Genomic DNA, 54,583 nt, shown 5'->3' with positions numbered 1-54,583 from the left:
GTGCGGCACTGGATCAAATCCGGCGCGCTGCGCGGGATCGACATCGGCAAGGGCTGGCGCATTTCGGATACGGATCTGAGGGAGTTCTTGAAGGCCCGGGAAACCACGCCGCGCCGGCAGGAAGACAGTTCCGAAACGGGCCGCACCACATAGGGTTGGCGGCAAAAGGAAAGCCGCCCGGGGCCTTTCTGGCTGGGCGGCTTATCGTATGGGCCATGACAGCGGTCGGCCCAGAAGGCCCCGCGTCAGGATTAGTGTGCGGAATCCTCGGCGCTGCCGCGGGTTTTCCAAAGCGAGTAGAAGATCCCGGACGCAATGATCCCGATGGTTATGGCCAGTGACAGGTAGGGGTCGAACTTGCCGAAGAAGTAGCTGTAGAAGCCCTTCAACCCGATGAATACCAGCACCACCGCCAGCGCATATTTCAGATAGTGGAACCGGTGCACCAGCGCGGCCAACGCGAAATACAGCGCGCGCAGGCCGAGGATGGCCATGATGTTGGCGGTGTAGACGATGAAGGTGTCGGTGGTGATCAGGAAGATGGCCGGAACGGAATCGACGGCAAAGATCACGTCGGCGAAGTTGATCACGACAAGCGCCACGAACAGCGGCGTCGCGAACAGAACCATCTTCTGCTTCACCGGATCCATCTGTCTTACGAAGAACTTCTGGCCATGCAGTTCTTTGGTCACGTTCATGAACCGCGACACCAGCCCGACCATCGGGTTTTTCGAGACGTCCGTCTCACCCTCTTCGGTAAACAGCATCTTGATGCCGGTGAAAGCCAGGAAGGCCGCGAAGACCAGCGTCATCCACTTGTAGTTCGATACCAGTTCTGCGCCGATCGCGATCATGATGCCGCGCAGCACGATCACACCGATGATGCCCCAGACCAGCGCGCGGTACTGGTATCTGCGCGGGATGGCGAAATATCCAAAGATCAGCGAGATGACGAAGACGTTGTCGATCGAGAGGACTTTCTCGATGATGTAGCCTTGGAAATAAGAGGCGACCGGATTGGTCCCGTCGCTGGTGACAAGGGTGCCGTTCGACCAGGCCCACCAGATGTACCCGCCAAACGCGACGGAGATCAGGATGTAGAAGGCTGACAGCTTCAGGCTTTCAGCGACCCCGATCTCGTGGTCTTCCTTGTGCAACACGCCAAGGTCAAAGATCATCAACGCGACAACGATGGTCAAGAACATCAACCAAAGCCAAAGCGGCTTGCTGATCACTTCGTAGAACAGAAAATCCATGGCATTCCCAAGGCGTTAGGTTGGTTCTGCCGGGGACATCACAGGCAGACAAAAAGCGCCGATTTCTCGGCGCCGACATCACAAGCGCTTTCAGACCCGTGAGAGGGGCATCAACGCAGGACGCGGAGATAAGGCTCTTCACGAATTCGTCAAGTGCTGAGGTCAGCGTGTCAGCAGCAGGTCGTGCGCCGAGGCGCGTTGATTGGACCGGCGAGCGAGATTTGACGGACGGCCAATGTGCGGCCCCGTGCCTTGGCTATCTTATCCCGTTATGTCCAAAGTTCTTGGATGCCCCGGTTCACGCTGGGCTTTCGTGATCGACGGGCACGCGAAGTGTGATCACGATCCGGGTGCCGCGTCCGGGTTCGCTGTCGACGGTGATCTCGCCCTGCATCAGATCGACCAGTCGCCTGACGATCGTCATTCCCAGCCCGCTGCCACCGAACCGCCGTGCGGTGCTTGCTTCGGCCTGTTCGAAGGTGTCGAAAATCCGCGCGACCTGCGCTTGCGTCATGCCGATCCCGGTGTCGCTTACCTCGAACACAAGGCGATCTGGCTGATTGGCGCGGACTTTCAGGCGAACCGATCCGCTTTCCGTGAACTTAATGGAGTTGCCCACAAGGTTGTGCAGGATCTGAACAATGCGGGTTTCATCGCCAATTCGGTTGTAGGTGCCATTTGAGGAATGGAAGATGTCAAAGGAGATGCCCTTGGCGAGGGCTGTCGGGCCGTGGAGGGCCTCAAGCCGGTCGGTCGCGGAGTGCAGATCGAAGCTGCGCTCTTCCAGATCCATCTTCCCGGCTTCGACACGCGCGAGATCGAGGATATCGTTGAGCAGCGTCAACAGGCTCCAGCCAGAGGTACGGATGACCCCGAGCATGGATTTCTGTTGCGAGTCGAGGTTGGTTTCCGCCAGAAGGTCCGCCATCCCCAGCACCCCGTTCAGCGGTGTGCGGATTTCGTGGCTCATGTTGGCCAGAAATTCGGATTTGGCGCGGCTGGCCGCTTCGGCTGCTTCGCGGGCTTGGGTGATTTCAGTCACATCGACACGCAGCCCGACGCGACCGCCATCCGAGGTGCGGCGTTCCATCACCTGAAGGACCGTGCCGTCTGTGAGGATTTGCCGGACGACGGTCTTGGAATTGAGGACGTTCATCTGCTCTTGCAGCCACGCCTCCTCGCGGCCGATTGCATCGAAGAACTGTTGCTTCGCCAGACCATCGCGCAGGATGTCTTCGATCCGTGCACCGGGGACGATGACCTCGGCGCTGCGTGCGTAGAGTTCGCGGAACCGACGGTTCGCAAGAACGAGGCGATCTTCGCTGTCGAAGTAGACGAACCCGTCATTCAGCCCCTCGACGGCATTCAGAAGCTGTTGGCGGGTGGACTCGAGGTCCGTCAATCGGTTCTTCGACTCGATGAGGGCCGCCGAAAGGGCTGTGTCGGCCCGCTGTTGTTTGAACAGGTTTTCGGCGATGTTGTAGATGTACAGAACGAAGGCAAGCACGAGCAGGGCCAGCCCGTTCGGACCAGCCGGTTCAATATCGTTATTGGCAACAGACCAGATCACGATCCCGGTGGCCATGAGAACGGGGACCAGAAGATTTGCGGTGTAGAGGGGCATCCGCCCGAAGGCGTTTGAGATGTGGATGAACACACCACAGGTCCAGATCAGCCCGAGGGCGACAATGGCAAGATCCTGATTTCGTGACATAATCATCGCCGGGATCATGTAAATGAAGGTCAGGCATGCATTTTGAACCCAGTGCAGCACGATCACCCAAAGCGGGGCCCGGATCGGCCAGATAAGTTCTTTCTTGTAAAGGAAGTTCGAGATCGTCTCGAATATGATGATCGCGGCGCCGCTTGCGAGCGCGGTGTAGGTTTCACCAAGAAAGAAGGTGATAACCAAGAAAAACCCGCTCATGACCAAGCGTTTGGGCAAGTCGCGCGTGTCGATAGGGCGGAGGGCATCCATCTCGCTGCGGAGACGGGCCTCAAGGTTTCTTGCGTTATCTGCGGTCACAGCAGGTCTGCCTCACACTCTATCGCTTAGTGCCGGTGCGGTTGTGCGGTTCGGCAACGTGATGCCTCCCTGCTTTAATGTTCATTTATTTACGGCTGAGATTGATAGAGTTTTCGAAGCCTTTCCAAGTTTTTCCTGCACATGAGGCTGCCGGCTTCCTTTCACGATCCGTTCTGCGTCGTTGAGACATCACGTGATCGTGACGTTGCCCCCGACTTTTATCCAGCGTGAGCGAGACTCCGGGTTTGAGTTTTGCTTGTTTGGGCGGGTTGGGCAACGGGGGCTGGCGCGGAGCTTTGCGGGTTGCGCAGCGTCAGGCCCCGTTGCGGGGTGAAGATTTGTGCGAACTGGGTAGGCGTCTGCCAGCCGAGGCGTGAGTGCGGGCGTTCGGTGTTGTAATCCTTGCGCCAGGCCGTGAGCGTGGCGCGGGCCTGGTTCAGGGATGGGAACAGCGTTTCGTTCAAGAGCTCGTCGCGTAGCCGACCGTTGAAGCTCTCGATGAAGGCGTTCTGGGTCGGCTTGCCGGGCGCGATGTAATGCCAGTCAAACTTGCCGTCGTCGGCAAAGGTCAGGATCGCGTTCGAGGTGAACTCGGTCCCGTTATCGCTGACGACCGTCATCGGATTGCCGCGGGCCTCGAATAGGGTCGCTAGCTCTCGCGCAACCCTTGCGCCGGACAGAGACGTGTCGGCGATCAGGGCGAGGCATTCCCGCGTGCAGTCATCCACCACGGTCAGCACCCGGAAGCGGCGGCCATCGGTCAACTGGTCGGAGACAAAGTCGAGCGACCAGCGCTGGTTCGGCATCAGCGGTAACGCCATCGGTGCCCGCGTGCCGATGGCCCGCTTGCGTCCACCGCGACGGCGCACGTGCAGCCGCTCCTCGCGATAGATCCGGAACAGGCGCTTGTGGTTCACCTCATGCCCTTCACGGCGCAAGAACACGTGCAGCCGCCGATAGCCGAACCGGCGACGGACACGGGCCAACTCCTTCAGCCGCTCGCGCAGCACGGGATCATCCTGCCGGATCGCCTCATAGCGCATGGTCATCCGGCAACAGCCGATCACCCGGCACGCCCGCCGCTCGCTCATCCCGTGGCCCGCCACCAGATGCGCGACCGCTTGCCGCTTTCCGGCGGGCGTCACCACTTTTTTCCCAAGAGATCCTTCAGCGCCGCATTGTCGAGCATCGCATCGGCCAACAACCGCTCCAGACGGGCGTTCTCGTCCTCAAGCCCCTTCAGGCGCTTCGCCTCACTGACATCCATGCCACCATACTTGGCCTTCCACTTGTAGACGGTCGCATCGCTGACGCCGTGCTTGCGGCACAAATCGGCGACGGAAACCCCGTTCGGCATGGCGCTCGGACCAATGGCGCGGCCATGCTTCACCATGCTCCTTCAGAATGCCGATGATCTGGTCTTCGGTGAACCCGCTGCGCTTCATCTCTGGTCCTCTCGGCTTGGCCAGAGTCTACCTCAGACTGGATTAGGTGCAGGGGGCAACGTCACGACCCACAGGCAGCAACTAGGGGACGAAGCGGACATTTGCCGGCGCAGCATGGGTAGATCTGTCCTCCAAAGCCGAGGAGGTTCAACCAGCCCGTTGCGACGTTGACCGCGACTTAGACGTGTTCGGCCCTTAGTCGACCTTCGATCAAGTGGCGGGCAGCTTGCAAGAATAGCCCTGTTGAGCCGCCTTTCGTTGTGGTCTACGCGCCAGGCTGAAATAACAGCCAAAGTAGCTTGAGGACCAAACCATGAGGAAGCCTGAGGACAATGATTTCGCCAGCCGGCGCAATGCTGCTGCGAAAGCCAAAGCTGCTCAACTTGAGGCCCATCGGGCGGCGAAAGAAGCGGCTGAGTCGACCCGGGTCGAACGGCAGGAAGAACGAATTGGGATTGCCGCCGCCAGAGACTTGCGGCGAGCAGAGCGGGATCAAGCAAAGCAAGAAGAACAAGCGCGAGTGAAAGCTGATGAGTTAAGGGAACAGGCGGAAGTTATTGCTGCCGCCAATGCCGAGGCCGACGCCCGAGAGACTGCCCTGAATGACCGGGTTTCGCGAGTGTTCGAGGACGAGGCCGTTCGCAAGGCCCAACGTGACCAGCGCTACGCCGACCGTAAGTCACGAAAGTAGTGATGGAAGCGAGCGTCAAGCCCAGCGCAACATGGGTGGTTGGGCGTGTGTCCTAGTTGCAGACCAGACGTTGCTGCAAGCGATAGCGGTGTAGTTGGGAGCGCGGTGGATACGTACTCCCTGCCTATTCGGGGCAGGATGGCGAGATCTGGTTTTGGCCGCTAGTGGACGGGGCATGCTTGGTCTGGTGGACGGATAGCCGGATAAGACACCGATATGGCCGGTCAGGATGCGACGTAGCAGATTGTGCGGCTCTTCCCAGCTCGCACGGGAAAGGTAGTTCTCCGCTAAGCCTGTACCAAGAGAGGCCACGCAACGGAATGCGTGGCCCCTTTCGTAGCGTTGGAGAGCTGGATTAGTTGGCCGCTTTGTACTGCGGTTGCGCCTGAACTTGCTCTTTCGTTGCATCGACATAGACGCGGACGTCAGAGCGGCCTTCATCAGCCAAGATTGTCAGTTCATCATAGCCGACGCTCACCTGGCTGGTGCCCATGCCAAGAAAACCACCGAAGTCGATGATCACATTGCTGATCGTGCCGCTGTCATCAAGGATCAGGTCGTCGATGGTGCCGACCGAGTTATCCTCGACCCCATAGACTTCTTTGCCGACCAGCATTTCAGAGGTTACCTCGGTCACTGCGATGGCGTTGTAGCCGTCACGTTCGATCGCGGGGGCGACAAAAGGGGTGCGATCGGTTTGTGTGCCATCCGGTGCAGTTTCGGTCGATGTCTCTGCTGCCGTGGTGCCTGCGGTGGCATTCATCTCGTCACTGTCCATCGCCGTGCGTTTGTAGGCAGGCGAGGACTTGAGCATGTCTGCGCCGGTGTTGACCACCACATACATCTCATCCCGGTTGTCCGGGTCCGAGGCGAAGGTGACCTGATCCATCGTCACGGCAACATCTTGTTCACCCACACCCAGAAAGCCACCAACGCCGATGACGAGGGCACGAACTTGGCCGTCGTTTGACAGCACGATTTCGTTGATCTGGCCGATGTTGTCCATCTCTTCCAGTTCGGCGGCTGACATCATGGTCATGTCCTGCGAACCGGTGGCATCAGCAGCCGCAACAGGCGTTCTGCGCGCGTGAACATCGTGCCCCATCAGTTCAGATGCGAAGACATCGGTCTGGCTGCGGGCGGCAAGGAAGCCCGGAAATTCGGAAACCTGCGTATCGGCGGCGGTGGTTGCATCGGACGTCTGTGCGAACGACATGGCCGGAAAGCCAAGCGCGACGACGAGGGCGGTGGTTGAAAGAAGAGATTTCATTCAAGTGTCCTCCGTGGGCGAGGGGCGCATCGACAGCCGACCGCTTGGTCACCCAACAGGATTGCAACGCCCATATTTGCCGGTCCGTTCCCGTAATCGGACGTGCTGGCGGCGTTCCGCAGCGTCACAATGGTAATGCGTGGGGAGCACGGAACCGGTGGTCCGAGCGGACGTTTACAATGCGGCCTTAATCTCATGATGAGAGCGGGAGCCGTCGCTTTCGTGTCGATCTGACAGGGAACGAAGGCCCGTTTCGTTCGTTCTTTACGGCAAAAGACTGCAAGCAGATGGAGAATGATATGTACGGAAAAGCCCCTTCAAGCAAAGAATTGCGGGCGAAAGGCGGCATGATTGATGAGCGTCAGCAGGGGATTGATCCTGCTAAAAAACCCCGCGTTGCTCCGAACAACAAAGCCAAGCGATCGCAAAAACAGCCGGGTCAGGATCTGACTGATCCACAGAAGAAAGGTGACGATGGCAAATGAAAACAACAGCAGCGGAATGGCGGGGAATGCTTCTCGCACGGTTTTGCTGCGGCACGGTCGTTACCATCATCGAGCGCAACGTTCTTGACATCGCTAGGAGCAATCTTGCCGATCAACATGGCCAGACCAGACGCATCCGCTGGGCACTTCTCTCAATCCGGGCCTTCAGGCATCCTCACCTCCAAACAATGTCGTGCTTTGTAGCCGCGAAATAGCCGCCTTCATTTCGATCGCAGTGGCATCCAAGTCTGCTTTCAATTTTTCAATCTCGCAGTCGACTTCGCCAGCCGTCAAGCACAGCGAAACCAACGGCAAAGCTTCAACCGTTATACCAACTCCGCTGATACCCTGAACCTTAATGCCGAACTTGCCCGCCATAGACTCGCCTCCCTATGCTTTGCCCTAATGGTAAAGGAACACGAGACACTGGGTGATCCTCTGTCAATGTTGCTGGACTTCAAACTGAGACACTACCCTCAAGTTCGGCTCCGAGGGACACCCACAACCACTGGGATCTTGAGCCCGTGCTTGCGCGCATCACATGTGCCCGAGGTTGTCCGGTCTTCGCGATGGATACGTGTGAGCATTTTCCATTTCACGTCCCAGCGCTCCCGCTCAAACGAGATGTGCAGGCGGAAGTACCCGCAAGGTTCACACAAATCTCGAACTATTCTTAAACTGTCCCTCGTTGACTACTCCTGAAGGACGGTCTGCTGAAAGTGCTGCAGGCAGCGCATCCGCCATCATTAGACAGAGGCAAAATCGGTCTCCGATGGCTTGTTCGACGGAGCGCGGGGAAAAAACCCATGCGAGCTGATTTCAGCGACAGACCGTGAGGGTCAGCACCGGCAGAAATGTCCAGACTGTCGCCACAAGGGCAGCTACGGCAAGCGCCATCGCGACCCCCTGCACCATGCGCGATGGGGACGGGCGAAACGAGACAGCCGATAGGATCACCGCTTGCAAAACGATCGCAAAACCCCATGCTGCGATTAGGACGAAGCGAGCGTCCATCTCGCTGGACCAGTGGCGCGAGCAGGCAACCCCCTGAAGTGCATAGAGCGCGCTGAAACCGGTGAGCCAGACAGTCAATGGAAGCGAAAGGCGGAAGATCTCGATCATCCGAACGCCCCTGGCATCCACGCTGCCCCGAGTGCAACAAGGCCGGTCGCTGCGGTGAAATCTGCCCAGAGTGATACGATCCGAGCCTCGCCAATCCTCGCAGGGGAAGCATAGCCTGCCGCAACCCGCGCGGCGAGGTAGCAGAGCATTATGGCGGTCAGCGCGGCGTGAAAAACCACATGACCAGCAAGAACCCAGAGCGTTGCATCATAGGCATGGCCGGCGGGGTTCGGCCTGTCCAGCATCACAGTCGCCGCAGCCGCTGTCAGCGCCGCGGCCCCGACCAGGCCAAGCGCAATGGCGGGCCAAGACTTACGGGACTGACCGATCGCGCGCACTGCAAGGCGGGGCCCCGCCACCAGCGCGACTGCGCCCGCCAGTGCCAGCGCCACACTCCATCCACCTGGCTGCAGATACGATGGTGGCGGCCAATTCGGCGCCACAGTCCACAAGAAGGCATACCCGAACAGCAATGAGCCGAAATGCACCCCGTCCGCCAGCAACAGAAACAGTGACCCCCACCAACCGGGCGGGTCTCGCCCTTCTGACGCCAAAGGCAGCATCGTTCCATGCCCAACGTTGACCGGGCCCTCATCGCCCCGCGATCCCAGTCCCCAGACCCACCACAGCGCCACGGCGACCACACCGATGAGCGCAAGTCCCGTCACAAGGTAGGCACCGAACAGCGGCGCCAGAAACGAGGTGCTCGTCACCACCGCAAGTAGGAATGGCAGGAAGGAATTACCGGGCAGAACCGCCACCTGCGCAGGCGCGCCGCGTGCCGTGGATACGATCAACGTCTCGCGGCGGTGGCGGGATGCGTCGCCCAGATAGCCCTCGCCCCGTGCGATGCGCAGCGCAACGTCTGGGGTATCGTGCAGCGGATAGCGTCCCCGAACCACGGGGATCGAAGCAAATCCGTGGGCAGGAGACGGGATCGCCGCTGCCCATTCCAGCGTGCCCGCGCCCCAGGGGTTGCGACGACCTCGCACCGCGACGAGGGCATTCACCGCAACATCCAGAATGACCAGAGCAAAGCCGATGGCCATGACGAATGACGCGACTGAGGCCACAAGGTTCAGGAGCTCCCATCCCTGTCCCGCATCATAGGTCCAAGTCCGCCTGCGCTGTCCCAGCAGCCCTGCCATGTGCACCGCAAGGAATGTGATGTGGAACGCGGGCACCACCAGCCAGAACGCGACCTCGCCCAGCTTGAAGAAACGTGTCCGCCCGGTCAGCAACGGCAGGAAGTAATAGACTGCCGCAACCATTGGAAACACATAACCGCCGATCAGGACATAGTGCAGATGTGCTACAACGAAATGGGTGTCGTGGACCTGCCAATTGAACGGTACCACGGCCAGCATCACCCCGGTCAGCCCGCCGATCACGAAGGTTGCGAAGAACCCCAGAATCCAAAGCATAGGCAGGGCCATCCCGACGCGGCCCCTCCACAGCGTGCCAATCCAAGAAAAGATCATCACCGAGGTCGGGACCGCCACCAGAGTCGACGCGGCGGAAAAAAACGCGAGCGCCATATGGGGGATACCTGTTGTGAACATGTGGTGGACCCAGAGCCCGAAGCTGAGGACCGCCAGCGACACCGCAGCCGCCACGACCCAGCCATAGCCGAGCAGAGTGGTGCGGGCCATCACCGGCAAGATGGTGGCGATCATGCCCGCTGCAGGCAGGAAGATGATGTAAACCTCGGGGTGACCGAACAGCCAGAACAGGTGCTGCCACAGCAGAGGATCACCACCATTCTCCACTTGAAAGAACGGCCAGTTTAGCGCCCGTTCAACTTCCAGCAGCAATGATCCGAGGATCATTGGCGGAAACGCCGTCAGGATCATCACTGACACAACCAGAATGAACCAAGCAAAGATAGGCAGCCGCGAAAGCGACATTCCGGCCGCGCGATATCGCAGTACGGTGACTATGACCTCGATCGCTGTCGCGATGGCTGAGACCTCGATCGACGTTATGCCGAGGAGCCAGACATCGGCCCCGATGCCCGGGGAAAACGCCGCTGAAGACAGGGGCGGATACATGAACCAGCCGCCATCGGGGGCCAATCCCATCAGCATGGCGACAATCACGGCACTGCCGCCGAAGATATAGACCCAGAGCCCGTAGGCGCCCAATCGCGGGAAGGCCAGATCGCGAGTCCCCAGCATGCCGGGAAGCATCAGCATCGACATCGCCTCGAAAAATGGGATGGCGAACAGGAACATCATCACGGTGCCATGCATCGTGAAGATCTGGTTATATACCTCAGGCGCCATGAAGGCCGAGCCGGGTGTGGCAAGCTGCGCCCGGATCAGCATGGCCAGTATACCGCCAGTCACAAAGAAGGTCGTGGCGACGATCAGAAACAGGATGCCAATGTCGTTGTTATTGCTGGTGGTCAACCAGCCGCGCCACCCTGGTTCGGAGCCCCAGATGCGGCTCAGCGCGCGGTGCAACGGAAGCGCCTTACCACGCGGCAGCGGCTTGGATGTCGTGCTGGTCATGGGGTGGCTTCGCGCAAAAATGCGGCCCAAGATGCCTCGTCATGCGCCTGCACCGAAAACACATGCTCGCGGTAGCCGCGCCCGCTGAACTCTGCGCTTTGCCCCGCATAGATGCCCGGGTTTGCAGCCTCGATCCGCAGCACATTCACATGGCCTGGGACCGCATCAAGTTTGCCCGCCAGGCGTGGCACCCAGAAAGAATGGATGACGTCGGTGCTGGTGATTTCGACATTTACTGGGCGGCCGGCAGGAATGTGTAGAACACCTTCCGTTGCGGGAACTGGAGCCCCAGCATATCGAAACGTCCACGCCCATTGCCGCGCCTCGGCCTGAACGGTCACAAGATCTGATGCATCTCGTGGCATCAGCCGCTCGCCAATCACCAGTCCGTAAATGGTTAGCGCCGCAAGGGTCACCAGTGGAAAGCCGAGACCAAGTCCCCACATCCAGACGCGCGTTGCACGCTGGTCTGCATTTTCGCCCGGCGGACTGGCGTTATGGCGCAAGGCGGCAAACAGCAAACCTATGACCAAAGCAAAGATCGCAACGCCGCAGGCCAGCATGATCCACCATAGATCAGCGATTGTCCGGGCTGCTGGTCCCGCAGGATGCAGTATCGACAGCTGTTTCTCGCAACCCGTTGTCATCTGGAGCGTTACTCCAAGCGCAACGCTTTGAAGGAGCTTCCGGTGACACAGAAGATGACGCAAGGGGCAGAGGACATTACCCCGTTCGAAGACCCGGTGACCAACGTTCCCGCCTTTCAGGAAACCGAAAGCCGCTTTGCGATCTGGGGCCATCCGCTGCATGCCATGACCGTGGCCTTTCCGGTTGCCCTGACGTTTTGTGCCTTTGGGGCGGACTTGCTCTATTGGTGGTCGGGTCAGGAGCGTTGGGCCTGGGCGGCGCTCTGGGCGACGGGTACTGCTTTTCTTTTCGGTCTTATGGCAGGCGCCAGCGGGACCATGGAATTGCTGATGGTCCCCGGTATCCGCATCCGCGCCGCAGCCTGGACGCACTTCGTCATTGCCATCATGCTGTTGTCTCTGCTGGGGCCGAATTGGGGCTGGCGGCTTACCGGATATGAATCCGCCATTTTGCCCTGGGGCATCCTCATGTCCGGCTTTGCGGTCCTCGTGGCGGCGGCTACGGGTTGGCATGGCGGAAAGCTCGTTTTTGACTATGGTCTGGGGGTATCAAAGGGCAAATGACGGCCCAAAGGTTGCAAAAGCCACGACGGTATCGGCAGGTTGCCCAGATCTGGCTTGGCCAGAACAAGGCATAGGACACCGACCACCAGACTTAATGTGAGGATCGTTGGAACCAGTGGCTCGGGCGGTTCATGGGTGCCTTCGGTTTCGGCCACGGCAATGATCGTGTGGCCGACCCATGCGTGTATGGCGACAAGCCCTGTGACAAGGATGAGCTTTGCAAAAATCCACGCGGTGAAGACTTCGCGGGCGAAGATCAACGCCGATCCCGTAAATATCGCCAGGATCGCGACGGGAGTAATGACCCAGATATACCCGAAATGCGTCGCACGGCGGATCTGCGCGAATTCTGCCTGCAAGATCGCCCGATCATGGCGCGCAAGCATCCGGGGCAAAGCGACCAGCCCCGCCACCCAGATGGCTATGAATCCGAGGTGCAGCCCCTTCAGATGCGGGACCAGCTCTTCGAGCGAGGTCATGTTGCCTCTCCCATACCGCGCCAGGCCCGGCGGGCGAGCATCGCCCCCCAGACCCCAAACAACAGGCCCGAAGGCATCCACATGATCAGACCGCCGAGTTGCTGGTCTTGCAGGGGCGCAAGTCCCCAGGACAGAGGCGCTGTGGCATGCGTGATATACAGCGCCGAAGGTGCAAACGTGAGCAGCGCCCCCAACATTCCCATCGCTAGGTATGCGAGGAACACCCACCCCGCCCCTGACCCGTCCGGCTGCGAGAACGCCGCGCGCCAGAACCATACAGCGGTACCGAACAGGCTTGCCTGCATGACCCAATACAGACCCATGTGCCCCAACGCGGCATCGTAAGCGTAAGGGATGTGCCACAGCCAAAGCACGCTGGTCGCCAGTACAAAGGGCATCGCGACGCCCGACCCTGCCCGAGCAGGGCGCGCCAACGAAAGCAGTGGGGCGGCCACCACAACGAGCAACACATGATGCACCACGCGCGCCGAGAACAGCGCTGACGACAGGGCGCAAAGCGGCGACAGGAAGGCGAAGGCAAGCACGACTACCGCAGCCCAGCCGGATTGGCTGCGCACGGCCCATATTGCCAGCACGACCAGCACGGCCAGTGCAAGCGGGTCAAAGTTCCAGCGCAACATGAGATCGGCCGGTATCGGTGCGGGCCCGCAATAAGTGCCCAACCACGCAGTCACGGCAAGGTCACGACAAGACGCGTGGCGCGTTTCATGAGAACAGCCCCATTCTCCAAGTGTTCGGAAATGCGCCCGGTCTGAATTGGACCGTTCCTGTCACGGCGTGTTCCCGGTTGGCGCGGCTCCCGCCTGTGGTGCTGTGGTAGCTTCTGATGCGGGCTCTGGATCAAGGGGTGATTGCCCGTCCGCCGCTTCGTCCATCAACCAGAAGAAGATCAAGCCGACCCCGAAGACCACAGCCAGTGCCATTCCGATTAGCGGGCCCTTGTGCCGCTTTTTCTGCTTTTCGATGTTTGTCTGTGGTGCGGACATCTTGTTCTGCCTTTCAAGCAAACATGATCAGGGAGCGGGCGCTGATTGGACCGGATCGACAGCCGTATCCGTCGGTGAAACCCGCCAGATGATGTTACCGACGTCATCCGCGACCAGCAGCGCGCCTGACGTATCGAAGGCCACGCCGACAGGGCGGCCCATGGCCTTTTGATCGGCATCAACGAAGCCGGTCAGGATGGGTTCGGGCGGGCCTGCGGGCAAGCCATCCGCGAACGGCACGAAGATCACGCGGTAGCCCGCAATCGGGGTTCGGTTCCAAGACCCATGCTGCCCCACGAATGCTCCGTTCGCGTAGCGTGGGGGAAACAGGTCGCGGTCATTGAAAGTCAGCCCGAGGGGTGCGGTGTGGGCCCCCAGTGCATAGTCGGGGCTGATCGCCGCGGCCACCAGATCGGGGCGCGGCGGGTCAACCCGCGTGTCGACGGTTTGACCGTAATAGCTGTACGGCCAGCCATAGAACCCACCGTCCTGCACCGAGGTCATGTAATCGGGCACAAGGTCGCTGCCGATCTCGTCGCGTTCGTTCACGGCCACCCATAAGGCACCGCTGTCAGGCTGCCAGGACAGGCCATTCGGATTGCGGATACCCGAGGCGAAGACACGGGTGGCGCCCGTAGCCACGTCTACCTCCAGCACGGCGGCACGGCTTTCCTCGTTCTCCATTCCGTTCTCGCCGACATTGCTGTTAGAGCCAACGGTCGCGTACAATGTACCGCCATCGGGGCTGGCAATGATGTCCTTCGTCCAATGATGATTGATTGGCCCAGCAGGCAGCGGGGCAATGACGGTGCCTGGTTCTGTGATCTGTGTCGCATCGGTCGTGTAGGGGAAGGCAACGATGGCGTCAGTGTTGGCCACGTAGAGCGTTGATCCGACCAGAGCCATCCCGAAGGGTGAGTTCAGGTTTTCAAGAAAGGTCGAGGATATCTCAGCAACCCCGTCCCCGTCTGCATCGCGCAGCAAAGTGATGCGGTTGGCGCTTGGGACCCTCGCGCCGGCCTTGGCCATCACCTTGCTCATCACCCATCCCCGCAGGCTGAACTCCCCCGGTGGCTTTGCCGGTGCATTTGTTTCAGCAACAAGCACGTCGCCGTTCGGCAGGACGTGTAGCCACCGCGGGTGGTCAAGACCGCCAGCAAAACGAACCACCGTGAATCCCTCGGCGGCCTCAGGTGTCGCACCCTCGGGCCAAGTCGTTGCAGGCGCTATGTTGACCGTAGGGATCAATGTTGCGTTGGGTTCCGGCAAGGTGGGGCTCGTGCCGTAGCCCTGCTCTTCCGCAACCGTCGCTGTCTCGCCCCATTGCGAGTAAAGAAGAATGCCCGCCAGCAGGCAGATGGCGGCAAGGGAAAGCAGAAAAACTCGCACGGTGACCTCTTTTCTTGGTTCCGGCTTGACCCGGCGGATGGCATGGATTTCCGAGCCAGAACCCGAAATGCGAATGTTTTTAAACGCAGGAGGGCGATGATGGTTCCCGCAAGCCGGACTACCGATCCAAGGAACCCGGACACGTTCTGCGGGTTGGTCCTCTGAGCGCAATTGCTCGGATCCGTTTGAGGAGATCGAAACTCATGGACCATTCCACCCACACACGTCTTGCTGATGCCGAACTGACCGACGACATCATTTCCGATGCTGCAGTCTATGGCCGCGATGATGAGAAAATCGGCACTGTTTCGCATCTTCATGGTGTCGGCGCCGGATCGCAGGTCATCGTCGATGTCGGCGGTTTTCTGGGCATCGGCGCGAAACCAGTTGCCCTGATGACAAGCGAGCTAGCCTTCATGCGCGACGAGAGCGGCACCGTCCACGCCACAAGCAATCACACCAAGGATGAACTTAGCCGGATGCCCGAGCATCATCACTGACCGGCACCCGCCCGATCTTGCAGATCGGGCGGGTGAAACAGACAACGGACGGACGGGACAAAGGCTCGGCTACCATTGCGTTGGTCAGGGCAGGAGACCAGAAAAACCACCCTGTTCCCCATGCCGTCGGGTCTGGTTGACACGCCCGCCATCTGCTTCATAGCCCCAATGCCTGACAGCCACTTCGGTTGCCAGGCGATGTGGCAGATGCAGAAACGTGGAAGGCGACCCGCACTATGCGGGACAACATGAGCGGCTTGGGCATCCCTCGCTGAGCCTATGGATCAATCACGTTTCCATTGAGACAAAAATGTACCCGGTCTTAACGCCAAAAGCCGGGTGCAACGATCGTGGGACTGACGGCAATCTTCGATATTTCAAATTAAATATAATAAATTTATATACTTAAGAGTTTTCAATGTTGGCTTCTAGTTCCGCATCCTCAAGCATTAAACGCAGGGGGCGACCACATGCCAAGCTTTCACAAAACTGCCACTGAAATCCTTCCGCTCGACCGTCTGCTATGGGCCGTAAGCGCCCTTCTCTGCGCAATGGGCGGGGACCGGCTCTTGCTTTGCAATGGAGAAATGTCTGCTTTCTAGCCCGATCCAAGGCTGCGGTTCGATTGCCGCTCCTGACCGAGTACTGTGTCACTTCATTCAACCATAGGCAGTTCTGTACACCCGGGAGGAACGATGCGGCTGGTCGCCCATCAGCGGGTTTCGATTGCCCGGCAGACAAGTGCTGCGCAATCAGCAGAAAACAGTTCTCTCGATCGAGGCACATTCCGTGCGTGGTTGCTCTCTCATGTCAGGGAAAGTGCCAGAAGAGGCACCGCCCGAATGATTGCTATGTCCGGCAGGATCAGCCGCCCGTGACGAGTGCCTCGGGGAAGACATAGCGCTCCTGGCCAACGGTTACCGTGAATTGATCACCCGACTTTTCATAGCTGAGCGGCAGGTCGGCATTGGCCGAGACTGGGATGCCGCCCTCGAACAGGATCGCCCGTTCCCTGCCGTCGCCAAGCGCGATCCAGACGCCGGCATTGCCTGGACCTTCGCGCACGACACCAAACGGGCAGGTGCGCATTGCCTCGTCCAGCATGAGGGCGCAGTTGACAACGCCCGTCGCGTCGAAGGGCGTGCCGTTGCCGATTGGCCCCCCCTCCGGCATCTCGGGCTTCGCGGGAGCGGCCGCTTCCGCGAGGAATGTTCCCACCACCCAGCCTTGGACACCTGAGCCGTCCACCCGGATGCTGCACCAACGTGTACCACGGGTCAGGCGGCAGCCGCGGTTCTGCATCACCTCTCCGTTTTGTGCCTTGCCGACAACTGGATAGCGCGAGTCCGGGCCAGACCGGATGTTCAGCGCCCCTTCGGTCAGGCCTGCGACGGCCCACCAGTCCGGCCCGCCCGCAAGACCGTCTGCAAAATCCGCACCGTAAAGACCGATCCCCAGAACGTAGTCCGCGCGCTCGTCCTGCCGCGCGGCACTCCGCATGAGGTAGACACGGATCACATAGGTGGCCGTCGCTGGGACAGGGATGTCTGCAACGGTGCCGGACGTCGAACCGATGAAGATCGCTTCATCCGAACCTTGGGGCAGAATGTTGAAATAGAGGCTGGTGTTGGAGGCAGAGAGATCGACCGAGAGACGCTGGCCTGACTCGGCCGAAACCAGATAGTCAATGCTGTCGTCGCCCCGGATGCTGCCCTTGATCACGGTTCCTGCGGCTGCTGCCGTGGCGGTGACCGTTTCGGTTTGCTGGGTTTGTCCGGTGCCGGGTGATGCGAGGATGAGGGCCATGGCGACAGCGAACAGAGGCGACAGGGCACGGACGAGGGGCATGTTCATCTCCGTTTTTCCGGGGTGATCGAAGGGGCCGTGCGATCACTATTCCGCTGATATGTTTCCCGCACTATCCGAAAGACGAAGGCAGGGGGCTTGTCTGTCGCTATCCGGTTTCGCGTTGCGGATATTGCGCGGCAGACTTGCGGGTAGTGTTGCTCGATGCCCCTGGGTCCGGCAAAGGATATGCAGGACGATTGCGAAAGGACTGTGTCGATGAACAGACGGCTTGCACTTGCACTGATCGCCTTTGGTTGCTGGCTGGCAATCACGATCATCGTCGGGAATATGACGAGCGGGGGCGAAACGGACCTTGCGAGCAGTGTGAAAAGTGGCATCGGCTGGGGCTGGCTGGCCGCCGGCGGTTTCATCCTTGGCGTTGTCCTTTGGCAGGGCTGGCATGACGTCGCGCTGAACCGGTGGCCAGAGGTGCGGGCTTGGCGGCTGACCTGGTTGCCGATGATTTACATCGTCGTGGCCTTTGGCACGGCCACAGTCTTTGGCCTGCCGCCCGCTACGACGCTGCTGATCATTCTATTCAACACAATGCTTGTCGGTTTTTCGGAGGAGCTGATGTTGCGCGGTGCGCTTTTGCAGGCGTTCCGCCATTCGGTTTCGATCTGGCCTGCGGTGTTGCTGACATCGGTCGCGTTCGGCGCGATGCACAGCCTGAATGTCTTTGTCACCGGCAATCTGTGGGCGGCGCTGCTGCAATCCTGCGCGGCCTTTCTCAGCGGGATTGTGTTTATCGCGCTTCGGTTGCGGACCGGTTCACTTTGGCCGCCGATCATCGTGCACGCGCTGTGGGATTTCGCGACCTTTGTTCTGTCCGGGGCAGTTGGGAATGTAGCCTCCGAAGGCACGCTTCCGGTGGAGGCAGTGACGCCTGCCGCCGGTTCGGACCTGACGCAATTCCTGCCAATTCTTCTTGTGCTGCCAAACGCGATCTATGGGGTCTGGCTGATGCGGAATATCGGACAGACGCATGTAAGGCCGGAAACCTGACCAAGTGAATGCCGGTTGGCTAGGTCAGTCATCCGCGAACAGTACCCTCCAGATTCCTGCGCCGACGGCTGCTCCTGTCAATGGCGCGACCCAGAAGAGCCAAAGTTGCGCCAGTGCCGGACCGTCTGCGAAAAGCGCCACCCCCGTGGACCGTGCCGGATTGACCGAAGTGTTGGTGACGGGGATCGAGATGAGGTGAATCAGCGTCAGGCATAGCCCGATTGCGATGGGGGCGAAGCCTGCCGGGGCTGATTTTTCAGTTACGCCCAGAATGACGATCAGGAAAAAGGCAGTCATCACCACCTCGGTCACCAGGGCCGAGGTCAACCCGAACCCGCCCGGTGAGGCCGCGCCATATCCGTTCGCGGCGAAACCACCCACGCCGGCAAAGTCTGCCTTTCCAGCAACGATGACGTAGAGCACCGCTGCCGCGGCGATGGCACCCGCCACCTGTGCGAGCCAGTAGGGGAGGAGGTTGCGCATTTCGAACCGCCCGGCCAGCGCGAGACCGAGGCTGACCGCCGGGTTGAAATGACCGCCCGAGATGCCGCCCACTGCATAGGCCATGGTCAGGACCGTTAGGCCGAAGGCGAGCGAGACGCCAAGCAAGCCGATGCCGACCTCGGGGAAGGCGGCTGCAAGCACGGCGCTGCCGCAGCCGCCAAGAACGAGCCAGAACGTGCCTAAGGCTTCGGCGAAGAGTTGCCGGGTCATCATGTCTTCCTATTATCCGGGGCGTTTTTCCGCTGCGCGCGCACGCGCCACGCTCTGCTTGTGGGACCGGCGGCGTTAGAGCTTGCCGCCGCGCGCCGAGATGACCTCGCCGGTATCGCGCATGATGCAGACCATATGTTCGTGGCCGACGCTGGCTTCGATCTCCCATTCATGCTTGCTTGGGGAGCGGGCCTTGATGATGTGAACGGCGTGGGTGCCGACGGCGAAGTTCGTGGCCAAGAGATTTGCGCAGCCCCTTATCGCCATGGGAGGGGCCTTCTGGTCGGCGGATGTGATCTGGCGATGGGCCCGGGCCTTTTCGCGTTCCGCATTTCCGGCCTGCCAGCCTTCGGCACAATCGCGCGTGCTTTCGGTGTATGGATAGCCGTGCAGGCCGTCGCGATAGCAGTTCTCGAAATCAGCGGCCTGCTCGCCCGCAGCCGGCGCGTAGCCGTTCTTGTAGTGATGCTTGTTGTGCAGAAGGGCGGCGATACCCAGAAGGGCCGCCGCAGCCGCTACCTTTTCGTCATGGCTCATCTCGGCAGAAGCGGGTGCTGTGCCAAGCTGCAAACACATGGCGGCGGCCCCCAATGTCATCATGGCATGTCTGATCATCTGATCCTCCTGTCTGGTTTTCTGTGTGCTAAGGACGCATGCGCAAACACATCTGGCGGACGCAGGCTGTCTGGCCGATTGCGGCGTTGGCCCAGATAAACCAGACTGCATCAGAACCAGACTGCACCCGAAGTTTCAGGCGGCACCGACGATTGGGCCCGCGCCGCCCCGAGGGCTCAGCCCTGCCCGGAATACATCACCTGACCCACAACACCATTGCGGTCTGTGCGGCAGATCCAGGGCTGGTCCGCCCCTGCAACGGAAGCCTGCGCGACATTGCCTGCTTCGGATTCCGAGACGTCAAAGATCACCACGTCGCTGATGTTACGGTTCATCGCTTGTGCGATCGCGGCGCGGCAGTTGGTGGCCGTGGTCCCAGTAAGATTACCACCGGTAACGACGACAGGTTCTGACATGGATGCCTCGACACAAGCGGTGAGGGCAAGCAATCCGAAAGCGGCAACAAGAGTGACGGGCGACGGCATGTTTTATGACCTTCTGTTTGGTTGTGACTGGGAACATCGAAATCACTAGGCAGGACCAATCATCCTTTCCGGAAAACAGCGGTTTTGGGACCGATACAGGCCTTGAATCAGCGGGTCTTCAAACTACACTTTCCCGTATTGGTAGAGTTGATTTGGTCCGGCCGTGTACGGGCGATGTACGTTGTAAACAGTGGCCACGTACGACCGCAGGCCGCTATCCGATATGCGAAAAGGGACAGAGAAGTGGTCCTCTGATCGCGTGCCGTGAGGCGCCCCAGCTGTTCGAACTTCCTGAAATGCGTCGTAAGCGGTGGGCTGCGTTTTCCGAAACTGGACCCGGGACCTGAAACAGGGATGGTAGTGACATTGTCAGTCGCAACCTTTCATCGCCGGATGTTGCTTGGTGTGGCAAAAGCCGCGCCGGAGGAACCTGAGACTGACCCCCGCAGCGTTGGGCTGATGCTGGATGATCCCGATGGTCATCTCCATTTGGAACAGGTGCTGCTTGGTCCGGGAGAGGCGGTCATCAGCCGGGTGTCATCAACCTCGTACAGCGGCAGGATGCGTGATGAGGACTATTTCACCTTCGTGTTCCAGCGCGCCGGACGCTATGACCTTAAGATAGCGGGCAATGATTTTGCCATGTCACCGGGCAGCCTGCTTGCCTTTCGTCCGAACGAACGGCACACGCGCGTCAGGGCAGGCAAGAGCGGCGTGCGAGCAGCGGCAACGCTGCAGGTGCCGGTTGCGCGTATGGCAGACCTGCTGCGGGTACTGGATAACTCCTCCAATGCGGTCTTTCCGCGAGACGGGATTGCCTTCCCCGGAAGGGCTGGGCGGGCCCTTGCGGCCATCTTGCCGCAACTGGCCGATGATCTGCTGGTGCGTCCCTCGTCAGCACCGCCGCCACGGCTGACACAGGAGATACGCTTTTTGATCGAAGATGTGCTTTGCGAAGCGCTGGGTGCGACGATTGAACAGCAATCATCCCGCCGCATCTTTCCCGCCTTCCATCGTGTGCGGCAGGCCGAAGAGTTGATGTATGCTCATAGCGATGAGCCTCTTGCGATGCGCGACATCGCCAAGTTTCTGGGCGTCAGCCTGCGCAGCCTGCAACTTGCTTTTGCCGAGACCCACGATGGCCTGACCCCGCGAGATGTGCTGAACCGGATCAGGCTAGAGAAGGCTCGTGCTCGGCTTCTGGCCGCGGACGGGGACGCGCAAGTGACGACGGTCGCGATGGATAGCGGGCTATTCCATCTGGGTCGGTTTTCGCAGGCCTATGCCCGCGCTTTTGGCGAGAAGCCGAGCGAAACCCTGCTGCGCAGGCGGGCCTGACCGGGATCATCCTGGCGGCAGCACCCATTGCGGTTTAAGGGATTCTATGCAGGCGGTGGCCAATTCGGCCCCTGGCTGTTCAATGAAGGCCATGCCGATGTCCTTTGCGCACTGAGAGAAGATCAGTGCGCCATGCCCTGCCTCGGGAAAGCCCAAAGCGCGGGCATTGCCAAGGTTCGCCGCCGTGTCCAGTGCATCTGCCGATGACGTCTGCGTGTCGTTCAATCCGTAAAGGACCAGGGCGGGAATGTCGCTTTGAACGGGTTCATGGTACCCCTCGCGCGGGACTGGCGTGAAGAGTTCGCAGAGATCGAACATCTCCGCCTGAGACCCGGTATCGCGTTGCAGGAAGGGAAACTTCACCGAGGCATTGAAGGCCTCGAACCCTTCGCGCGAGTTGAAGGGCATGGATTCCTGACAAGCTACGACGAAGAGATCGATCCCGCCCACTACGTTGTGGAACGCGCCCCGCGCCTGGCCGGAGATATCAGCAAAGAACGCGGTCACGTCTGCGTCTGTCATTGCGTCGAGAACGGCCAGAACATCCGGCTGGTCCGCCGCTGGAACATGCGTGGTGATCAGGTCGCGCAACGCCTCGCGCGATGGCGGTGTGGGGACAAGAGCACCTACTGCCTGCAGGAAGGCGAGCATGGCGTCCCTTGACCGGGTGCCGACGACGGCGGCCTGCATCATATCGCCCAGCCGCCCCGACAGATCGCTTGCCCCGGTTGCGCGGGCCTTGAGCGATGCAGCCAGCGCCTGCGTCGCGGCGGCCTGCGCCTGATCCTCCCGGCTTTCGTTGGCGGCCATTTCGAGAAGGAGCCCGGCCAGCGTCTGCTGGTCTGGTGTCAGGCGATCGGCAAAGGGTGCCACTCGTTGGGCAGTCGTAGGTAGTGCGTTTGTCGCCCCCGAAATCAGCAGGTCCCAAGTTGTTGTATCGCCTTTGTCCCATTCCGTCAGGATCAGCGGGATCAATCGGGTCGCGTTCGGCAGGCGACCGAACTGGTTTCGCTTGGCGAAGAGGTCGATCAGCGACTGGATCGTCACTTCCGGCTTGCCGCGCGCAGCCGGGATCGGCGCCTTCTCCAGCTGTTCGGCCACGCGGAATAGTACAGCTTCGAGGTTCGGGTAGGCCTTTGCGCAATCGGTATCCGCTGCGCATTGATCGATGACGGCCTGGATGGATTCGACTTCGGGCTTGATGTTTTCATCATAGACCTTGGCCTGCGGCGGGCTGACGCTATCCAGCACCACCGAGCGCACTCCGTCCGGTGCCGAGCGCATCACCTCAAGCCCCAAGGTCGTGCCGTAGGATACGCCGTAGATGTTGTACTCCCGGTACCCAAGGGCCAGCATAAGCGCCTGAACATCCAGCGCGTTCTGAACGGTGTTATAGGCGGTCAGATCGTTCCCGCTTGATGAAAGCTCCGTCGCGCAATCCTTGAAAAGCTTGTCATCGGACCCTTCGGCCGCTGCACCCGGCACCAGAAGTTCAAAGATATTGCCGCCGAGCGTGTTGAAACAGGTCACCATGTCCGAGGAGATGCCAGCCGCACGTTGATCGAAGGTCACCACGTCGCGGCGTGTCCGATAGCCGTCGAACAGCGGATGGACGATGCCGGCAAGTCCCAGGATCGCGCCACCTCCCGGCCCGCCATGCAGGTAGATCACCGGGTCGGGCACCGGGCTTTGCGTGCGCGCTTTTAGCACCGCGAAGGCCAGATCGATACGAGTTCCGTCTGGTTTTCCGTGATCCTCTGGCACGTTCACACGCCCGCAGATGACCGTGCTGCCCTCGACCTCGGTCGGGGGGACGGAACTCGCTGGACAAGCTTCGATCATGACCGGATAGCGCGGATCGGCGCCGCCCGCCGCAATCGCCGGAAACGCGGCGGGATCAGGTGCGCCGGTAAGGAGAGCCGTGACGACGGCAATGATCTGGTCCGGTGTCATGACGGGGATGTCTTACTCTGGAGGGAAACCATGCACCCGGTCCGGGCAGTGCTGACGAGGATTCCACGCCGCCCGGACCTGATCACTCGTTACGCGGACACAATCAGTGATGCGACCGGGATCAGTTCATCTCGACCCAATCCTCGATGCTGCCACTGTCGGAAACCGTGCAGGCCACCCGACGCGGAGAGTTCACTTCCTTCATGATGATCTCGTGAAAACCCGGACGAAGCGGCGAGACCTTTTCAATCTGCACCGGAACACCGACCATGTCGGTGCAGGCGCGCTGGGCCGTGCGGGGCGCGGCACCGGCGGTGTTGGTGTGGTGGCCATGGTGGCCCTGCACGCTGATGTTCAGGAAGTTCTTGTTGGCGTCATACTGGCATTCGAACAGGGTGACGTTCTGGCCGCTGGCGGGATACTGCCCATAAACGTGATATTTGCCGCTGGTCCGTTCGACCGGAAGGGTGAGCACATCGTTCATCATCACACCAAGCTCGGTCGCCGCCGCCTCCGCGCAATGCGAGGCCATTCGGGGTTCGGAAACGACCTTTGCAGCGGCGGGAACCGCCATGGCAGACAAAAGGGCAGCGGCAGCGGCAGCGGCGAGAGCGGTGAGGCGAGAAATGGGCATGTCGGCTCCTGTGGCGCTGGTTTCGGTCAGAGGGCGGGGCGGCGACAAGGCATGCACCCAGCGAAATCACTGTGCGAGGACAGACAGAATGTGACTATCCGTTTTGCGCAGCCTTGCGCGTGTTGGCGAAAATGGTGATCCGGGTCACCGGCGCCCATAAAGCCCCACGGCGTTTCAGGCCCGCATCTACCGCAATCTGTCTGCTATCTAGGCTCCAGACTCATTGATCGTCAAAGCCAGAACAAGACGGTTGCGGCCAAAGCGACGGCGGAGAGGAAGACCTTCGGGCACCTGTCGTAGCGGGTGGCGATGCGGCGCCAGTCCTTCAGCCTGCCAAACATGATCTCGATGCGGTTGCGGCGCTTGTAGCGGCGCCTGTCGTAGCGGACGGCCTTTCCGCGCGACTTCCGACCGGGGATGCAGGGGCGTATCCCCTTGTCTTTTAACGCATCCCGGAACCAGTCGGCGTCGTAGCCCCGATCAGCGATCAGCCATTCCGCGGCCGGTAAACTGCCAAGCAGCGCCGCGGCGCCGGTGTAGTCGCTGACCTGGCCTGCCGTCATGAAGAACCGAAGCGGGCGGCCCTTGGCATGGTCACGGCGTGCAGTTTGGTGTTCAACCCGCCCTTCGTGCGCCCGATCAGGCGCCCGCGTTGATCGTCGGGCCCCCCTTTTTCGCCCGCAGGCTTGAGGCCGTGCGGTGCGCCTTGAGGTAGGTCGCATCGATCATGACGACCTTCTCCTCGCCGCCTTCGGAGGCCAGTCCCTCCATCATCCGGGCAAAGACCCCCATCTCGCCCCACCGCTTCCAGCGATTGTAGAGGGTCTTGGGCGGGCCATACTCCCTAGGCGCGTCGCACCATCTCAACCCGTTGCGATTGATGAAGATAATGCCGCTCAGCACGCGCCGGTCGTCGACCCTCGGCTTGCCATGGCTCTTCGGAAGGAACGGCTTCAACCGCTCCATCTGCTCATCGGACAGCCAGAAAAGGTTGCTCATCATCACCCCCGTCAGTTCGGGAGCTTGAATCACGCAGGCCGCGCGGCCACAAGCAAATCAATGGGTCCTGACCCTAAGCCCCTCCCGCATAACCTCCGAAAACAACGAAAAAATCCGGCCGCAGCCGGATCGGGAGAACGCTTTCGTGAGGGCGAGTGGCGGAGAGGGTGGCCGCCAGCCGCCATTGTTTTCATTGAATAAAAATCAATGAAAACATAGACATGCAAAATAATCAGTAACACGCCGTTGCAATCAATATCAGACAATGCCAATCTTTATGGCGGGTAGATGTTGGTCAGGAAAGTCTCCGCCATGCCGAAACGCGCCAAGGAAATGTCACCTCTTGAGGTTCGCCGCCTTGAGCATCCGGGCAAGGGCCGCAACGTGACGTATTCGGTGGGAGGGCAGGCTGGTCTTTTGTTGCAGATCACCCCAAACGGCGCGAAGTCTTGGCTTCTGCGGGCGGTTGTGGACGGGAAGCGCCGGGAGATTGGCATTGGCCCCTATCCTGATGTTTCCCTAGCCAAAGCCCGCGAGAGGGCCGCAGAGAAGCGGGATGCGATTTGGCGGGGCATAGACCCCACGCCCGCGCCAAAGCAGACACTCACCTTTGAGAAGGCTGTGGAGAAGTTTCTGGCCTCGAAGCTGGACGAGTTCCGAAACGAGAAGCACCGCAAACAGTGGCAGGCAACGTTGGACACCTACGCGGCGGAGCATCTGGGCAAGATGGCGGTGGCGCAGATCGACGTGCACGACATTCTGCGGACCCTCTCTCCGATCTGGTCCAGCAAGACCGAAACCGCTTCCCGCCTTCGCGGTCGGATCGAAAGCGTCTTGGCGTGGGCTACGGTCTCGGGCCATAGGTCTGGAGACAACCCGGCGCGGTGGAAGGGCAACCTTGACGCGATCCTGCCGAAACCGGGGAAGGTGGCGAAGCAGGACAATCACCCGGCCCTTGCCCTGAATGATGCCGCGCGCTGGTTCTCTGACCTTCGCAAGCGTGAAGGGATGAGTGCCCGCGCTATGGAGTTTCTGGCCATGACCGCTGCGCGGTCTGGTGAGGTGAGGGGGGCCACGTGGGCTGAGATAGACGACGATTCCGGCATCTGGACGATACCCGGCGCACGAATGAAGGCGGGCAGGGAGCATCGGGTTCCCCTGACGCCCGACGCGCTGGCACTTTTGGCTTCGATCAAGCCCAAGGATGAGCGAGACCCCGCGGCATTCATCTTTGCCGCAGTGAAGGGTGGCGCCCTGTCAGACATGAGCCTGAGCGCCGTCATGCGGCGGATGCAGGAGGCCGAGGTGGAGGCGGGCAGGGCAGGGTTCCTAGATCCTCGCAACAAGCGCCCTGCGGTCCCCCATGGGCTTCGCAGCACGTTCCGGGACTGGACGGCCGAACGCACGGAATACCCCCGCGACATGGCCGAGATAGCGCTGGCCCATAACGTAGGGTCGGAGGTTGAGCGGGCCTACCGGCGGGGTGACATGGTGGAGAAGCGCCGCGCGATGATGGCAGCGTGGGGCCGGTTCCTGCGGGCCGAGGCCGCGCCCAAGGTGGTGCAGATGGGGGCGCGGGCGTGACTCGAACAGCCAATCTCGGATTTACCCATGACGGGTTTTACTTTTCACCGGAGCTGCGGGCGGCATGGCCTTGGATTTGGGCCTTGGATGCCTTTGACTATGGCGACCCGTCAATGTTGGCAAACCTGATTGCCACAAGCACTGTTCCCGCTGAGTTGAGGGGCCAGATAGCGCGCATCGTGTCCGGCGAAAGAAAACCGAACAAGAGGGCCGCAGCCAAATTGAAGATGCACCCAAGGGATAGAATGGAGGTGGCGGCGGCGGTTTCTGTTCTCATCGGTCTCTACGACAAGCTCAAGTTTGATTTGGCTGGCGATGAAAGCGGCGAACGCAAGCCACTGCTTGAGATTGGCGCTGATCGAGCGCGATCAGAACAGATCGAGCGAAAGCGGATCCTTGAAGATCGCAGTCGTGAGGTCTTAGCGGAACGTGCGATTGCACACGGCGTTTCGGTCGAAACGATTGAAAACTTGGTCCGGCTGCTCAGAAAGAAGCTTCTCGGGTATCCGAACGTTTAACAAAGGCCCTTTGTTCTACACGGCCAAATTGGCGTAACGGCTTCATCCGAAATCATCATGGCTTCATCCGCAACAATGGGGTGCAGGCCATGAAATACCTTTCCGACCGCCAGCTTGCCGAACGCTATGGAGTGACCGAGGTCACCGTCTGGCGCTGGCACCGCGAAGACCCGACCTTTCCACGCGCCATCAAGCTGTCAGGCGGCACGACCCGCTGGAAGCTTCCTGACATCGAGGCATGGGAAAAAACCCGCGCGACGGCAGCGTGAGGTGCAGGCATGGGATTGGAAATGAGAGACCCCGGAGCGCGGCGAGGCGCAACCGGGGCTGATGTCGAGGCACGCAGGCCGCAAGAATACCCCTCACAGGACAAGCTGGCAACCCGCCAACCAATACGCGCGCGCGGCGCCACGGGAGGTGGCAACCATGGCTAGCCGAATCTGGCCTGATGGGGCTTACACAGCTGTGCGCGCATGGCGCGATCAATGGGCGGCCGTGGTCGCGTTTCGTGGCCGCGTGCTGGTGGCTAATGCCTGCGAAACTCGCGCTGAGGCTTTCGACCTCGCAATCCGAAAGGCGGAATATGAAGGCCTTCCCTCTTTGGTGCGGAGGGCGGGGGAATGACAGGCCCAACCTTTCGCGAAGGCCAGCGGCGTATCAACAATGGGTTTCGGCAGATCTTTTGGGGAGGGGATTGGCTTACGCAAGATGAGGCCGACCCCGTAACCGATCCGATCTGGCTGGCTGAAGGCAGTCGAACCGCTCAGCCGCCCAGCGTGATCATTCCAAACCCGCCCCTACGTCCGTTTGACGGCTGGCAGTTGATCGACCCCGCCAAGATCCCGCGCGTTCCCTTTGTCTATGGCGACCATTATGCGGCAGGGTTCATCACCCAGACGATAGCGCCGCCCAAACTGGGTAAATCTCTGCTGGGCATGGCTGAAGCCATCGACATGGCCACCGGTCGCGGTGCGATCTGGGGGAGGCCCGGTGAACCTGCGCCAGTGCTTTACTACAACGCCGAAGACACCCGCCCGATACTGGACGCCCGCAGCGTCGCGGTGGCGAAGCACATGGGCGTTGATCAGCGCGAGTTGGTTGGGCGGTATGTTCTGGCGTCTGGGTTGGAACCGGGCCGCAACCTGATCTTGATGGCGGGGGAAACGGCCACGATCAACGAGGACGCTTTCCGCTTCCTTGAGGACGAAATCACACGTCTGGGCATCCGCCTGGCAATCTTTGACCCGCTTCAAGACCTGTCGGAAAGCCCGGAAACCAATGAGGCTTTCCGGACCTTGGGCAAGCGCCTGCGCAAACTGGCGGCCGATACAGATACCGCCTTGGGCATCATTCACCACACGCGGAAGGCCGTCCAAGGGGTTGCCGCCTCGATGGATGACGGGCGCGGCGGTTCTGCCCTTCGCGGGGTAGCGCGCTTCAACCGCCTTCTGGTGCCAATGTCCGAGGCCGAGGGCGCGCAATCCGGGGTGGAGGACTTCCGCAATTACTTCCGCGTGGCCGAGGCCGAAAGCAACCTTGCCCCGCCTTCATCCGACCGCAACAGGTGGTTTGAAAAGATCGGGGTGGAGATCGGCAACGGAGGCACATACCCCGCAATCCGGCCGTGGTCTTGGCCTGAGGCCTTCGCAGGCGTGAAGGTGGACGACGCGCGGCGGGTTCGGGCTATCCTTGCCGACCGCGCTGCAAGGGATGCGCCTGCACGTGAGAACAGCCAAGCCGCCGATTGGGCCGGGCATATCGTGGCTGACGTGCTGCGCCTCGATCTGTCCAAGGCAAGCGACCTTGCCCGCATCAAGACGATGCTGAGCAAGTGGATCGACACGGGCGTTCTTGCCGTCGAACACATCCGAAACAGCAAGGGCAAGGATGTGCCGCACGTCTTTCCGGGGCCAAATGATCCGGGTGAGGTGGAATGATGCACCCCCACCTTCCCCCACCTTCCCCCACCTTCCCCCACCTATACCCCCAACCTTGCAAAACCCACCCAACCCCACCCCCACCCCCACCTTCTATAGGGGTGTGGGGGTGGTGGGGGGGAGAGCAGGACAGCCCCCCACCTTTCCCCACCAGAGGGGAAACCCGATGGATCAGAGGCAGATCGGACAGGCCGAAATCAGGCAACATTCCGAACCCCTACCCATCAAGGCGGACATAATTTCCGCCATAATAGCCGCCAAGCATATGATAAAATTGATTGTTACTGATTGTGTATCTCAACAACCCGCCATAAACGCGCTATACTTGCGAAAATAGGCGACCAATGGCGGGGCGATGTACGCCCACTATTCACGCAATGTAGCACGAGGCCCGATCAATGCCGTCTCCGAAGGTGCCAGACGAATACATCATGGGCTATCTCGACAAGCTCGACGGGCGCAGCGCCATCGCGCAGGAACTGAGGGCGCGCTATGCCGAGGTCTGTGCTGATCGTGGCGGGGCCGATACCCTGTCCTATCTGGAGCGGTCGCTGGTGGAGCGGGCGATCTGGGCGGAATACTGGATCACCACACAGGAGCGCCACCTTGCCGAGGGCAAGCCCTTCGATGTGGGGCGATACACACAGGCGGTGAATGCCTATGCGGGCCTTGCAGCCAAGATCGGCCTGCCCCGTGTGCCGCGCAATGTGACCGGACTGCAAGAGTATCTGCAAGGCACGAGGCGCGCTGATGCCTGATATCCGCACCGCCATGACAGACCCCAAGTTGTTCGGCCTTGAGTTGGGCGGTGAAAGCTTCGCCGCATGGCGCGCGCTTCTCTGCGGCTTCTATGGCCTGTCCCTCACCGAAGACGAGGCGGCGATCTGGCAAGAGATCACCCGGCGCGAGGAACTGCCCACAGAGGCGCATGATGAACTTTGGCTTGCCGTGGGGCGTCGGGGCGGCAAGAGCCGTGCTGCGGCGCTGGTGGCGGTGTTTGAGGCGGTGTTTATGGATCACCGGCCCAAGCTTGCACCGGGCGAGGTTGCCACTGTCATGCTGATCGCCGGTGATCAGAAGCAAGCCCGCAGCTTGATTCGCTATGTGAAGGGCTTCCTTGAGAACCCCATGCTTGCCCGGGAAGTGACGCGCTACACCGATACCATCATCGAGTTTGCCAACCGGTCGGTGATCGAGATTGCCACGGCCAGCTTCCGAAGCGTGCGCGGCTACACGCTGGCGGCCGTTGTGGGGGATGAGATCGCCTTCTGGCAGTCGGAGGGGGCGAACCCTGATGAGGAGGTGGTCGCGGCGCTACGGCCTGCCCTTGCCACGCTCAACGGCAAGCTTCTGGCGATCAGCAGCCCGCACAGCAAGCGCGGGGCGCTGTGGAACGCCTATCGGCGGCATTTCGGCAAGGCTGGGCGGGTGCTGGTGGCGCAGGCCCCATCCCGCACCATGAATCCGCAGCTTGCGGAGAAGGTTGTGGCCGATGCGATGGAGCAAGACCCAGCGCGGGCGTCTGCCGAATACCTGGCGCAGTTTCGCAGCGATCTGGAGGCGTTTCTGGGCATCGAGGCGATCAACGCCGCGCAGCGTGAGAAGCCTTTGGAACTGCCCCGAGAACCGGGCGTGCAGTATGTCGCCTTTGCCGATCCTTCAGGCGGTGGCCCTGATGCCTTCACCTTGGCCATTGCCCACCGTGAGGGGCAGGCTGCGGTTGTGGATCTTGTGCGGGGCCGCAGGGGAGACCCGGCGGCCAGTGTCGAGGATTTTGCCGAAGTGCTGCGCGCCTATGGAGTGAACCGGGTGAGCGGCGACAAATACGCCGGCCAATGGGTTGCGAACGAGTTTCGGCGGCACGGGATTATCTATGAACCCACGGCAAAGGACCGATCGGCCATCTATGTCGACTTTCTCAGCGCCATGAATGCCGGTCGGGTGGAACTGTCGCCTTGCCCCATCACCGCCCGCGAATTGGCCGGGCTGGAGCGCCGCACCACGCGAGGCGGCAAAGACATCATCGACCACGCGCCCGGCGGGCATGACGACCACGCCAACGCAGCCGCCGGGGCCGTTGCACTACTCGCCGGCGCGCGGGCCCACGGCGCCAAATCCTTCGAATTGTTCCTATAAGGAGAGAACGAATGTCTGCATATCGCACCCCTAAAACACTCGCCGCCCTCAAAATGGTTGAGCGCATGGCCGAAAAACTGGAAGGGCGGATGAAGCCCGGCAGCCCGGCACACTCGACCTATGTCACCGCGCACCGCCTTGCGGCATCAGTGGACAACCTCGAGGAATTGGCGCGCACCCGTTCGCCCAGCGAGACGCCCGAAGCCCATGCCATGCGCGTGGCAGCCGCGGCGCGTAAGTTGACCGGCAACATGGCGGAGGTTCAGGCCAAGCTGAACCAGAACCTGAACCAGAAAGCGGGGGAGTTTACGGCGCGCATCTCCGCAGCAACGGGGCTGGGACAGGAAACCCCCCACGCCCCGGAAATCCGCGCTTATTTCCGCAGCCTGTCGCCGCAAGATCGCACCACGCATCTCGCGCAGGCGATCAAGGACCGGGACACCACCACACTGGCCGCGATCATGTCGGGGCCTGAGTATCTCGCCGGGCTGGACAAGCAGATGAAAGACCGCTTCCTCGACATGTATCAGCGCGAAGTGGCCCCCGAACTGGTGGCAGATTGGGAGACCTACGTCGAAGCGGATCAGGACGCGCAGCATGTGCTTGCCGTGGCACGGCAGGCCGCAGAGCAGGCATTTGACCCTGCCCACGTCGCGGAAATCCTTTCCAAGGATGCCGAGGCAAAGGCTGCGGGCGAGAAGCTGGAGGCCTCGATGGGCGAGTTGATGACACCGCCTGCGGCGGCTTGAGGGGGTTTCGCCATGGTCGATATCGCAACCTTAGGGATCAAGGTTGATTCCGCCCCGGCACTCACCGGGGCGCAGAACCTCGACAAGCTCACCGCTGCCGCTGGCAAGGCCGACGCCGCTGCCGACCGTCTGGCCACCAACACCGGCAAGGTCGGCCCGGCCATGGCTGGGGCTGGCCAAAATAGCCGCATGTTTGCCATGCAGCTTTCGCAGGTGGCGCAGCAAACCAGCGCCACGGGCAATTTCGTGCAGGCCTTGGCCATCCAGTTGCCGGATATGGCGCTGGGGTTCGGTGCGGTGGGGATTGCGGCGGGGGTGCTTGCTTCTGTGGCGCTGCCCACGTTGGCGGCCAGCCTCTTTGACAACGCCGGAAACGCCACGGCACTCTCGGAAGCGCTGGAGGGGTTAACGACCGCCACAGAAGACTTCCGCATTGCCGCCGAGGCGATCAGGCTGGGCATTGACGAACAGGAAGTCCTGATCGTGGAGGGGTTGAGCCGCAAGGTGGCCGAACTGGCTGCGGCGGAGGCAAGGCTGGCAGCCAACCGTGGGTCGCAAAGCCACGTCAACACGCTGCGGGCAGAGGTCGCGGAAATCCAGAACCAGCTTGAGGCCTATCGCAACACCCGAATGGAGTTGGATAAGGTCGAATACGCGGCAAGCCTTGCCGCTGATGCAACGGCGGGTATTGGCCTCTCCGCAGAAGGCGCGGTCGGTGCCGTTCAGAACTTGGCCGGGGCAATGTGGGATGTCGCCAACGCCGCAATGACCCGCATCAATGCCGAGCGCCAGCTTGCCCAGATGGCGGTGGAGTTTTCCCCCGGCGGGCAGGCAATGGAGGAGTTTGGCGGGCGCGGCACCACCAGCAGCAGGCCGGTCACGCTTGGGGACGGAACAGAGCTTACAGGCGGCGGCATCGGGCGCGGTGGCGGCGGGGGAGGCGGTGGGGCAACAAACCAATACGCCGCGCAGCTTGAGGCGCTGACAACTTCCCTGCAATCCGAGCGTGATGTGGTGGACGCTTGGTATGAGGAGGGCCAGACGATCCTTCAGGACCGCCGCGCCATGGAGATCCTTGGCACAACGGCCCACCAAGACGCCATGCTGCAACTCGAGACCGAATACCAACAGCGGCTTCTGGAGATTGATCAGGAGGTCGGCAACAGCCGCCTGGCACTTGCAGAAGGCATCTTTGGCGGCTTGGCTGACTTCGCATCTGCGGCAGGCGCGCGGGGCGAAAAAGCCGCGCGGGCATTCGGCGCGGCCGAGGCCCTGATCAACGTCTATCGCGCGCAGGCGCAGGTTTTGGCCGATCCAAAGCTGTCATTCTTCCAGAAGCTTCCGGCAATGCTTGCAGTCGGCGCCGCCGGGATGCGGGTTGTCTCTGCTATTCGATCTGGTGGCGGCGGAGGTGGCGGCGCGGTTGGCGGCAGTGGCACCGCCTTCGCAGCCCAAGGCCAACAGACTCCGCAAGCGCCCGCGCCTCAGGAGTGGACGATCCGGGGCTTGGATAAGTCGCGGCGATACTCGGGCGAGGAACTTGCCGAAATCTTCGATGGCCTGAGCGAGGAATCCATGAAACGCGGTGTGGCGTTCGGCGTCAGGTTCGTCTGAACCGAACGCCCGGCCCGGCTGCGCCATCATCCTCAAGGAAGGTCGCGCCCGCCGCGATCAACGCGCCCCGGATCGTCTCGACGGTCGCGGGGCGCAAATCTTCGCCCCTCTCAAGCCGCGCCACAGTGTCAGGCGAAACGCTGGCCGCCTTGGCCAGATCGCGCACCCCGAGACCGGTTGCCGCGCGGGCCATCTTGCATTGATCGGCGTTCAAATCGTAACCCTGTTCTGATTTGTGTTGACTATTCCCACAAATCGTAACAGTGTTCGGTTATTCGATCAATGGAGGATCACATGACTGCCCCAAAACTTCCCAACGGCTTCCTCGATGCACAAGACGCCATAGACTATGCCTGCGACCTGGCGCGCCTCATCACCGAGTGCGACCATGCAGGCGCAGCCGCTGCGGCTGTGACGATTGCCGACAGGCTGGACTTTGCAAAGGCCAACCTTGCCGCCGCAGCGGCCCAGATGTCGGAAGCAAAGCAGAAAACCGCCGCCTGAACTGCGTAAAGGGTTCGGCGGGGTGTATGGCGGGTGGGGAAACCTACCCGCTTTTTTCTGTGCAAAATCAAAGCGTTGGAAGGCAAGTGGCGGAGAGGGTGGGATTCGAACCCACGGAACGCTTGCACGCTCAACGGTTTTCGAGACCGCCCCGATCGACCACTCCGGCACCTCTCCGCGCTTGGGGGGTCGTCAATGCGGGGGTGCATAGCGGGGAGTGGCGGGGGTTGCAAGCGGGTTTTGTGGCGGCGCGTGGAAAGAAGGGGTGGGCGGATGCTCGCGCAGATGTGGGGTCGGGTGGGTTGGCTTTTGGGGTGACAGTCTCTAGCTGTTCCGGGCAAGGTATTTGCGGGCAAGGGCGCGGTTTTTGGGGCGGCCTGCCATCGGGCGACAGGATGGGCGATCGAACCAGCGCGGCGGTGCCGCAAGGGACGGGGTAGCGGATGCAGTTCGGGCGGAAGAGGGCGAACATGGACAAGTGGATGGCAAGTCTTGCGGCGCGGGGCCGGGCGGCGGATGAGACGCTGGCGCCGTCTGTCGGGCAGTTGGGCCGCAGTCTTGTTCTGGCGCTGGGTCTGGGCGTGGCTGGTGTGGCCACGCTGGGCCTGCCGCTGCCTGCCATGGCGCAGGAGGCCGCGCAGGCCGAGGCTGTTCCGGCCGCTGTGGTGGCAGAGGTCAAGACCCTGACCGAAACGATGCAGTTCAGTGAGCTGGTCGGCATCTTGCGGCAGGAAGGGCTGGATTACGGCACGCAACTGGAAGCGGACATGTTCCCCGGTGCGGGCGGGCAGGGCTGGCAGGCCACGATGGCGCTGATCTATGAAGCGCCCCGCATGGAAGCGGCGCTGGGTGCGGCGCTGACGCGGGAATTGGCGAAATCGCCCGGCGATATTGCGGCGATGCAGGCTTTCTTTGGCTCTGATCTAGGGCAGAAGGTGCTGAAGCTGGAGGTCGAGGCGCGGCGGACCCTGCTGGATGATGCGGCAGAGGAAGCGGCGCGGATCGCGTGGGAGGATCTGGGATCGGGGGAGTCGGCGCGGGTCGACCAGCTGGAGCGGTTCGTTGCGGCGAATGACCTGATCGAATCCAATGTGATGGGCGCGCTGAACGCCTCGCTCGCATTCTATCAGGGGATGCAGGAGGGCGGTGCTTTCGGCGGCGAGATGACCGAAGAGCAGATGCTGACCGATGTCTGGGGGCAGGAGGGCGATGTCCGTCAGCAGACGACGGAATGGCTGTACCCCTATCTGACGCTGGCCTATGGGCCGCTGACGGATGAGGAACTGGACAGCTATATCGCCTTCTCGGAATCTGCCGAGGGGCAGGTGTTGAACGCGGCGTTGTTCGTGGCCTTTGACGAGGTGTTCACGCCGATTTCGCGGGCGTTGGGCGTGGCGGTTGCGCGGCAGATGGCGGGGCAGGATATCTGATCCGTTGTCCGATCCGGCGCGCTGGGCCGGGGCTGGTGATCGCGCTTGACTTGGGGACGGCTTGCCCTGATAAGCGCGCATCCCGGCAAGGCGTGAGTCTTGGCGGGTTTCATATTTCATGACGCCCGAGAGGGCGCGCTGTTCGAGGCGGGGAAACCCCGGAACGCCCAAGCTTGGGGGCCACAGGACGCGGAGCAAGGAAGAGGACGACCCATGTTTGCGGTCCTGAAGACCGGTGGCAAGCAATACAAGGTGCAGGCGGGTGACGTGCTGCGCGTTGAAAAGCTGGCTGCCAATGCTGGTGACAAGATCCAGTTCAACGAGATTCTGATGGTCGGCGGCGAGACCGTTACCCTGGGCGTGCCCATGGTTGCGGGTGCGGCCGTGGTCGCCGAAGTGATCGACCAGATCAAAGGCGAGAAGGTCATCCACTTCGTCAAGCGTCGCCGCAAGCACAGCTCGCAGCGCACCAAAGGCCACCGTCAGCACCTGACGCTGGTTCGCGTGACCGAAGTGCTGGCCACGGGCGCCGACAAATCGGGCGTTGCAGCAGCCACCGGCACCGCCGATGCGCGCCGCGCCGCCCACAATGCCGAGGCCGCCCCGGCGGTTGAGGCACCTGCGAAACCGAAGCGCGCCAAGAAGGCCGCTGAAGCCGCTGCGGAATAAGGAGAGTACCAAATGGCACATAAAAAGGCAGGCGGTTCTTCCCGCAACGGCCGCGACTCCGCAGGGCGTCGTCTTGGCGTGAAACTCTATGGCGGTCAGGCTGCCATTCCGGGCAACATCATCGTGCGTCAGCGCGGAACGACCTATTTCCCGGGCAACGGTGTGGGCATGGGCGTGGATCACACGATCTTTGCTGTGACCGAGGGCAAGGTGACCTTCAAGAAAGGCCTGAAAGGCCGCACCTTTATTTCGGTTCTCCCGGTCGCGGAGGCAGCCGAGTAAGCCGAACCTTTACAATTGGATTGTAAACGGGGGATCGGCTGAAAGGCCGGTCCCCTTGGTCATTTCCGGGTCTTGTGGCCGGAGTGGCGGGGGGAGCTACGCGATCCGGGTCTTTGGGGCCGGTCGCAAAAATGCCGGACTGCAGGCCTATTTCCCCGCAATTCGTGCCGTAACCACTTGAAGGGGGCAGGTCAGCCCCCGACATGCGCTTCGTGAGGAGGGAAGCCATGATGCTGGATAAAGTCACCGCAATGCCCGAAGGGGCCATTGCCGCCGGACGGTTCACCTTGCGCCCCGTGCGCCGGTCTGATGCCGGGCTGTTTGCGATGTATGCGGGCGACAAGCGCGTGGCGGAATCCACCCGGTCGATCCCGCATCCGTTGCCGCCAGGCGCGGCCGAGGCCTTTGTGGCCCGCGCCACCTTGCAGGGTGGGGATGAGGATGTCTGGGTCATGGACGGATCGGCGACCGGTTTGGCCGAGGTGTTGGGCGTGATCAGCCTGAAGCGGATGGACGAAACCCGCTATGATCGCGGGCAGTCGGAAATCGGCTATTGGGTGGCGCCGGCCTTCTGGAATGCGGGCTTTGCGTCGGAGGCGGTGCGGGCGCTGGTGGAGGCCAACCCGCAAAAGAACCGCACGATCTTTGCCGAGGTGTTTCAGGACAATGCGGGATCTGCGCGGGTACTGACCAATGCGGGGTTTCAGTATCTGGGCGATGCCGAGACGTTCTCGGTCGCGCGCAATGCGCGGGTGCCAACCTGGACCTATATTCGCAAGCTGGACTGAACGGGTAGGGCGGGGGACGATCCGGCCCCCCGCACCCCCGGTTTCCCGACCCCCGGCGGCCGCTTTTGCGGTGGGGGTTTTGGGGTATTTGGGCCAAGATGAAGCGGCATGCGTTGCGCGAGGCTTGAGCCTGCGGGCAATGTCCACTATCGCCAGAGCCAATCCTTACGAAAGCGCGACAGATGAAGTTCCTCGATCTTGCCAAAGTCTATATCCGCTCGGGTGGCGGTGGTGGGGGCTGCGTGTCGTTCCGGCGCGAGAAGTTCATCGAGTTCGGCGGCCCCGATGGCGGCGATGGCGGCAATGGCGGGTCGGTCTGGGCGGAAGCGGTGGACGGGCTGAACACCCTGATCGATTTCCGTTATCAGCAGCACTTCTTTGCAAAGAACGGCCAGCCCGGCATGGGCAGCCAGCGGACGGGCAAGACGGGCGATGACATCATCCTGAAGGTCCCGGTCGGGACCGAAATCCTGGACGAGGATGAAGAGACGGTGATCGCCGATCTGGTCCGGGTGGGGCAGAAGGTTCTGCTGGCCAAGGGTGGCAATGGCGGGTTCGGGAACCTGTATTTCAAATCCTCGACCAACCGGGCACCGGGGCGGGCCAATCCGGGGCAGGAAGGGGTAGAGCGCACCATCTGGCTGCGGTTGAAGCTGATCGCGGATGCAGGGCTGGTGGGGCTGCCCAATGCGGGCAAGTCAACCTTTCTGGCCGCCGTGTCCAATGCCCGGCCCAAGATTGCGGACTATCCGTTCACCACGCTGATCCCCAATCTTGGGGTGGTGGCTGTGGATGGGCGGGAATTCGTGATGGCCGATATTCCGGGGCTGATTGAGGGCGCATCCGAGGGGCGGGGGCTGGGGATACAGTTTCTGGCCCATGTGGAGCGCTGCAAGGTGCTTTTGCATCTGGTAGATGGGACGTCATCGACCATCACCAAGGATTACCGCACCATCGTGACGGAGTTGGAGGCTTATTCCGACGTTCTCGGCGACAAGCGGCGGATCGTGGCGCTGAACAAATGCGATGCGCTGGATACCAAGACCATCACCACGCGGCGTAAGGCGCTGGAAAAGGCGTCGGGCGGGCCGGTGCATGTGATTTCCGGCGCGGCGGGGATGGGTTTGCAGGATGTGCTGCGGGCGATCTATCGCGAGATTCAGGGGGCTACGCCGAAAGTGGAGTCAGGGCCGTGGCAGCCGTGACCGGTGCGGGTGTGAGCGGGGCGGCTGCGGCCGTTCCGGATGTGCGGACTGCGCGGCGGCTGGTGATCAAGATCGGCTCGGCCTTGCTGGTGGACCGGGCGACGGGGTTGAAGCAGGACTGGTTGCAGGCCCTTGCGCTGGACGTGGTGGAGGCGAAGGGGCGCGGCGCGGATGTGGTGCTGGTGTCATCGGGTTCCATCGCGTTGGGGCGCAAGGTGCTGGGCCTGCCCGCGGGTGAATTGACGCTGGAGCAATCGCAGGCGGCGGCGGCCGTAGGGCAGATCCGGCTGGCGCGCGCCTATGAAGAGGTGTTGGCGCCGCATGGCATCACCACCGGGCAGGTTCTGGTGACGCTGGAGGATACGACCGACCGGCGGCGATACCTGAACAGCCGGGCGACGATGGAGACGCTCTTGGGGCTGGGCGTGGTGCCCATAGTGAACGAGAATGACACGGTGGCCACGGATGAGATCCGGTTCGGGGACAATGACCGGCTGGCCGCGCAGATCGCGGTGACGGCGGGGGCGGATCAGTTGATCCTGCTGTCGGATGTGGACGGGTTCTATTCGGCCAATCCCAAGGAAGACCCGACCGCCGTGCGGTTTGACGTGGTCGAGACGATCACGCCGGAAATCGAGGCGATGGCGGGGGACCCGATTTCGGGCCTGTCCAAGGGGGGCATGAAGACCAAGCTGATGGCGGCCAAGACCGCTGTGGCGGGGGGCTGTGCCATGGCGATCATGGAAGGGTCGGTGATGCGGCCCTTGAAAGCCTTGGCCGAGGGGGCGAACCGGACCTGGTTCGTGCCCGGGGCGGACCCGCAAGTGGCGCGCAAACGCTGGATCAATGCGATGAAGCCGAAGGGCGAGGTCGTGGTCGATGCGGGCGCCGTGGCGGCGCTGGCGCAGGGCAAATCGCTTCTTCCGGCGGGCGTGCGCGCGGTCAAGGGGACCTTCGGGCGCGGGGAGCCGGTGGCCATTCTGGGGCCGGACGGTGCGGTGCTGGGCAAGGGGTTGATCCGCTATACGGCGGTGGAGGCCAAGGCGATTGCCGGCCACAAGTCGGGCGAGATCGAGGGAATACTCGGTTACGCCGGGCGGGCGGCGCTGATCCATCGCGATGACATGGTGATCTAGATGCATGCGCTGTTCTTCGACATGCAGCCGAAGACCGGGCATATGCCGCATTACTTTGCCCATGTGGATCGCTTGCGGCCTTTGTTGGCGGCGCATCCGGGGCTTTTGTATCTGGAACGGTTCCGGCCGTTGGATCAGCCGGACGCGATCCTGTCGCATCAGCATTGGGCGGATGAAGCGGCGATCCGGGCCTGGCGCTGTGACGGGACGCATCGCGACAGTCAGGCGGCGGGGCGTGCGGTGCATTTTGAGCAGTATCGCATTCGCGTGGGGCCAGAAGTGCAGCCGGATGGCGCGGGGCGGTTCGTGGTGGCGGCCTATGGCGCGGCGGCGGCAGGGCCGGGACGTGTGCATGAAAGCGTGACACGGGCTGGGCGGTTTCTGACGCTGGCCGAGGCTGCGCAGGGCGATGTGGCGCGGGAAATCGCGGCACAGGCGCAGGCGGACGGGGCCGAAGAGGTGCGCATCTTTGCGGTGTCGCGCGATTATAGTTTGACGGACAGGGCCGAGGCACCCGCCCTGTAAGGGTTGGGGTCTGGTTGGTGGAAGAACGGAAGGTTGGGCAGATGGCGGACGGGGCACAGGACGACACAACCGGCATGATGCGCCGGATCGGTGCGGCGGCGCGGGACGCGGCGGCGGAGCTGGCCTATGCAAGCGCCGAGCGAAAGCATGCGGCACTGATGGCGGCGGCGGATGCGGTCTGGGCGCGTCGGGATGAAATCATCACGGCCAATGCGCAGGATATGGAGTTTGGAGTGGCCAAGGGGCTTTCGCCCGCCATGCTGGACCGTCTGAAGCTGGATGAGGGGCGGATCCGCGGGATCGTCGAGGGGCTGCGCGCGGTGGCGGGCCAGAAAGACCCGGTGGGCGAAGTGATCGCGGAATGGGACCGGCCGACGGGACTGCATATCCGGCGGGTGCGCACGCCTTTGGGTGTGGTGGGGGTGATCTATGAGAGCCGCCCGAATGTGACGGCGGATGCCGGGGCGCTGTGCCTGAAGGCCGGAAATGCGGTGATCTTGCGGGGGGGATCGGAGAGCTTCCATTCCTCGACCACCATTCATGCGTGCTTGGTGGAGGGGTTGCGTGTGGCGGGGTTGCCGGAGGCGGCAATCCAGTTGGTGCCGACGCGGGACCGGGGGATGGTGGAAGCCATGCTGCGGGCAGTGGACTGGATTGATGTGATCGTGCCGCGCGGGGGCAAGGGGCTGGTTGGCCTTGTGCAGCGCGAGGCACGGGTGCCGGTCTTTGCCCATCTGGAGGGAATCTGCCACGTCTATGCCGATGGCGAGGCCGATCTGGAGATGGCGCGGCGCGTGGTGATCAATTCCAAGACGCGGCGGACGGGGATTTGCGGCGCGGCGGAATGCCTGCTCATCGACCGGCGGTTCTGGGAGGCGCATGGCGGCGTGCTGATCAGCGATCTGCTGGCGCGCGGGGTGGAAGTGCGGGCCGAGGGTGATCTGCTGACAGTGCCGGGGACCGTGGCGGCAACGCCGCAGGATTTCGGCCGCGAGTTTCTGGACATGATCATCGCGGCGAAGATCGTGGATGGGGTGGACGGGGCGATTGACCATATCCGCCGCTATGGCAGCCAGCATACCGATTGCATCCTGACCGAGAATGATGCCACCGCCGCGCGGTTCTTTGAACGGCTGGACAGCGCGATCCTGCTGCACAATGCATCGACCCAGTTCGCAGATGGCGGCGAGTTTGGCATGGGGGCCGAGATCGGGATTGCCACGGGCAAGCTGCACGCACGCGGGCCGGTGGGGGCCGAACAGTTGACGAGCTTCAAATATCTGGTGACCGGGGACGGGACGATCAGAAGCTGATGCGCAGGGTTTCCGGCCCCGGCTCGAAATCGGGTTTGCGGCCCAGTTGGGCAAGGGCCTGACCGGCGAGGGGGAACTGCACCTGTGCCGGTTCCAAATCGGGCGGCAGGGTCGGGGACCGGGTCAGCGACCACAAAGCAGCGTCATGGCGCAGCCGAGGCGAGGTGAGGGTGAGGGACCATCCCGCCCCGTCGCGCAAGACGGCGATGCGGCCCCCGCTGCGCAGGGCCTGTTCGGCGCAGAGGAGGAGGAGGAAGATCGCCTTCACCTCGGCCCGTGGCAGGTCTGACGGGCTGCTCCAGGTGACGGTGATGCGGCCCGAGGGGAAGAGATCGGCGAGGATGGCGGTGACCTCATTCCGCGCGATGGATTGGTCAGGGCGGGCGATGCCAAAGGCCACGCGGTAAAAGCGGATGCGTGCGTTCAGGGCGGTGACGCTTTCGGAGATCAGCGCCACCTCATCTCCGCGGCCCCCGCCGGCGAGCAGAAGCAGTTCCACCCCGTTGCCGATGGCCCCGATCGGGCCGATAAGATCATGGCAGAGGCGCGAGCCGAGCAGGGCGGACAGATCGGGTTGGGCGGGCATGGAACGCTCCGGTTACTGGGAAAGGATACGGGGATGAATTCACTGCTGGAGCCTGGAATGTTGGTGCGTCACCCGCAAGAGCCGGATTGGGGATTGGGGCAGGTGCAATCGAATGTCGGCGGGCGGGTCACGGTGAATTTCGAACATCGCGGCAAGGTGGTGATCGATGGCAGGCAGGTGGAGTTGCGGCTGGTCTTTGATACCAAGGGATGATGGGGCAGGCGCAGCGGATTGCAACCCCCGGTTGATGCTGCGTGGTCAAACGGGGGCTGATGTTGCATCGAGCCGGGGTGCGCCGTATGTCAACGCGGGGCCGCACAGGCCGCAACAGGGGCAAAGCGACCGCATGATCGCCGATGAAACCGTCTTTACCCTGCGTCTGGCGCAGGATACGCGCGACCTGCGGGCGGCGCAGCGGCTGCGGTATCAGGTCTTTGTCGAAGAGCTTGGCGCGGATGGACCGCTTGTCGATCACGCAGCGCGGCTGGAGCGGGACGGGTTTGACGATATCTTTGACCATCTGCTGCTGATCGACACGCGGCGCGATCCGGCGCAGCTTGAGGATGTGGTGGGCGTGTACAGGCTGTTGCCATCCGACAGGCTGGGGCCCGAGGGGCGGTTCTATTCCGAGGCCGAATATGACCTGACCGCGCTGCGGACGAGCGGGCGGAAACTTCTGGAACTGGGGCGGTCCTGTGTGCATCCTGACCATCGGGGCGGGACGGCGATGTTTCATCTGTGGAACGCCTTGGCGGATTATGTGCTGGAGCGGGGGATCGAGATCCTGTTCGGGGTGGCGAGTTTTCATGGCACCGATATCGCGCGGCTGACGCCGTCGCTGGCCTATCTGCATCATCACCATTTGGCCCCGCCCGCCCTGCGCGTGCGGGCGCGGGAGCCGGGGTTTCAGCGGATGGACCTGCTGCCGCCGGATGCGCTGGACCGCAAGTCCGCGATGGGGGCGACACCGGCGCTGATCAAGGCCTATCTGCGGCTGGGCGGGTTCGTGGGCGAGGGGGCGTGGATCGACCGGGCCTTCAACACCACGGATGTCTGTCTGGTGATGGATACGGCGCGAATGTCCGAGCGGCATCGCGGCTATTACACGCGGGGGCGTGGGTGAGCGGCGCGGACGCAGAGGACTGGAAGCAGTCGCAGATGGTGGTGCCGCCAATCACGCTGGCGGGCTGGCTGCGGGTGGTCTTGCGCGGGTTGGCGCTGGGCGCGGTGACCTATGGCTGCCTTGTGCTGCTGCTGCTGCTGCGGTTGGTGGAACGCCCCTTGTTCGGGATGCAGCGGCCCTGGACGCCGTGGATCACGCAATTCGTGTGCCGGATGGCATTCGTCATCCTGCGGATGCCACTGATCGTGCAGGGGCAGGTGATGCGGCAGCGGGGGGCAGTGGTGGCGAACCATGCGTCCTGGTTGGATATATTCGCGCTGAACGCGGCGCAGCGGGGCTATTTCGTGGCCAAGTCCGAGGTGGAGCATTGGGCCGCCATCGGCTGGCTGGCGCGGGCGACAGGGACGGTGTTCATTGCGCGCAAGGGGGCAGAGGCCAAGCGTCAGCAGCAGATGTTCGAGGACCGGCTGCGCGCAGGCCATCATCTGATGTTCTTTCCCGAAGGCACCAGCACCGATGCGATCCGGGTGCTGCCGTTCAAATCCACGCTGTTCGCGGCCTTCTACACCCATGGGATGGAGCAGGTGATGTGGGTGCAGCCCGTGACACTGGCCTATCGCGCGCCGGAGGGGGTGGATGCGCGGTTCTATGGCTGGTGGGGGGATATGGAGTTTTCGGGCCATCTGTTGATGGTGCTGGCGCAGGCGCGGCAGGGGCGGGTGGAGGTGATCTTTCACGACCCCGTCCCGGTGGATGCCTTTCCCGACCGCAAGGCGCTGGCGGCGCATTGCGAGGCGGCGGTGCGGGCGGGGATGGCGGGCCTTTAGCCCAAGGGGGCGAGCAGGGCCTTGAGCGCGGCGCTGGGGTTTTCCTGCGACCAGATCTCTTCGCCGATGGCGAAGAAATCGGTGACGGGGCCGAATTTTTCCACCAGTTCGGCGGTGAGCGCGCCTTCGGCCACGACCGGCACTTCGATGATTTCCGACCACCATTCGAACAGGTCGAACTCGGCGCGGCTGCCATCACCCAGGGGCGTTGCGCCGATGGGGCCGAAGCAGACGTAATCGGCGCCGTTTTCACCGGCTGTCAGGCCTTCATGGCGGGTGGTGCCGCAATGGGCGCCGATTATGGCATCTGGCATGTCCTTGCGCACCTTGCGGACGGAGCGCGCGCCATCGGTGAGGTGGACGCCATCAAGGCCCAGCCGTTCGGCCAGCAGGATGTGGCGTTCGATCACCACGGCGACGTCGCGGGCATGGGCGACCTGCCGGATGGCATCGCCCGCACGCAGGATGCGGTCTTCGTCGCTTGTGGCCAGCGCGATGCGCAGGCAGGCGATTTCCGCCCCGTCGAGCACGGCGGCCAGCTGATCGGGCCAGGCGTCAAGGTCCAGCTCGGGCGGGGTGATGAGGTAGATCTGCGGGCGGTCTTGGTCGGCCATGCGGGGCGCTCCGGGGTGTTTGGGGCTGATTAGCGCAGTTTTCCGGCGAAGGCCATGGCGCAGCAGCCTTGCCGTGGGGCGGGGGCGCGCGTATCTGGCGCGGATATGTCCCAGCCGGAGAGGCCAGAGCCCGTGACCGAGATGATCCCGCCCTGTTTCATTCTTGTGCGCCCGCAGATGGGTGAGAATATCGGTGCCGCCGCGCGGGCGATGCTGAATTTCGGGCTGGAGCGGATGCGGATCGTGGATCCGCGCGATGGCTGGCCCAACCCGAAGGCAGTGGCGATGGCATCGGGGGCAGGGCGGGTGCTGGATATGGCGGGGGTGTTTGCCGATGTGCCGGGGGCGATTGCGGATTGCGATTTCGTCTTTGCCACGACAGCGCGGCCACGCGAATTGGTGAAGCCTGTGGTCACGCCCGAACGCGCGATGGAGATGACGCGGGCGATGGTGGCGAGCGGCAAGCGGGTGGGCATCCTGCTGGGGCCAGAGCGGGCGGGGCTGGAGAATGAGGATGTGGCGCTGGCCAATGCCATCGTCACGGTGCCGGTGAACCCGGAGTTTCCGTCGCTGAACCTGGCGCAATGTGCGCTGCTGCTGGGCTATGAATGGCGGCGCCAGACCGAAGTGGTGGAACCTGAGATTATGGGGCTGGCGCGGACGGAGTTTGCGAGCCGGCTGGAAGTGGAGCGGCTGTCGGACCATTTCGAGGAGCGGCTGGAACTGGCCGGGTTCTTCTATCCGCCGGACAAAGCCCCGCATATGAAGCTGAACCTGCGCAACATGTTCGCGCGGCTGGGGTTGACGCGGGCCGAGGTGCAGACCTTCCACGGGATGCTGCGGCAAATCGCCTATAAGCTGCGCCAGCAGGGGGAGTGAGGCTTGCCTTGGTAAGCGTCGGACCGGGGGTTCCCCCCGGACCCCAGGGTATTTGGGCCAAGATGAAGCTGGCTTGCCAGGGAAGATGGGCATCACGGGCGTGATGCGGGCGGCACTCTTCGCCGCAGCCCCTTGAAGGGGACGGGGGCTGGGCATACCCTCCGCGCCGGAACGAAGGAGACGGCGATGGCAGGCAAGCGCAGCATCTTTGAAGAGGTGGGGCAGGGGGTGAAGTCGGCTCCGCCGCCGCAGGGGGGCATGATCGCCGCCAAGGCGCAGGGCGCGCGGCGCGGCATCCGGCTGTGGCTTGTGGCGCTGTTTTTGCTGGTTGCCACGATGATCGCTGTGGGCGGCATGACGCGGCTGACGGATTCGGGGCTTTCGATCACGGAATGGCGTCCTTTGACGGGGGCGATTCCGCCGCTGGATGCGGCAACCTGGCAATCGGAGTTCGACAAGTATCGCGCCATCCCGGAATATCAGTTGCAGAACAAGGGGATGAGCCTTGAGGAATTCAAGGTCATCTACTGGTGGGAATGGGGCCATCGGCAACTGGGCCGCCTGATCGGGCTGGTTTGGTTCCTGGGTTTTGCCGGGTTTCTGGTGACTCGGAACATCCCTGCCGGGTGGACCGGGCGGCTTTTGCTGCTGGGAGCGCTGGGGGGCCTGCAGGGGGCGATCGGCTGGTGGATGGTGCGTTCGGGGTTCGAAGGGACCATGCTGGATGTGAAATCCTATCGGCTGGCGACGCATCTGGGGTTGGCCTTTGTGATATTGGGGCTGATTGCGTGGTATGTGTTCCTTCTGGGGCGCAGCGAGGCCGAGTTGATGCAGGCGCGGCGGGGGCGTGAGGCGAAGCTGTTCTCAATGACCACGGGCCTGATGCATTTCGCGTTCTTGCAGATCCTGCTGGGGGCGCTGGTGGCGGGGATTGATGCGGGGCGGGGCTTTCCGACCTGGCCGCTGATGAACGGGCAGTTCTTTCCGGCGGATGCCTTTTATGTGCCGGATGGCAATGGGGGCAGCCTGCCGATCTGGCATGCGTTTCTTGAGAACCCCGGTCTGGTGCAGTTCATGCATCGGATGTCAGGCTATCTGCTGTTTGCCTTTGGTGTGGTGGTCTGGCTGCGGGGGCGCAGATCGGCCCATGCGGTGACGCGGGGCGCCTATCATGGCGTCATGGCGATGATGCTGGCACAGATGGTGCTGGGCATCGCGGCGGTGCTGACGGCGGCGCATGTGCATGTGGCGATCACCCATCAGATTGGCGCGGTGATCCTGTGGGTGCTGATCATCCGGGCGCGGCATCTGGCGCAATACCCGATGGCGGGTTCGATCCGGGAGGGGACGGCATGACGGCCTATGACGAACTGATGGCGTTCCAGCGCGAGACCGAGGCGCTGGCGCAGGTGGCCGGGCGGCTGGGCTGGGATCAGGAAACCATGATGCCGCGCGGTGCGGCCGAGCAGCGGTCGGAAGAGATGGCCGCGATGGAGGGGGTGCTGCACGCGCGGCGCACCGACGGCCGGATTGCCGATTGGCTGGCGGCGGCTGTGGCGGTGGATGACGTGTCGGCCGCGCAATTGCGGCTGATCCGGCGCAGCTATGATCGGGCGACAAAGGTGCCTGCCGCGCTGGCGCAGGAGATTGCGCGAGTCACCAGCATGGCGCAGGGCATCTGGGCCGAAGCGCGGGCCAAGGAAGACGTGCCGGGGTTCCTGCCGGTGCTGGCCGATGTGATCCGGCTGCGGCAGGAGGAAGGGGCGGCTTTGGCGCAAGGCGGCGATGTCTATGACGCGCTGCTGGACGATTACGAGCCGGGAGCGACCGCGGCCAGCATCGGCGCGATGTTCGACAGGATGCGGCCACGGCTGGTGGCATTGCGGGCGCGGGTGTTGAATGCAGCAGTGCAACCACCTGTTCTGGAAGGGGTTTTCGGCAGTGAGGGGCAGTTGCGGTTGGCGCGCGATCTGGCCACGGCCTTTGGCTATGACTGGGACCGGGGGCGGCTGGATCTGGCGGTGCATCCGTTTTCATCCGGGTCGGGCGATGATGCGCGGATCACCACGCGGGTGGTGGAGCGCGAGCCGTTCAACTGTTTCTATTCCACCATCCACGAGGTGGGACATGCCTGCTATGAGCTGGGCATAGATTCAGATTATCGCCTGTCGCCTTTGGGTGGCGGCGTGTCTATGGGTGTGCATGAAAGCCAGAGCCGCATCTATGAAAACCAGCTGGGCCGGAGCCGCGCCTTTACCGGCTGGCTGTTCGGGCAGATGCGCGAGCGGTTTGGTGAATTTGGGATTAACTCTGCCGATGCTTTCCACGGTGCCGTTAACCGTGTTTCGCCCGGTTTCATCCGCACCGAGGCCGATGAGGTGCAATATAACCTGCATATCATGATGCGGTTTGATCTGGAGCGGGCGCTGATTGCGGGCGATCTGGCGGTGGGCGATCTGGAAGCGGCCTGGAATGACCGCTTTGCTGCCGATTTCGGCGTGAAGGTCGAACGCCCGTCGCAGGGCATGTTGCAGGATGTGCATTGGTCGGTCGGGCTGTTTGGCTATTTCCCGACCTATAGCCTTGGGAATGTTTACGCCGGCTGCCTGCACCGTGCGCTGCGCGCGGATATCCCCGATCTGGACGCGCATCTGGCGCAGGGGGATACGGCGCCGGCGACCGAATGGCTGCGGGAGCGGTTGCAGCGCCATGGCGGGCTGCGGTCCCCGCGTGAGACGATTGCCCATGCCTGCGGGTTTGAACCGGATGAAGGGCCGCTTCTGGATTACATCGAGGCGAAGTTTGCGGCGATTTATGACCTTTGACCGCGTGACGCGATGACCGAGGGGCGGGCGGTCTGGACGCTCGCCCTGACGCAGGCATTGGGATATGCCTGCTTCTTCTACATTTTTGCGGCGCTGATCCTGTATTGGCAGCGCGAGACCGGCTTTTCCGACGGGCTGCTTGCCGCGGGGCCGATGATTTCGATTTTGATGTCGGCCATGATGGCGCCTGCCGTGGGGCGGGCGGTGGACCGGGGCCGCGCGGTAGGGATGATGGCGGCGGGGCCGGGGATCGGGGCGGCGTCACTGGTGACGCTGGCGCTGTCGGGCAACGGGGCGGTCTGGCTGCTGGCTTGGGCGGGGCTGGGGGTGGCGCAGGCGCTGTGCCTGTATGACGTGTGTTTCGGGCTGTTGATCCGGCGCTTTGGCAGCGCGGCGCGGGGGCCGATCACGCGGGTGACGCTGGTGGCGGGGCTGGCATCCACGCTGGCCTTTCCGGCCGGCGCGGCGCTTGCCGAGGCCTGGGGCTGGCGGGCGGCGATTTGGGTGGCGGCCGGTGTGGCGGCGGGGGTGATGCTGCCTTTGCAATATTGGGCGGCGCGCGTGGTGGTGCGGGCGACCGAGGCCGCCCCCGTGGGGCGCGACGTGGCGCGGCTGCGCTGGCGGGATGTACTGCGGATGCCGGGGTTTGTGGTGCTGGCGGCGGTGTTTTCGCTGGTGAACCTGAACCATTGGATGCTGGTGAACCATTTCCGCCCGATGATGGAGGCGCTGGCCGTACCGACCGAGATCGGGATTGCGGCGGCGGCGGCGATTGGACCGGCGCAGGTGATCGGGCGGCTGGTGCTGATGGGCGCGCGGATCGGGACGGGGGCTGCGACCTGGGCCACGGTGGGGGCGCTGGTGGTGGGGCCGGGGTTTTTGCTGGCCGCGGCCGGGTTTCCGCTGGCGGCATTTGGCTTTGCCGCCTGTCAGGGGGCGGCGATGGGGGTGCTGACAATCCTGCGGCCGATGCTGGTGGCAGAAACGTTGGGCGAAGGACGCTATGGCGCGGTGGCGGGGATGATGGCCATTCCGGGGCTGGCGGCGGCGGCGATGGCCCCGATGATGGGGGCGGGGCTGATGGCGCTGGGCGGGGTCTGGCTGATGATCGGGGCCGGGTTTGTGCTGGCGCTGACGGCCTGTGTGGCGCTGGCGGCAAGGCGTTGAAAACGCTGGGGTAATCTTTGGGAATTTCGGGTTTTGGCGGTGCAACGCGTGGTGCAGACGGCTGTGCAGACGGGCGTATGCACGCAGCGAACGGTCATGGGGCGTTAAGGTTAACGCAAGAATCGAGGTTTGCGGGGTGGGTGGAAAGGGTTTGTTAGGCGTTTCGGGGGAGGGTTGAAGGCGCGAAGCGTTGCGGAGAGGGGCAATGTGGCTTTGGTTGATGGCTGTGTTTGGCGGGCTGTGCTTGAGGCATGATCGTGTGAGGGGCTTTGAGGGGCGGGGGACTGCGCCTGTCTGCGGGCGGTCGTGGCAGGCCGTTCGGCAAGTGCCTTCGGGACCGGGGCGGATTATGGGGCGGCTGGTGCCGTGTGTTTTATGCGCGCCTAGGCAGGTCGCTTGGTGGAAAGCGATTTCCCTTCGATGGCGTGAAGGGGATGGTGACGTGCGGCGCGGTGAAGCCTTGATTGGGCGGCGTATGCGCGGGCTGGAGAGGTAGGAGTTTGGGTATTTTTGCCAAGATGAAGCGGCAGGGGCCGGATTTGTGTGGCATATCACGCCGCATGTTCCGGGCGATGTGATGCAGCGGGAGCAGGTCCTGATGAAACGGCGGTGGCCGGGGTTTGGCGGCGCGGGGTTCAGTCGGCCCAGTCGGGTTTGCGCTTTTCCAGAAAGGCGGTGATGCCTTCATCCGTGTCGCGCCACAGCATGTTTTCCACCATCTTCGCCCCGGTGCGGGCATACGCCTGATCCAGTGGCAGGCCGAGCTGATGATAGAAGGCGCGTTTGCCGATATGGACGGCGGCGGTGAGTTTGGCGGCAAGGGTTTCGGCAAGCTGGCGGGTTTGATCCTCCAACGCGTCGGGCGCGGCGATGCGGTTCACAAGGCCCACCTCGCGGGCGCGGGGGGCGGAGAGGAATTCGCCGGTGGTCAGCATCTCAAACGCCACGGCGGGGGGGACCTTGCGGGTGAGGGCGACCATGGGGGTGGAGCAAAACAGGCCGATATTTACGCCGTTCACGCCGAAACGCGCGTCCTCGGCCGCGACGACCAGATCGCAGGATGCGGCAAGCTGGCAGCCCGCAGCGGTGGCGATACCGTGGACCTGCGCGATGACGGGTTGGGGCAGGGCGGGGATGCGCTGCATGAGGGCGGCGCAGCGGGCGAAGAGATCGGCAAAGGCGGCGGCGCCCTTGTCAGGCTGGGCGCGGGCGGCTTGCATTTCCTTTAGATCATGGCCCGCGCAGAAGGCGCGGCCTGCGCCGCGCAGGATGATGACGCGGATGCTGCGGTCGGTGGCGAGGCGGTCAAGCTCGGCCGAGAGGGCCGCGATCATGGCGTCGGACAGCGCGTTCAGGGCGGCCGGGCGGTTGAGGGTGAGCGTGGCGATGTGCTGGGCGTCTTGGCGCAGGATCAGGTCTTCGGTCATGTCATCGCCCTTTGGCTTTGGGATGTGGTCGCGGGTGGGTGCGTGAACGGGTCTTGGTCATTTCACCGCCCTTTCACGTTCGGATTTCATGACGGGAAAGGGTGCGTCGGTTGGTGTAGAAACAGGTCCTAAGTCATTTCATTGCCGTTTGGCCTTCGCCTGAGACAGCCGGAACAGGGCCTGTTGGGTGGCGCGGGATTGGGGTTCTGGTTATCGCCTTGCCGCGTTTGTTTGCGGATATGGTCGCGTGGACCGGGCATGGGTACTGGTTCAGATGCGGTGGATTGGTCATGGCGTCGCCCTTGGGTCTTTGCCGGTGGTCGCCGGACGGATGCGCAGGTCTGGGTGCAGGAACAGGTCTTGGGCCATTGCATCCCCCTTTGGCTTTGGGCCAGCATAGGGGGGTGTGGCGGGCGAGGGAAGCGATGGAACTGGTGATGGACCGCGAAGCGTTGACGGCGTTTCTGGCGCGCGACTTCGGGCAGGTGGCGGCGGATTTCACGGTGGAGCGGGCAGATACGGCGGGGCTGTGCCTGCGGCTGCGGGTAGAAGAGCGGCATCTGCGGCCGGGAGGCACGGTGTCGGGGCCGGCGATGTTCGGGCTGGCGGATGTGGCGGTCTATCTGGCGGTCCTGAGCCGGGTGGGGCCTGTGGCGCTGGCCGTCACCACAGGCTGTTCGATGGATTTCCTGCGCAAGCCTGCGGCGGGGCGGGATGTGCTGGCGGAGGTGCGGCTGTTGAAGCTGGGCCGGTCGCTGGCGGTGGGGGATGCGCTGCTGTTTTCCGAAGGGGTGGCGGAGCCTGTCGCGCGGGGGACGTTTACCTATTCCCTGCCGACGGGGGGGCGTATGGCGGGGTGACCGTGGTTTGGCGGGCCTGCCCCGATCTTTGACAATGGTGAAAGCACCTGTCGGCTGGGGCACTTTGCGGATTGGCCGAAGGCGTTTAGCCTACGTCGGTTGGTGCAGCGCCGGTTTGGAAGGCTGGACATGAAAAAAGCCCCCATCATCTTTGCGGCGCGAGTCCTGCGCAAGGAAGCATTTCTTCCGCGATACATCGTTGTGAAGCCGGAACATGTGAACGGCAGGACAGTGGCCTTTCCTGCGGAGGTTATGCTGAACGAGACGGGGCCGTTTCACAGGATCATCCACCCCTGGGGAAAAGGGTCGGACGTGTTCTTCTTTAACCTGACCGCGCCTCAATGTGCGAAGGCCGGGCTCGACACCCACGATTCCTGTGTTGTCACGCTGGTTCCCAAGGACTGACCGCCGCGCTGGCGGCTATCCCGGCTGTCGCGCGCTGCGACTGTCAGTGGGCGGCGGGTTCCGACCTTTTTGGATTGCGGCTGGAAAGACCAAGGCAGGGGGCGGAGGGAGTATCGCGTGACCCGAAAACGCGAACGGCCCCCGTCGGGGGCCGTGCTTGAGCGGTTGATTTGCGCATTGCCTGCGCGGATCAGCCTTTCGGGCGGGTGAAGCGGCCTTCGATCTGGGCGCCACTTTCGATGACGAGGGCGGAGTAGGTGATGTCGGCCTCGACCTTGGCCGAGGCGCGAAGGGTGAAGGACTGGGTGCTGACGCGGCCGTCGAGGGCGCCCTTCACCTCGATCGTTTCGGCCGAGACGGAGCCTTTGACGCTGCCTTCGCTGCCGATCATCAGGCTGCGGGCGGCGAGGTTGCCGTCGATTTCGCCAAAGACCTCGACCGCGCCGGTGGAGGAGATTTCGCCGGTGATCCGCAGATCCGAGGCGAGGACCGATTTCCCGGCATTCGGGTTCGGTGCGCGCGGCGGCTGGGCAGAGGGGGTGGCGGGATCGGTCTTGCTGAACATGGGGTCCTCCGGATGTGAGCCGATAAGGGGGGAAGCGGGCGCGGCGGTCAAGACCCGAGGGCGGGTGGCAGGGGGAAGGGCGGGATTTCCGCCCCGGATATCCCAAGGTTGTGGCGTGGCATGTCGGTTGTGGACCTGACAAAGGCGGAATGGGGCGGTGAAATGGTGCCGGGAATCAGGGCAAAGGCAGGGATGCGATGACGGAGACGGGATTTTTCAGGCCGGTTTCGGGGTTCGATCTGCCGCGATTCGCGGGCATTCCCACCTTCATGCGCCTGCCGCATGTGGGGCTGGATGACCCGCGGCTGGGCGAGGTGCAGATCGGGCTGATCGGTGCGCCCTGGGACGGCGGGACGACCAACCGCCCCGGTCCGCGCCATGGGCCGCGGCAGTTGCGGGATCTGTCGACGATGATCCGGGCGCAGAATGGGGCGACATGGGTGGCGCCTTTCGAATTGGCGCGCTGCGCTGATCTGGGGGATGTGGCGCCGAACCCCGGTGACCTGATGGATTCGCTCGCGCGGATGGAGGCGTTTTATTCCCGCGTGGTGGCGGCGGGCATTCTGCCGCTGACCGGGGGCGGGGATCATCTGTGCAGCCTGCCCATCCTGCGCGCGGTGGCCAAGCATCGCCCGGTGGGGATGATCCAGTTCGACAGCCATACCGACCTGAACGACATCTATTTCGGGACCAGCCGCTATAATCACGGCACGCCCTTCCGCCGCGCAGTGGAGGAGGGGTTGATTGACCCCAAACGCTATTGCCTGATCGGCATTCGCGGCACGGCCTATGGGCGCGAGGATTGGGATTTTGCCGCCGCCAATGGCATCCGGATCATTCCCATCGGTGAGTTTCACCGGCGGGGGGTGGAGGATGTGATGGCCGAGGCGCGCGATATCGTGGGGACCGGGGACACCTATATCACTTATGATATCGACTTCGTGGACCCGACCTTTGCCCCCGGCACCGGCACGCCCGAGGTGGGGGGGCCGAACAGCTGGCAGGCGCTGGAGGTGGTTCGGGGCTTGCGCGGGGTGAATGTGGTGGGGGCCGATCTGGTGGAGGTGAGCCCTCCCTTCGATCCGTCGGGCGGGACGGCCTGGCTGGGGATCTCGATCATGTTCGAGTTGCTGTGCGTGATGGCGGAACGGATCAAGGGGTAAAGGTGGCCTTGCCCCCCGCGCCGCCACAGGCGGCGCGTCCCCCAGGGTATTTGAAACCAAGATGAAGAAGATGAGGGCAGGGATGGATGTCGATCTGATCGTGACCAATGCGAAGGTTCTGACCATGGATCCGGGGCGGCCACGGGCGGTGGCGGTGGCCGTGCGTGCGGGCCGGATCGCGGCAGTGGGCGGGGCAGAGGTGGCGGCGCTGGCCGGGCCTGCGACACGTGTGATCGATGCGGGCGGGCGGACGCTGTTGCCGGGGTTCGTGGAAAGCCATCTGCATCTGGTGCTTGGGGGCGCGGAACTGGTGCAGTTGCAGATCGGTGGGCTGATGGGGTTCGATGCGCTGAAGGCGGCGTTTATGGACTATGCGGCCAAGAATCCGGATCGCGCGCTGCTGATGGCGCAGGGGGCGGCCTATGAAATTCTGGGTGAGGCGGTCACGCGGCATGATCTGGACCGGGTGATCGCGGATAGACCCATCGCGATGATGTCGCCGGATCATCATACGGTCTGGGCCAACACGCTGGCCCTGCAACAGGCGGGGCTGCTGCATGGGGCGCAGATGCCGCATGGGCATGAGGTGGTGATGGCTGCGGATGGCACGGCCAGCGGAGAGCTGCGCGAGTTCGAGGCGTTCGGCCCGGTTCTGGCGCTGGGCGGTGAGGCGCATCTGCAACTTGGCATCGCCACCGGGGGCGAGCCCGACCCTTGGCCGGATGCCGCGATGCGGGCGGCAGACAAAGACAAGGTGGCGGCGGGGC

The 54,583-nt window shown here is 62.7% G+C and carries 59 protein-coding genes, 1 tRNA gene and 1 pseudogene (2 of these 61 running past the window's edge); 35 read left to right on the top strand and 26 right to left on the bottom strand.

What is annotated here, in order from left to right; genetic code table 11:
* Positions 1–153: the 3' portion of a helix-turn-helix domain-containing protein gene (locus tag RSE12_14670; protein ID WRH61605.1), read on the top strand. It extends 66 nt beyond the left edge of the window; 153 of the gene's 219 nt are visible here — the last part of the coding sequence; the start codon falls outside the window, past its left edge; its stop codon occupies positions 151–153.
* Between the two features lie 98 nt (positions 154–251).
* Here the strand turns inward: RSE12_14670 and RSE12_14665 are convergent, their stop codons facing one another.
* The 3 genes and pseudogenes from RSE12_14665 to RSE12_14655 form a co-directional block, all read right to left on the bottom strand.
* On the bottom strand, positions 252–1,256 hold the full coding sequence (locus RSE12_14665) for a TerC family protein (protein ID WRH61604.1): 1,005 nt from the start codon (positions 1,254–1,256) through the stop codon (positions 252–254).
* Positions 1,257–1,554: 298 nt separating this feature from the next.
* Positions 1,555–3,183 carry an ATP-binding protein gene (locus RSE12_14660; GenBank protein ID WRH61603.1) on the bottom strand — a complete coding sequence of 543 codons (1,629 nt, stop codon included), beginning with the start codon at positions 3,181–3,183 and terminating at the stop codon, positions 1,555–1,557.
* Positions 3,184–3,500: 317 nt separating this feature from the next.
* Positions 3,501–4,727: pseudogene (locus tag RSE12_14655) on the bottom strand (IS3 family transposase).
* A 313-nt stretch (positions 4,728–5,040) separates the two neighbouring features.
* Between RSE12_14655 and RSE12_14650 the strand changes: the two are divergent.
* Complete coding sequence (locus RSE12_14650) at positions 5,041–5,418, top strand: DUF6481 family protein (protein WRH61602.1); 378 nt, start codon at positions 5,041–5,043, stop codon at positions 5,416–5,418.
* A 355-nt stretch (positions 5,419–5,773) separates the two neighbouring features.
* Here RSE12_14650 and RSE12_14645 read toward each other — a convergent pair whose 3' ends face one another.
* Complete coding sequence (locus tag RSE12_14645; GenBank protein WRH61601.1) at positions 5,774–6,688, bottom strand: PRC-barrel domain-containing protein; 915 nt, start codon at positions 6,686–6,688, stop codon at positions 5,774–5,776.
* A 287-nt stretch (positions 6,689–6,975) separates the two neighbouring features.
* Between RSE12_14645 and RSE12_14640 the strand changes: the two genes are divergently transcribed.
* Entirely contained in the window at positions 6,976–7,173 is a 198-nt protein-coding gene (locus RSE12_14640) for a hypothetical protein (GenBank protein ID WRH61600.1), read from the top strand.
* Between the two features lie 165 nt (positions 7,174–7,338).
* Here the strand turns inward: RSE12_14640 and RSE12_14635 are convergent, their stop codons facing one another.
* From RSE12_14635 to RSE12_14620, 4 genes are all read right to left on the bottom strand, one after another.
* Complete coding sequence (locus tag RSE12_14635; protein ID WRH61599.1) at positions 7,339–7,551, bottom strand: hypothetical protein; 213 nt, start codon at positions 7,549–7,551, stop codon at positions 7,339–7,341.
* A 441-nt stretch (positions 7,552–7,992) separates the two neighbouring features.
* A complete protein-coding gene (locus tag RSE12_14630; protein ID WRH61598.1) occupies positions 7,993–8,295 on the bottom strand; it encodes a hypothetical protein in 303 nt (100 codons plus the stop codon).
* Entirely contained in the window at positions 8,292–10,808 is a 2,517-nt protein-coding gene (locus tag RSE12_14625) for a cbb3-type cytochrome c oxidase subunit I (GenBank protein ID WRH61597.1), read from the bottom strand. Before RSE12_14625 ends, RSE12_14630 begins: the two co-directional genes overlap by 4 nt.
* The gene (locus tag RSE12_14620) at positions 10,805–11,455 is read right to left on the bottom strand and encodes a cytochrome B (protein ID WRH61596.1); all 651 of its coding nucleotides are present in this window, start codon (positions 11,453–11,455) and stop codon (positions 10,805–10,807) included. The genes RSE12_14625 and RSE12_14620 overlap by 4 nt, the downstream gene beginning before the upstream one ends.
* Positions 11,456–11,509: 54 nt before the next feature.
* Between RSE12_14620 and RSE12_14615 the strand changes: the two genes are divergently transcribed.
* On the top strand, positions 11,510–12,019 hold the full coding sequence (locus RSE12_14615) for a DUF2231 domain-containing protein (GenBank protein ID WRH64834.1): 510 nt from the start codon (positions 11,510–11,512) through the stop codon (positions 12,017–12,019).
* Here RSE12_14615 and RSE12_14610 read toward each other — a convergent pair.
* The 4 genes from RSE12_14610 to RSE12_14595 all read right to left on the bottom strand — a co-directional run bounded on the left by RSE12_14610 (position 11,989) and on the right by RSE12_14595 (position 14,894).
* Positions 11,989–12,498, bottom strand: a complete 510-nt coding sequence (locus tag RSE12_14610) for a CopD family protein (GenBank protein WRH61595.1) — start codon at positions 12,496–12,498, stop codon at positions 11,989–11,991. The two genes, RSE12_14615 and RSE12_14610, sit on opposite strands and share 31 nt — an antisense overlap.
* A complete protein-coding gene (locus RSE12_14605) occupies positions 12,495–13,139 on the bottom strand; it encodes a cytochrome c oxidase assembly protein (protein WRH61594.1) in 645 nt (214 codons plus the stop codon). Before RSE12_14605 ends, RSE12_14610 begins: the two co-directional genes overlap by 4 nt.
* A gap of 150 nt (positions 13,140–13,289) precedes the next feature.
* Positions 13,290–13,505 (bottom strand): hypothetical protein, encoded by a 216-nt coding sequence (locus RSE12_14600; GenBank protein WRH61593.1) that lies wholly within the window; start codon positions 13,503–13,505, stop codon positions 13,290–13,292.
* 27 nt (positions 13,506–13,532) lie between these two features.
* Positions 13,533–14,894, bottom strand: coding sequence for a sorbosone dehydrogenase family protein (locus tag RSE12_14595; GenBank protein WRH61592.1), 1,362 nt, complete (start codon positions 14,892–14,894; stop codon positions 13,533–13,535).
* 203 nt (positions 14,895–15,097) lie between these two features.
* Here RSE12_14595 and RSE12_14590 point away from each other — a divergent pair, with 203 nt between their 5' ends.
* Positions 15,098–15,394: a PRC-barrel domain-containing protein gene (locus RSE12_14590; GenBank protein WRH61591.1), complete on the top strand. Its 297-nt coding sequence runs from the start codon at positions 15,098–15,100 to the stop codon at positions 15,392–15,394.
* Positions 15,395–16,258: 864 nt separating this feature from the next.
* On the opposite strand, the gene RSE12_14585 is transcribed toward RSE12_14590, so the two are convergent.
* A complete protein-coding gene (locus RSE12_14585) occupies positions 16,259–17,242 on the bottom strand; it encodes an SH3 domain-containing protein (protein ID WRH61590.1) in 984 nt (327 codons plus the stop codon).
* 216 nt (positions 17,243–17,458) lie between these two features.
* Between RSE12_14585 and RSE12_14580 the strand changes: the two genes are divergently transcribed.
* Positions 17,459–18,247: a CPBP family intramembrane glutamic endopeptidase gene (locus RSE12_14580; protein WRH61589.1), complete on the top strand. Its 789-nt coding sequence runs from the start codon at positions 17,459–17,461 to the stop codon at positions 18,245–18,247.
* Between the two features lie 24 nt (positions 18,248–18,271).
* Here the strand turns inward: RSE12_14580 and aqpZ are convergent, their stop codons facing one another.
* The 3 genes from aqpZ to RSE12_14565 all read right to left on the bottom strand — a co-directional run bounded on the left by aqpZ (position 18,272) and on the right by RSE12_14565 (position 19,911).
* Positions 18,272–18,961 carry an aquaporin Z gene (aqpZ, locus tag RSE12_14575; GenBank protein WRH61588.1) on the bottom strand — a complete coding sequence of 230 codons (690 nt, stop codon included), beginning with the start codon at positions 18,959–18,961 and terminating at the stop codon, positions 18,272–18,274.
* Between the two features lie 75 nt (positions 18,962–19,036).
* Positions 19,037–19,576: a hypothetical protein gene (locus RSE12_14570; GenBank protein WRH61587.1), complete on the bottom strand. Its 540-nt coding sequence runs from the start codon at positions 19,574–19,576 to the stop codon at positions 19,037–19,039.
* A gap of 176 nt (positions 19,577–19,752) precedes the next feature.
* The gene (locus RSE12_14565) at positions 19,753–19,911 is read right to left on the bottom strand and encodes a hypothetical protein (protein WRH61586.1); all 159 of its coding nucleotides are present in this window, start codon (positions 19,909–19,911) and stop codon (positions 19,753–19,755) included.
* 609 nt (positions 19,912–20,520) lie between these two features.
* Here RSE12_14565 and RSE12_14560 point away from each other — a divergent pair.
* Positions 20,521–21,399, top strand: coding sequence for a helix-turn-helix domain-containing protein (locus tag RSE12_14560; GenBank protein ID WRH61585.1), 879 nt, complete (start codon positions 20,521–20,523; stop codon positions 21,397–21,399).
* Positions 21,400–21,405: 6 nt separating this feature from the next.
* Here RSE12_14560 and RSE12_14555 read toward each other — a convergent pair whose 3' ends face one another.
* The 4 genes from RSE12_14555 to RSE12_14540 all read right to left on the bottom strand — a co-directional run bounded on the left by RSE12_14555 (position 21,406) and on the right by RSE12_14540 (position 24,985).
* On the bottom strand, positions 21,406–23,352 hold the full coding sequence (locus tag RSE12_14555) for an alpha/beta fold hydrolase (protein WRH61584.1): 1,947 nt from the start codon (positions 23,350–23,352) through the stop codon (positions 21,406–21,408).
* Positions 23,353–23,473: 121 nt separating this feature from the next.
* Positions 23,474–23,986 (bottom strand): hypothetical protein, encoded by a 513-nt coding sequence (locus RSE12_14550; protein ID WRH61583.1) that lies wholly within the window; start codon positions 23,984–23,986, stop codon positions 23,474–23,476.
* Positions 23,987–24,216: 230 nt separating this feature from the next.
* Positions 24,217–24,708: an IS5 family transposase gene (locus tag RSE12_14545; GenBank protein ID WRH61582.1), complete on the bottom strand. Its 492-nt coding sequence runs from the start codon at positions 24,706–24,708 to the stop codon at positions 24,217–24,219.
* A complete protein-coding gene (locus RSE12_14540; protein ID WRH61581.1) occupies positions 24,626–24,985 on the bottom strand; it encodes a transposase in 360 nt (119 codons plus the stop codon). The genes RSE12_14545 and RSE12_14540 overlap by 83 nt, the downstream gene beginning before the upstream one ends.
* A 288-nt stretch (positions 24,986–25,273) precedes the next feature.
* On the opposite strand from RSE12_14540, the gene RSE12_14535 reads away from it, so the two are divergent.
* From RSE12_14535 to RSE12_14500, 8 genes are all read left to right on the top strand, one after another.
* A complete protein-coding gene (locus RSE12_14535; GenBank protein ID WRH61580.1) occupies positions 25,274–26,569 on the top strand; it encodes an integrase arm-type DNA-binding domain-containing protein in 1,296 nt (431 codons plus the stop codon).
* A complete protein-coding gene (locus RSE12_14530; GenBank protein ID WRH61579.1) occupies positions 26,566–27,087 on the top strand; it encodes a hypothetical protein in 522 nt (173 codons plus the stop codon). Before RSE12_14535 ends, RSE12_14530 begins: the two co-directional genes overlap by 4 nt.
* Positions 27,088–27,176: 89 nt before the next feature.
* The gene (locus tag RSE12_14525; GenBank protein WRH61578.1) at positions 27,177–27,356 is read left to right on the top strand and encodes an AlpA family phage regulatory protein; all 180 of its coding nucleotides are present in this window, start codon (positions 27,177–27,179) and stop codon (positions 27,354–27,356) included.
* Positions 27,357–27,707: 351 nt separating this feature from the next.
* Complete coding sequence (locus tag RSE12_14520; protein WRH61577.1) at positions 27,708–29,024, top strand: AAA family ATPase; 1,317 nt, start codon at positions 27,708–27,710, stop codon at positions 29,022–29,024.
* Between the two features lie 398 nt (positions 29,025–29,422).
* Positions 29,423–29,782 (top strand): hypothetical protein, encoded by a 360-nt coding sequence (locus RSE12_14515; GenBank protein ID WRH61576.1) that lies wholly within the window; start codon positions 29,423–29,425, stop codon positions 29,780–29,782.
* Positions 29,775–31,160 carry a hypothetical protein gene (locus RSE12_14510; protein ID WRH61575.1) on the top strand — a complete coding sequence of 462 codons (1,386 nt, stop codon included), beginning with the start codon at positions 29,775–29,777 and terminating at the stop codon, positions 31,158–31,160. Before RSE12_14515 ends, RSE12_14510 begins: the two co-directional genes overlap by 8 nt.
* An 11-nt stretch (positions 31,161–31,171) precedes the next feature.
* A complete protein-coding gene (locus tag RSE12_14505) occupies positions 31,172–31,909 on the top strand; it encodes a hypothetical protein (GenBank protein ID WRH61574.1) in 738 nt (245 codons plus the stop codon).
* Between the two features lie 12 nt (positions 31,910–31,921).
* Positions 31,922–33,523: a hypothetical protein gene (locus tag RSE12_14500; GenBank protein ID WRH61573.1), complete on the top strand. Its 1,602-nt coding sequence runs from the start codon at positions 31,922–31,924 to the stop codon at positions 33,521–33,523.
* Here the strand turns inward: RSE12_14500 and RSE12_14495 are convergent.
* Positions 33,510–33,716 carry a helix-turn-helix transcriptional regulator gene (locus RSE12_14495; protein WRH61572.1) on the bottom strand — a complete coding sequence of 69 codons (207 nt, stop codon included), beginning with the start codon at positions 33,714–33,716 and terminating at the stop codon, positions 33,510–33,512. The two genes, RSE12_14500 and RSE12_14495, sit on opposite strands and share 14 nt — an antisense overlap.
* Positions 33,717–33,817: 101 nt before the next feature.
* Between RSE12_14495 and RSE12_14490 the strand changes: the two genes are divergently transcribed.
* Entirely contained in the window at positions 33,818–34,027 is a 210-nt protein-coding gene (locus tag RSE12_14490; protein ID WRH61571.1) for a hypothetical protein, read from the top strand.
* An 87-nt stretch (positions 34,028–34,114) separates the two neighbouring features.
* Here the strand turns inward: RSE12_14490 and RSE12_14485 are convergent.
* Positions 34,115–34,204, bottom strand: a tRNA-Ser gene (locus RSE12_14485).
* Between the two features lie 293 nt (positions 34,205–34,497).
* Here RSE12_14485 and RSE12_14480 point away from each other — a divergent pair.
* The 8 genes from RSE12_14480 to RSE12_14445 all read left to right on the top strand — a co-directional run bounded on the left by RSE12_14480 (position 34,498) and on the right by RSE12_14445 (position 41,375).
* Positions 34,498–35,457: a DUF2059 domain-containing protein gene (locus tag RSE12_14480; protein ID WRH61570.1), complete on the top strand. Its 960-nt coding sequence runs from the start codon at positions 34,498–34,500 to the stop codon at positions 35,455–35,457.
* Positions 35,458–35,670: 213 nt separating this feature from the next.
* A complete protein-coding gene (gene rplU, locus RSE12_14475) occupies positions 35,671–36,126 on the top strand; it encodes a 50S ribosomal protein L21 (protein WRH61569.1) in 456 nt (151 codons plus the stop codon).
* 12 nt (positions 36,127–36,138) lie between these two features.
* Positions 36,139–36,408 (top strand): 50S ribosomal protein L27, encoded by a 270-nt coding sequence (gene rpmA / locus RSE12_14470; GenBank protein WRH61568.1) that lies wholly within the window; start codon positions 36,139–36,141, stop codon positions 36,406–36,408.
* 227 nt (positions 36,409–36,635) lie between these two features.
* Positions 36,636–37,196: a GNAT family N-acetyltransferase gene (locus RSE12_14465; protein ID WRH61567.1), complete on the top strand. Its 561-nt coding sequence runs from the start codon at positions 36,636–36,638 to the stop codon at positions 37,194–37,196.
* Between the two features lie 182 nt (positions 37,197–37,378).
* Positions 37,379–38,401 carry a GTPase ObgE gene (obgE, locus tag RSE12_14460; protein WRH61566.1) on the top strand — a complete coding sequence of 341 codons (1,023 nt, stop codon included), beginning with the start codon at positions 37,379–37,381 and terminating at the stop codon, positions 38,399–38,401.
* A gap of 11 nt (positions 38,402–38,412) precedes the next feature.
* Complete coding sequence (gene proB, locus RSE12_14455) at positions 38,413–39,537, top strand: glutamate 5-kinase (protein ID WRH64833.1); 1,125 nt, start codon at positions 38,413–38,415, stop codon at positions 39,535–39,537.
* Complete coding sequence (locus RSE12_14450; GenBank protein WRH61565.1) at positions 39,538–40,062, top strand: antibiotic biosynthesis monooxygenase family protein; 525 nt, start codon at positions 39,538–39,540, stop codon at positions 40,060–40,062. It begins immediately after the preceding gene.
* Between the two features lie 41 nt (positions 40,063–40,103).
* On the top strand, positions 40,104–41,375 hold the full coding sequence (locus RSE12_14445) for a glutamate-5-semialdehyde dehydrogenase (GenBank protein ID WRH61564.1): 1,272 nt from the start codon (positions 40,104–40,106) through the stop codon (positions 41,373–41,375).
* Here the strand turns inward: RSE12_14445 and RSE12_14440 are convergent.
* The gene (locus tag RSE12_14440) at positions 41,365–41,961 is read right to left on the bottom strand and encodes a histidine phosphotransferase family protein (protein WRH61563.1); all 597 of its coding nucleotides are present in this window, start codon (positions 41,959–41,961) and stop codon (positions 41,365–41,367) included. The genes RSE12_14445 and RSE12_14440 overlap by 11 nt on opposite strands.
* Positions 41,962–41,994: 33 nt before the next feature.
* On the opposite strand from RSE12_14440, the gene RSE12_14435 reads away from it, so the two are divergent.
* The 3 genes from RSE12_14435 to RSE12_14425 all read left to right on the top strand — a co-directional run bounded on the left by RSE12_14435 (position 41,995) and on the right by RSE12_14425 (position 43,911).
* On the top strand, positions 41,995–42,174 hold the full coding sequence (locus RSE12_14435) for a DUF3553 domain-containing protein (GenBank protein ID WRH61562.1): 180 nt from the start codon (positions 41,995–41,997) through the stop codon (positions 42,172–42,174).
* 133 nt (positions 42,175–42,307) lie between these two features.
* On the top strand, positions 42,308–43,084 hold the full coding sequence (locus RSE12_14430) for a GNAT family N-acyltransferase (GenBank protein ID WRH61561.1): 777 nt from the start codon (positions 42,308–42,310) through the stop codon (positions 43,082–43,084).
* A gap of 35 nt (positions 43,085–43,119) precedes the next feature.
* The gene (locus RSE12_14425; GenBank protein ID WRH64832.1) at positions 43,120–43,911 is read left to right on the top strand and encodes a lysophospholipid acyltransferase family protein; all 792 of its coding nucleotides are present in this window, start codon (positions 43,120–43,122) and stop codon (positions 43,909–43,911) included.
* On the opposite strand, the gene RSE12_14420 is transcribed toward RSE12_14425, so the two are convergent.
* Positions 43,908–44,525, bottom strand: a complete 618-nt coding sequence (locus RSE12_14420) for a thiamine phosphate synthase (protein ID WRH61560.1) — start codon at positions 44,523–44,525, stop codon at positions 43,908–43,910. The two genes, RSE12_14425 and RSE12_14420, sit on opposite strands and share 4 nt — an antisense overlap.
* A 141-nt stretch (positions 44,526–44,666) precedes the next feature.
* Between RSE12_14420 and RSE12_14415 the strand changes: the two genes are divergently transcribed.
* From RSE12_14415 to RSE12_14400, 4 genes are all read left to right on the top strand, one after another.
* The gene (locus RSE12_14415) at positions 44,667–45,404 is read left to right on the top strand and encodes an RNA methyltransferase (GenBank protein ID WRH64831.1); all 738 of its coding nucleotides are present in this window, start codon (positions 44,667–44,669) and stop codon (positions 45,402–45,404) included.
* Positions 45,405–45,590: 186 nt separating this feature from the next.
* A complete protein-coding gene (locus RSE12_14410; protein WRH61559.1) occupies positions 45,591–46,760 on the top strand; it encodes a COX15/CtaA family protein in 1,170 nt (389 codons plus the stop codon).
* Entirely contained in the window at positions 46,757–48,229 is a 1,473-nt protein-coding gene (locus RSE12_14405) for a carboxypeptidase M32 (protein ID WRH61558.1), read from the top strand. Before RSE12_14410 ends, RSE12_14405 begins: the two co-directional genes overlap by 4 nt.
* Positions 48,230–48,241: 12 nt before the next feature.
* On the top strand, positions 48,242–49,396 hold the full coding sequence (locus tag RSE12_14400; protein ID WRH61557.1) for a hypothetical protein: 1,155 nt from the start codon (positions 48,242–48,244) through the stop codon (positions 49,394–49,396).
* Between the two features lie 635 nt (positions 49,397–50,031).
* Here the strand turns inward: RSE12_14400 and RSE12_14395 are convergent.
* Positions 50,032–50,823, bottom strand: a complete 792-nt coding sequence (locus tag RSE12_14395; protein WRH61556.1) for an enoyl-CoA hydratase — start codon at positions 50,821–50,823, stop codon at positions 50,032–50,034.
* 425 nt (positions 50,824–51,248) lie between these two features.
* On the opposite strand from RSE12_14395, the gene RSE12_14390 reads away from it, so the two are divergent.
* Complete coding sequence (locus tag RSE12_14390; protein WRH61555.1) at positions 51,249–51,683, top strand: PaaI family thioesterase; 435 nt, start codon at positions 51,249–51,251, stop codon at positions 51,681–51,683.
* Positions 51,684–51,812: 129 nt separating this feature from the next.
* Complete coding sequence (locus RSE12_14385) at positions 51,813–52,088, top strand: hypothetical protein (protein ID WRH61554.1); 276 nt, start codon at positions 51,813–51,815, stop codon at positions 52,086–52,088.
* Between the two features lie 190 nt (positions 52,089–52,278).
* On the opposite strand, the gene RSE12_14380 is transcribed toward RSE12_14385, so the two are convergent.
* Positions 52,279–52,653, bottom strand: a complete 375-nt coding sequence (locus RSE12_14380; GenBank protein WRH61553.1) for a polymer-forming cytoskeletal protein — start codon at positions 52,651–52,653, stop codon at positions 52,279–52,281.
* 197 nt (positions 52,654–52,850) lie between these two features.
* On the opposite strand from RSE12_14380, the gene RSE12_14375 reads away from it, so the two are divergent.
* A complete protein-coding gene (locus RSE12_14375) occupies positions 52,851–53,816 on the top strand; it encodes an agmatinase (protein ID WRH61552.1) in 966 nt (321 codons plus the stop codon).
* Between the two features lie 61 nt (positions 53,817–53,877).
* Positions 53,878–54,583 carry the beginning of an amidohydrolase gene (locus RSE12_14370; protein ID WRH61551.1) on the top strand. It continues 977 nt past the right edge of the window, so only the first 706 of its 1,683 coding nucleotides appear in the window; its start codon is at positions 53,878–53,880; the stop codon falls past the right edge of the window.

The sequence above is a fragment of the Fuscovulum sp. genome (assembly GCA_035192965.1).
Classification (GTDB): domain Bacteria; phylum Pseudomonadota; class Alphaproteobacteria; order Rhodobacterales; family Rhodobacteraceae; genus Paragemmobacter.
The sequence above is the reverse complement of the archived record's forward strand: the minus strand, read 5'-3'. Positions and strand labels throughout refer to the sequence as shown.

What these genes read in the sequence shown, in the direction of transcription:
- RSE12_14665 (WRH61604.1), bottom strand. Translation starts at nt 1,256, where the DNA reads ATGGATTTTCTGTTCTACGAAGTGATCAGCAAGCCGCTTTGGCTTTGG.
- RSE12_14660 (WRH61603.1), bottom strand. Translation starts at nt 3,183, where the DNA reads ATGAGCGGGTTTTTCTTGGTTATCACCTTCTTTCTTGGTGAAACCTAC.
- RSE12_14650 (WRH61602.1), top strand. Translation starts at nt 5,041, where the DNA reads ATGAGGAAGCCTGAGGACAATGATTTCGCCAGCCGGCGCAATGCTGCT.
- RSE12_14645 (WRH61601.1), bottom strand. Translation starts at nt 6,688, where the DNA reads ATGAAATCTCTTCTTTCAACCACCGCCCTCGTCGTCGCGCTTGGCTTT.
- RSE12_14640 (WRH61600.1), top strand. Translation starts at nt 6,976, where the DNA reads ATGGAGAATGATATGTACGGAAAAGCCCCTTCAAGCAAAGAATTGCGG.
- RSE12_14635 (WRH61599.1), bottom strand. Translation starts at nt 7,551, where the DNA reads ATGGCGGGCAAGTTCGGCATTAAGGTTCAGGGTATCAGCGGAGTTGGT.
- RSE12_14630 (WRH61598.1), bottom strand. Translation starts at nt 8,295, where the DNA reads ATGATCGAGATCTTCCGCCTTTCGCTTCCATTGACTGTCTGGCTCACC.
- RSE12_14625 (WRH61597.1), bottom strand. Translation starts at nt 10,808, where the DNA reads ATGACCAGCACGACATCCAAGCCGCTGCCGCGTGGTAAGGCGCTTCCG.
- RSE12_14620 (WRH61596.1), bottom strand. Translation starts at nt 11,455, where the DNA reads ATGACAACGGGTTGCGAGAAACAGCTGTCGATACTGCATCCTGCGGGA.
- RSE12_14615 (WRH64834.1), top strand. Translation starts at nt 11,510, where the DNA reads ATGACGCAAGGGGCAGAGGACATTACCCCGTTCGAAGACCCGGTGACC.
- RSE12_14610 (WRH61595.1), bottom strand. Translation starts at nt 12,498, where the DNA reads ATGACCTCGCTCGAAGAGCTGGTCCCGCATCTGAAGGGGCTGCACCTC.
- RSE12_14605 (WRH61594.1), bottom strand. Translation starts at nt 13,139, where the DNA reads ATGTTGCGCTGGAACTTTGACCCGCTTGCACTGGCCGTGCTGGTCGTG.
- RSE12_14600 (WRH61593.1), bottom strand. Translation starts at nt 13,505, where the DNA reads ATGTCCGCACCACAGACAAACATCGAAAAGCAGAAAAAGCGGCACAAG.
- RSE12_14590 (WRH61591.1), top strand. Translation starts at nt 15,098, where the DNA reads ATGGACCATTCCACCCACACACGTCTTGCTGATGCCGAACTGACCGAC.
- RSE12_14585 (WRH61590.1), bottom strand. Translation starts at nt 17,242, where the DNA reads ATGCCCCTCGTCCGTGCCCTGTCGCCTCTGTTCGCTGTCGCCATGGCC.
- RSE12_14580 (WRH61589.1), top strand. Translation starts at nt 17,459, where the DNA reads ATGAACAGACGGCTTGCACTTGCACTGATCGCCTTTGGTTGCTGGCTG.
- aqpZ (WRH61588.1), bottom strand. Translation starts at nt 18,961, where the DNA reads ATGACCCGGCAACTCTTCGCCGAAGCCTTAGGCACGTTCTGGCTCGTT.
- RSE12_14570 (WRH61587.1), bottom strand. Translation starts at nt 19,576, where the DNA reads ATGATCAGACATGCCATGATGACATTGGGGGCCGCCGCCATGTGTTTG.
- RSE12_14565 (WRH61586.1), bottom strand. Translation starts at nt 19,911, where the DNA reads ATGAACCGTAACATCAGCGACGTGGTGATCTTTGACGTCTCGGAATCC.
- RSE12_14560 (WRH61585.1), top strand. Translation starts at nt 20,521, where the DNA reads ATGCTGGATGATCCCGATGGTCATCTCCATTTGGAACAGGTGCTGCTT.
- RSE12_14555 (WRH61584.1), bottom strand. Translation starts at nt 23,352, where the DNA reads ATGACACCGGACCAGATCATTGCCGTCGTCACGGCTCTCCTTACCGGC.
- RSE12_14550 (WRH61583.1), bottom strand. Translation starts at nt 23,986, where the DNA reads ATGCCCATTTCTCGCCTCACCGCTCTCGCCGCTGCCGCTGCCGCTGCC.
- RSE12_14545 (WRH61582.1), bottom strand. Translation starts at nt 24,708, where the DNA reads ATGCGACCTACCTCAAGGCGCACCGCACGGCCTCAAGCCTGCGGGCGA.
- RSE12_14540 (WRH61581.1), bottom strand. Translation starts at nt 24,985, where the DNA reads ATGAGCAACCTTTTCTGGCTGTCCGATGAGCAGATGGAGCGGTTGAAG.
- RSE12_14535 (WRH61580.1), top strand. Translation starts at nt 25,274, where the DNA reads ATGTTGGTCAGGAAAGTCTCCGCCATGCCGAAACGCGCCAAGGAAATG.
- RSE12_14525 (WRH61578.1), top strand. Translation starts at nt 27,177, where the DNA reads ATGAAATACCTTTCCGACCGCCAGCTTGCCGAACGCTATGGAGTGACC.
- RSE12_14520 (WRH61577.1), top strand. Translation starts at nt 27,708, where the DNA reads ATGACAGGCCCAACCTTTCGCGAAGGCCAGCGGCGTATCAACAATGGG.
- RSE12_14515 (WRH61576.1), top strand. Translation starts at nt 29,423, where the DNA reads ATGCCGTCTCCGAAGGTGCCAGACGAATACATCATGGGCTATCTCGAC.
- RSE12_14510 (WRH61575.1), top strand. Translation starts at nt 29,775, where the DNA reads ATGCCTGATATCCGCACCGCCATGACAGACCCCAAGTTGTTCGGCCTT.
- RSE12_14505 (WRH61574.1), top strand. Translation starts at nt 31,172, where the DNA reads ATGTCTGCATATCGCACCCCTAAAACACTCGCCGCCCTCAAAATGGTT.
- RSE12_14500 (WRH61573.1), top strand. Translation starts at nt 31,922, where the DNA reads ATGGTCGATATCGCAACCTTAGGGATCAAGGTTGATTCCGCCCCGGCA.
- RSE12_14495 (WRH61572.1), bottom strand. Translation starts at nt 33,716, where the DNA reads ATGGCCCGCGCGGCAACCGGTCTCGGGGTGCGCGATCTGGCCAAGGCG.
- RSE12_14490 (WRH61571.1), top strand. Translation starts at nt 33,818, where the DNA reads ATGACTGCCCCAAAACTTCCCAACGGCTTCCTCGATGCACAAGACGCC.
- RSE12_14480 (WRH61570.1), top strand. Translation starts at nt 34,498, where the DNA reads ATGGACAAGTGGATGGCAAGTCTTGCGGCGCGGGGCCGGGCGGCGGAT.
- rplU (WRH61569.1), top strand. Translation starts at nt 35,671, where the DNA reads ATGTTTGCGGTCCTGAAGACCGGTGGCAAGCAATACAAGGTGCAGGCG.
- rpmA (WRH61568.1), top strand. Translation starts at nt 36,139, where the DNA reads ATGGCACATAAAAAGGCAGGCGGTTCTTCCCGCAACGGCCGCGACTCC.
- RSE12_14465 (WRH61567.1), top strand. Translation starts at nt 36,636, where the DNA reads ATGATGCTGGATAAAGTCACCGCAATGCCCGAAGGGGCCATTGCCGCC.
- obgE (WRH61566.1), top strand. Translation starts at nt 37,379, where the DNA reads ATGAAGTTCCTCGATCTTGCCAAAGTCTATATCCGCTCGGGTGGCGGT.
- RSE12_14450 (WRH61565.1), top strand. Translation starts at nt 39,538, where the DNA reads ATGCATGCGCTGTTCTTCGACATGCAGCCGAAGACCGGGCATATGCCG.
- RSE12_14445 (WRH61564.1), top strand. Translation starts at nt 40,104, where the DNA reads ATGGCGGACGGGGCACAGGACGACACAACCGGCATGATGCGCCGGATC.
- RSE12_14440 (WRH61563.1), bottom strand. Translation starts at nt 41,961, where the DNA reads ATGCCCGCCCAACCCGATCTGTCCGCCCTGCTCGGCTCGCGCCTCTGC.
- RSE12_14435 (WRH61562.1), top strand. Translation starts at nt 41,995, where the DNA reads ATGAATTCACTGCTGGAGCCTGGAATGTTGGTGCGTCACCCGCAAGAG.
- RSE12_14430 (WRH61561.1), top strand. Translation starts at nt 42,308, where the DNA reads ATGATCGCCGATGAAACCGTCTTTACCCTGCGTCTGGCGCAGGATACG.
- RSE12_14425 (WRH64832.1), top strand. Translation starts at nt 43,120, where the DNA reads ATGGTGGTGCCGCCAATCACGCTGGCGGGCTGGCTGCGGGTGGTCTTG.
- RSE12_14420 (WRH61560.1), bottom strand. Translation starts at nt 44,525, where the DNA reads ATGGCCGACCAAGACCGCCCGCAGATCTACCTCATCACCCCGCCCGAG.
- RSE12_14415 (WRH64831.1), top strand. Translation starts at nt 44,667, where the DNA reads ATGATCCCGCCCTGTTTCATTCTTGTGCGCCCGCAGATGGGTGAGAAT.
- RSE12_14410 (WRH61559.1), top strand. Translation starts at nt 45,591, where the DNA reads ATGGCAGGCAAGCGCAGCATCTTTGAAGAGGTGGGGCAGGGGGTGAAG.
- RSE12_14405 (WRH61558.1), top strand. Translation starts at nt 46,757, where the DNA reads ATGACGGCCTATGACGAACTGATGGCGTTCCAGCGCGAGACCGAGGCG.
- RSE12_14400 (WRH61557.1), top strand. Translation starts at nt 48,242, where the DNA reads ATGACCGAGGGGCGGGCGGTCTGGACGCTCGCCCTGACGCAGGCATTG.
- RSE12_14395 (WRH61556.1), bottom strand. Translation starts at nt 50,823, where the DNA reads ATGACCGAAGACCTGATCCTGCGCCAAGACGCCCAGCACATCGCCACG.
- RSE12_14390 (WRH61555.1), top strand. Translation starts at nt 51,249, where the DNA reads ATGGAACTGGTGATGGACCGCGAAGCGTTGACGGCGTTTCTGGCGCGC.
- RSE12_14385 (WRH61554.1), top strand. Translation starts at nt 51,813, where the DNA reads ATGAAAAAAGCCCCCATCATCTTTGCGGCGCGAGTCCTGCGCAAGGAA.
- RSE12_14380 (WRH61553.1), bottom strand. Translation starts at nt 52,653, where the DNA reads ATGTTCAGCAAGACCGATCCCGCCACCCCCTCTGCCCAGCCGCCGCGC.
- RSE12_14375 (WRH61552.1), top strand. Translation starts at nt 52,851, where the DNA reads ATGACGGAGACGGGATTTTTCAGGCCGGTTTCGGGGTTCGATCTGCCG.